This is a genomic window from Nostoc sp. (genome assembly GCF_036917375.1).
Classification (GTDB): Bacteria; Cyanobacteriota; Cyanobacteriia; order Cyanobacteriales; family Nostocaceae; genus Nostoc.
The window spans coordinates 1-57671 of the sequence record NZ_JBALDN010000090.1 but is presented as its reverse complement, the minus strand read 5'-3'; the positions used below and the strand labels follow the sequence as shown (position 1 = coordinate 57671).

General features: G+C 41.2%; 52 protein-coding genes and 2 pseudogenes (1 of these 54 running past the window's edge). 30 read left to right on the top strand and 24 right to left on the bottom strand.

Annotated elements, in window-relative coordinates:
• From V7K45_RS23225 to V7K45_RS23210, 4 genes are all read left to right on the top strand, one after another.
• A protein-coding gene (locus V7K45_RS23225) for a tyrosine-type recombinase/integrase (protein ID WP_335007328.1) crosses the window boundary here: on the top strand, positions 1-1865 show its 3' portion. The gene continues 4 nt to the left of window position 1, outside the view; the window shows 1865 of its 1869 coding nt (coding positions 5-1869); its start codon lies beyond the left edge, outside the window; the stop codon is at positions 1863-1865.
• Positions 1855-2796, top strand: a complete 942-nt coding sequence (locus V7K45_RS23220) for a DUF6262 family protein (RefSeq protein ID WP_335007327.1) — start codon at positions 1855-1857, stop codon at positions 2794-2796. Before V7K45_RS23225 ends, V7K45_RS23220 begins: the two co-directional genes overlap by 11 nt.
• A gap of 293 nt (positions 2797-3089) precedes the next feature.
• Positions 3090-3947 (top strand): hypothetical protein, encoded by an 858-nt coding sequence (locus V7K45_RS23215; RefSeq protein ID WP_335007326.1) that lies wholly within the window; start codon positions 3090-3092, stop codon positions 3945-3947.
• A complete protein-coding gene (locus V7K45_RS23210; RefSeq protein WP_335007325.1) occupies positions 3904-4845 on the top strand; it encodes a hypothetical protein in 942 nt (313 codons plus the stop codon). The genes V7K45_RS23215 and V7K45_RS23210 overlap by 44 nt, the downstream gene beginning before the upstream one ends.
• Positions 4846-4970: 125 nt before the next feature.
• Here V7K45_RS23210 and V7K45_RS23205 read toward each other — a convergent pair whose 3' ends face one another.
• Entirely contained in the window at positions 4971-6275 is a 1305-nt protein-coding gene (locus V7K45_RS23205; RefSeq protein WP_335007324.1) for an ATP-binding protein, read from the bottom strand.
• Positions 6276-6761: 486 nt separating this feature from the next.
• Positions 6762-7388, bottom strand: a pseudogene (locus V7K45_RS23200) (phospholipase D-like domain-containing protein); the annotation flags it as partial.
• Positions 7389-7614: 226 nt separating this feature from the next.
• Here V7K45_RS23200 and V7K45_RS23195 point away from each other — a divergent pair.
• The 3 genes from V7K45_RS23195 to V7K45_RS23185 are packed head-to-tail and all read left to right on the top strand — an operon-like array spanning position 7615 to position 9492.
• Entirely contained in the window at positions 7615-8784 is a 1170-nt protein-coding gene (locus V7K45_RS23195) for a cysteine desulfurase family protein (protein ID WP_335007323.1), read from the top strand.
• Between the two features lie 46 nt (positions 8785-8830).
• Entirely contained in the window at positions 8831-9058 is a 228-nt protein-coding gene (locus tag V7K45_RS23190; protein WP_335007322.1) for a hypothetical protein, read from the top strand.
• Complete coding sequence (locus V7K45_RS23185; protein WP_335007321.1) at positions 9058-9492, top strand: PIN domain-containing protein; 435 nt, start codon at positions 9058-9060, stop codon at positions 9490-9492. Before V7K45_RS23190 ends, V7K45_RS23185 begins: the two co-directional genes overlap by 1 nt.
• 85 nt (positions 9493-9577) lie before the next feature.
• On the opposite strand, the gene V7K45_RS23180 is transcribed toward V7K45_RS23185, so the two are convergent.
• Positions 9578-9916, bottom strand: coding sequence for a hypothetical protein (locus V7K45_RS23180; RefSeq protein ID WP_335007320.1), 339 nt, complete (start codon positions 9914-9916; stop codon positions 9578-9580).
• Positions 9917-10006: 90 nt separating this feature from the next.
• Here V7K45_RS23180 and V7K45_RS23175 point away from each other — a divergent pair, with 90 nt between their 5' ends.
• The 3 genes from V7K45_RS23175 (at position 10007) to V7K45_RS23165 (ending at position 12402) form a co-directional block, all read left to right on the top strand.
• Entirely contained in the window at positions 10007-10231 is a 225-nt protein-coding gene (locus V7K45_RS23175) for an antitoxin (RefSeq protein WP_335007319.1), read from the top strand.
• A 471-nt stretch (positions 10232-10702) separates the two neighbouring features.
• On the top strand, positions 10703-11644 hold the full coding sequence (gene rbsK, locus V7K45_RS23170; protein ID WP_335007318.1) for a ribokinase: 942 nt from the start codon (positions 10703-10705) through the stop codon (positions 11642-11644).
• A gap of 116 nt (positions 11645-11760) precedes the next feature.
• Positions 11761-12402, top strand: coding sequence for a transaldolase family protein (locus V7K45_RS23165; protein ID WP_322695995.1), 642 nt, complete (start codon positions 11761-11763; stop codon positions 12400-12402).
• A 25-nt stretch (positions 12403-12427) separates the two neighbouring features.
• Here the strand turns inward: V7K45_RS23165 and V7K45_RS23160 are convergent, their stop codons facing one another.
• Positions 12428-13321, bottom strand: a complete 894-nt coding sequence (locus tag V7K45_RS23160) for a LysR family transcriptional regulator (RefSeq protein WP_335007317.1) — start codon at positions 13319-13321, stop codon at positions 12428-12430.
• A 176-nt stretch (positions 13322-13497) separates the two neighbouring features.
• Here V7K45_RS23160 and V7K45_RS23155 point away from each other — a divergent pair, with 176 nt between their 5' ends.
• The 5 genes from V7K45_RS23155 (at position 13498) to cls (ending at position 17724) form a co-directional block, all read left to right on the top strand.
• Complete coding sequence (locus V7K45_RS23155; protein ID WP_335007316.1) at positions 13498-13782, top strand: hypothetical protein; 285 nt, start codon at positions 13498-13500, stop codon at positions 13780-13782.
• 4 nt (positions 13783-13786) lie between these two features.
• Positions 13787-14443: a glutathione S-transferase family protein gene (locus V7K45_RS23150; RefSeq protein WP_335007315.1), complete on the top strand. Its 657-nt coding sequence runs from the start codon at positions 13787-13789 to the stop codon at positions 14441-14443.
• Complete coding sequence (locus V7K45_RS23145; RefSeq protein WP_335007314.1) at positions 14433-14936, top strand: GNAT family N-acetyltransferase; 504 nt, start codon at positions 14433-14435, stop codon at positions 14934-14936. The genes V7K45_RS23150 and V7K45_RS23145 overlap by 11 nt, the downstream gene beginning before the upstream one ends.
• A gap of 501 nt (positions 14937-15437) precedes the next feature.
• A complete protein-coding gene (locus tag V7K45_RS23140) occupies positions 15438-16283 on the top strand; it encodes an endonuclease/exonuclease/phosphatase family protein (protein ID WP_335007313.1) in 846 nt (281 codons plus the stop codon).
• 1 nt (position 16284) lies between these two features.
• Entirely contained in the window at positions 16285-17724 is a 1440-nt protein-coding gene (cls, locus tag V7K45_RS23135; RefSeq protein ID WP_335007312.1) for a cardiolipin synthase, read from the top strand.
• A gap of 155 nt (positions 17725-17879) precedes the next feature.
• Here cls and V7K45_RS23130 read toward each other — a convergent pair whose 3' ends face one another.
• The 4 genes from V7K45_RS23130 to purS form a co-directional block, all read right to left on the bottom strand.
• Positions 17880-18449, bottom strand: coding sequence for a pyridoxamine 5'-phosphate oxidase family protein (locus V7K45_RS23130; RefSeq protein WP_335007311.1), 570 nt, complete (start codon positions 18447-18449; stop codon positions 17880-17882).
• Between the two features lie 116 nt (positions 18450-18565).
• Entirely contained in the window at positions 18566-19090 is a 525-nt protein-coding gene (locus V7K45_RS23125) for a DUF937 domain-containing protein (protein WP_335007310.1), read from the bottom strand.
• A gap of 542 nt (positions 19091-19632) precedes the next feature.
• Positions 19633-20304, bottom strand: a complete 672-nt coding sequence (gene purQ / locus V7K45_RS23120; RefSeq protein ID WP_335007309.1) for a phosphoribosylformylglycinamidine synthase subunit PurQ — start codon at positions 20302-20304, stop codon at positions 19633-19635.
• Positions 20305-20453: 149 nt separating this feature from the next.
• Complete coding sequence (gene purS, locus V7K45_RS23115; RefSeq protein WP_334699626.1) at positions 20454-20732, bottom strand: phosphoribosylformylglycinamidine synthase subunit PurS; 279 nt, start codon at positions 20730-20732, stop codon at positions 20454-20456.
• A 145-nt stretch (positions 20733-20877) separates the two neighbouring features.
• On the opposite strand from purS, the gene V7K45_RS23110 reads away from it, so the two are divergent.
• Positions 20878-21282, top strand: a complete 405-nt coding sequence (locus V7K45_RS23110; protein ID WP_335007308.1) for a Fur family transcriptional regulator — start codon at positions 20878-20880, stop codon at positions 21280-21282.
• A gap of 97 nt (positions 21283-21379) precedes the next feature.
• Here V7K45_RS23110 and V7K45_RS23105 read toward each other — a convergent pair.
• Positions 21380-21973, bottom strand: a pseudogene (locus tag V7K45_RS23105) (Uma2 family endonuclease).
• A 250-nt stretch (positions 21974-22223) separates the two neighbouring features.
• On the opposite strand from V7K45_RS23105, the gene V7K45_RS23100 reads away from it, so the two are divergent.
• Together V7K45_RS23100 and V7K45_RS23095 are read left to right on the top strand one after the other, a co-directional pair.
• Positions 22224-22460: a type II toxin-antitoxin system Phd/YefM family antitoxin gene (locus tag V7K45_RS23100; protein ID WP_335007307.1), complete on the top strand. Its 237-nt coding sequence runs from the start codon at positions 22224-22226 to the stop codon at positions 22458-22460.
• Complete coding sequence (locus V7K45_RS23095) at positions 22457-22879, top strand: type II toxin-antitoxin system VapC family toxin (RefSeq protein ID WP_335007306.1); 423 nt, start codon at positions 22457-22459, stop codon at positions 22877-22879. The genes V7K45_RS23100 and V7K45_RS23095 overlap by 4 nt, the downstream gene beginning before the upstream one ends.
• 36 nt (positions 22880-22915) lie before the next feature.
• Here the strand turns inward: V7K45_RS23095 and V7K45_RS33075 are convergent, their stop codons facing one another.
• From V7K45_RS33075 to V7K45_RS23080, 5 genes are all read right to left on the bottom strand, one after another.
• Complete coding sequence (locus tag V7K45_RS33075) at positions 22916-24640, bottom strand: hypothetical protein (protein WP_442942038.1); 1725 nt, start codon at positions 24638-24640, stop codon at positions 22916-22918.
• A 23-nt stretch (positions 24641-24663) separates the two neighbouring features.
• On the bottom strand, positions 24664-26547 hold the full coding sequence (locus V7K45_RS33070) for an NACHT domain-containing protein (RefSeq protein WP_442942037.1): 1884 nt from the start codon (positions 26545-26547) through the stop codon (positions 24664-24666).
• Positions 26514-27035, bottom strand: a complete 522-nt coding sequence (locus V7K45_RS33065; RefSeq protein ID WP_442942036.1) for a hypothetical protein — start codon at positions 27033-27035, stop codon at positions 26514-26516. The genes V7K45_RS33070 and V7K45_RS33065 overlap by 34 nt, the downstream gene beginning before the upstream one ends.
• 77 nt (positions 27036-27112) lie before the next feature.
• Complete coding sequence (locus V7K45_RS23085; RefSeq protein ID WP_335007305.1) at positions 27113-28120, bottom strand: SPFH domain-containing protein; 1008 nt, start codon at positions 28118-28120, stop codon at positions 27113-27115.
• Positions 28121-28273: 153 nt separating this feature from the next.
• A complete protein-coding gene (locus V7K45_RS23080; RefSeq protein ID WP_335007304.1) occupies positions 28274-28708 on the bottom strand; it encodes an NfeD family protein in 435 nt (144 codons plus the stop codon).
• 408 nt (positions 28709-29116) lie between these two features.
• Here V7K45_RS23080 and V7K45_RS23075 point away from each other — a divergent pair, with 408 nt between their 5' ends.
• Complete coding sequence (locus V7K45_RS23075) at positions 29117-31129, top strand: protein phosphatase 2C domain-containing protein (RefSeq protein ID WP_335007303.1); 2013 nt, start codon at positions 29117-29119, stop codon at positions 31127-31129.
• Positions 31130-31529: 400 nt separating this feature from the next.
• Here V7K45_RS23075 and V7K45_RS23070 read toward each other — a convergent pair whose 3' ends face one another.
• The 3 genes from V7K45_RS23070 to V7K45_RS23060 form a co-directional block, all read right to left on the bottom strand.
• On the bottom strand, positions 31530-35219 hold the full coding sequence (locus V7K45_RS23070) for an EAL domain-containing protein (RefSeq protein WP_335007302.1): 3690 nt from the start codon (positions 35217-35219) through the stop codon (positions 31530-31532).
• A 603-nt stretch (positions 35220-35822) separates the two neighbouring features.
• Positions 35823-36698 carry a class I SAM-dependent methyltransferase gene (locus V7K45_RS23065; protein ID WP_335007301.1) on the bottom strand — a complete coding sequence of 292 codons (876 nt, stop codon included), beginning with the start codon at positions 36696-36698 and terminating at the stop codon, positions 35823-35825.
• Between the two features lie 369 nt (positions 36699-37067).
• On the bottom strand, positions 37068-37445 hold the full coding sequence (locus tag V7K45_RS23060) for a hypothetical protein (RefSeq protein ID WP_292843718.1): 378 nt from the start codon (positions 37443-37445) through the stop codon (positions 37068-37070).
• 127 nt (positions 37446-37572) lie between these two features.
• Here V7K45_RS23060 and V7K45_RS23055 point away from each other — a divergent pair, with 127 nt between their 5' ends.
• Entirely contained in the window at positions 37573-37761 is a 189-nt protein-coding gene (locus tag V7K45_RS23055; RefSeq protein WP_335007356.1) for a hypothetical protein, read from the top strand.
• 64 nt (positions 37762-37825) lie between these two features.
• On the opposite strand, the gene tmk is transcribed toward V7K45_RS23055, so the two are convergent.
• From tmk to V7K45_RS23025, 6 genes are all read right to left on the bottom strand, one after another.
• The gene (tmk, locus tag V7K45_RS23050; RefSeq protein ID WP_335007300.1) at positions 37826-38461 is read right to left on the bottom strand and encodes a dTMP kinase; all 636 of its coding nucleotides are present in this window, start codon (positions 38459-38461) and stop codon (positions 37826-37828) included.
• Positions 38462-38648: 187 nt separating this feature from the next.
• Complete coding sequence (locus V7K45_RS23045; RefSeq protein ID WP_335007299.1) at positions 38649-39932, bottom strand: lactate racemase domain-containing protein; 1284 nt, start codon at positions 39930-39932, stop codon at positions 38649-38651.
• 131 nt (positions 39933-40063) lie between these two features.
• Positions 40064-40456 carry an Imm32 family immunity protein gene (locus tag V7K45_RS23040; RefSeq protein ID WP_335007298.1) on the bottom strand — a complete coding sequence of 131 codons (393 nt, stop codon included), beginning with the start codon at positions 40454-40456 and terminating at the stop codon, positions 40064-40066.
• 111 nt (positions 40457-40567) lie between these two features.
• Positions 40568-41404: an SDR family oxidoreductase gene (locus V7K45_RS23035; RefSeq protein ID WP_335007297.1), complete on the bottom strand. Its 837-nt coding sequence runs from the start codon at positions 41402-41404 to the stop codon at positions 40568-40570.
• Positions 41405-41507: 103 nt separating this feature from the next.
• Positions 41508-42935, bottom strand: coding sequence for a glucuronate isomerase (gene uxaC / locus V7K45_RS23030; protein ID WP_335007296.1), 1428 nt, complete (start codon positions 42933-42935; stop codon positions 41508-41510).
• Between the two features lie 26 nt (positions 42936-42961).
• Entirely contained in the window at positions 42962-43993 is a 1032-nt protein-coding gene (locus V7K45_RS23025; RefSeq protein ID WP_335007295.1) for a LacI family DNA-binding transcriptional regulator, read from the bottom strand.
• Positions 43994-44204: 211 nt separating this feature from the next.
• Between V7K45_RS23025 and V7K45_RS23020 the strand changes: the two genes are divergently transcribed.
• From V7K45_RS23020 to V7K45_RS22975, 10 genes are all read left to right on the top strand, one after another.
• Positions 44205-44690: a gluconokinase gene (locus V7K45_RS23020; protein ID WP_335007294.1), complete on the top strand. Its 486-nt coding sequence runs from the start codon at positions 44205-44207 to the stop codon at positions 44688-44690.
• A gap of 137 nt (positions 44691-44827) precedes the next feature.
• The gene (locus tag V7K45_RS23015) at positions 44828-45148 is read left to right on the top strand and encodes a DUF1815 family protein (protein WP_335007293.1); all 321 of its coding nucleotides are present in this window, start codon (positions 44828-44830) and stop codon (positions 45146-45148) included.
• Positions 45149-45476: 328 nt separating this feature from the next.
• Positions 45477-46373, top strand: coding sequence for an inositol oxygenase family protein (locus V7K45_RS23010; protein WP_335007292.1), 897 nt, complete (start codon positions 45477-45479; stop codon positions 46371-46373).
• A 774-nt stretch (positions 46374-47147) separates the two neighbouring features.
• On the top strand, positions 47148-48149 hold the full coding sequence (locus tag V7K45_RS23005) for a substrate-binding domain-containing protein (protein ID WP_335007291.1): 1002 nt from the start codon (positions 47148-47150) through the stop codon (positions 48147-48149).
• 152 nt (positions 48150-48301) lie between these two features.
• Positions 48302-49336 carry an ABC transporter substrate-binding protein gene (locus V7K45_RS23000; RefSeq protein ID WP_335007290.1) on the top strand — a complete coding sequence of 345 codons (1035 nt, stop codon included), beginning with the start codon at positions 48302-48304 and terminating at the stop codon, positions 49334-49336.
• Positions 49337-49771: 435 nt separating this feature from the next.
• Positions 49772-51328 (top strand): sugar ABC transporter ATP-binding protein, encoded by a 1557-nt coding sequence (locus tag V7K45_RS22995; RefSeq protein WP_335007289.1) that lies wholly within the window; start codon positions 49772-49774, stop codon positions 51326-51328.
• Entirely contained in the window at positions 51325-52323 is a 999-nt protein-coding gene (locus V7K45_RS22990) for an ABC transporter permease subunit (protein WP_335007288.1), read from the top strand. Before V7K45_RS22995 ends, V7K45_RS22990 begins: the two co-directional genes overlap by 4 nt.
• Before the next feature lie 121 nt (positions 52324-52444).
• Positions 52445-53845 carry a sugar porter family MFS transporter gene (locus V7K45_RS22985; RefSeq protein WP_335007287.1) on the top strand — a complete coding sequence of 467 codons (1401 nt, stop codon included), beginning with the start codon at positions 52445-52447 and terminating at the stop codon, positions 53843-53845.
• A gap of 265 nt (positions 53846-54110) precedes the next feature.
• A complete protein-coding gene (locus V7K45_RS22980) occupies positions 54111-55166 on the top strand; it encodes a Gfo/Idh/MocA family oxidoreductase (RefSeq protein ID WP_335007286.1) in 1056 nt (351 codons plus the stop codon).
• 110 nt (positions 55167-55276) lie between these two features.
• Positions 55277-56890, top strand: coding sequence for an iron uptake porin (locus V7K45_RS22975; protein ID WP_335007285.1), 1614 nt, complete (start codon positions 55277-55279; stop codon positions 56888-56890).
• Here V7K45_RS22975 and V7K45_RS22970 read toward each other — a convergent pair.
• Positions 56887-57435 carry a HEAT repeat domain-containing protein gene (locus tag V7K45_RS22970; RefSeq protein WP_335007284.1) on the bottom strand — a complete coding sequence of 183 codons (549 nt, stop codon included), beginning with the start codon at positions 57433-57435 and terminating at the stop codon, positions 56887-56889. The two genes, V7K45_RS22975 and V7K45_RS22970, sit on opposite strands and share 4 nt — an antisense overlap.
• Positions 57436-57671 lie beyond the last annotated feature (236 nt).

Here is a 57671-nt window from a genome sequence, read left to right as displayed (position 1 = left end):
AAGCGCTACCAATTCAGTGGTCAGCCTCTAAACAATTAGTCTTAGAGTCTGAGATGCAGGGTTTTTGGATGAGAGATGAATGGGATATTTTTGAGTGTCCTTTATCCGATGGTAATGCGATTCCATCTAGAGCTAAGTACCTTATATTTGGCTGTACTTCTACATCAATTAACACAGAGTTAAAATATGCCTGTTGGCAAAAGTTAGAGAAGAAAGAATGGTCTGTCAACTCACTTTGGTCAAAGAAAGCAAACATAACCAACATTGCTAATTGGCTAAATACTGTTGCCCCTCATGAGGCATCTTTGATAGTTAAGAGTCTGGATAGGTGGGAGTTGTCTTTACGTTCTTACTTGGTAAATAATAAAAAATTACGTGAGTATACTGCTGAAAGAGTTGGAACTACTAAAGAAGCTTATCTTTTTCTGATTCAAGACCCTACTCTTATAATATTTCGTCAAATATATAAATTGGTAGCAAATGTCTATGACGAGCGTGAAGAGTACGAGAAAGAAGTTTGGGACTTACGCAAGCTAGGCGTTGAAGTTGACCCTTCTAAGTCTAACTACAAGCTGAATTTTGAACAATTTAGCCAACCTTGGTTTTTACAGGCAGTAAAAAAGTTTATTAGATACAGTTTAGCTATTTGTTCTCCCGGCGAATGCACTAATAGAATATCAACACTAAGAGATTTTTCAGCATTCCTTGCTCACTATCACCCTTCGCTGCAACCGTCTGAAATTGATAGACCAATCATTTTGGAATTTATTAGTCAGTTACCAGCAACAGGTTTAGCATCTAATACAAGACATAGGATCATTGGTTGTATCAGAACATTCTTAGAATTATGCGCCAGAGAAGGCTGGGCTGCATTCCCCGATAAACGCTTAATTTACAGTGAAGACTTTCCCCGCCTTTCTAAACCTCTTCCTCGCTACATCCCGGAAGAAGTGTTGAGTCAGTTAAACCAGCATATCGAAGAGTTACAACCTCACTATATGCGGATGACATTGATTATCCAAGAGTGTGGGATGAGAATTGGTGAACTTTGTAAGTTGGCGTTTGATTGTCTAATACAAGATGCTCACGGTGACTGGTTTTTACGTTACTACCAGTACAAGATGAAAAAGGAACATACAATTCCAATTTCTAGAGAAGTTGTTGCGGTGATTCAAGAGCAACAATGTTTTGTAATTGAAGAATGGGGATTTGATTTTCCCTATCTATTTCCTGTCCCAAAACCTTATGGGAAAGGAGGTCTTGTAAAGCAGGGTAATTTCAATCATGCCTTAAACAAGTTGGGTCACGACAGAAATATTTGTGATATCAACGGCAAGCTTTGGCGCTTCCAACCACATCAGTTTCGCCATTCGGTAGGCACAAGAATGACGAATAATGGTGTTCCTCAACACATAATTCAGCGATATCTAGGACATGAATCACCGGAAATGACATCTCGCTATGCCTATATTCATGACCAAACACTCAAAGAAGAGTTTGCGAAGTTCAGAGGCAAAGTTGTAAATGTTATGGGCAAAGTAGTTGAATCCGAAGATGCGCGATCTATCAGTTCAGAGTCGCAATGGATTAAGAAGAATATTTTAAGTCAAGCTTTACCAAATGGTACTTGCGCCCTTCCTATAGTTGCAGGTTCTTGCCCACATGCAAACGCTTGTCTTACTTGCGTCCATTTTCGTACAACCATCGATTTTTTGGATGAACACAAAAAACAACTAGAGCAGACAAATCAAATCATTGAAACGGCTACTGCAAAAGGCTGGCAGAGACAAACTGAAATGAATCTGAAGGTCAAAGATAACTTGCAAGCTATTATCACGTCATTGGAAGGGCAAGATGATGCATGAAAGAAACGTTGAGGGTTTACGCCAAAATGCCCAAAAGAAAAAGCAGGAAGCTCGTAAGAGGGCTGATGCGGCAATTCAGCAGCTAAACAAGGAAGGTCGCCCAATCAATTTTAAGGCAGTTGCTGAGATGGCCGGCGTTTCTACTGCTTGGCTTTACAAAGAACCTACGATAAAAAGTCGCATTGAAACTCTCAGAGAACAAGGCACTAAGAAACAAAAGCTGGTAGCTCCAGAGCAAAAAGTAACAGATGCCTCCAAAGATGCTAAGTATCAAGCTCTTAAGCAACGACTGCAAAAAATTGAAGCAGAAAATAAAGGATTGAGAGAGCATTTAGAAACAATCCACGGACGGCAGAGAGCGCTGGTAGACGAAAACGAAGTGCAACGCCGAGAAATTGAGCGATTAACAAAATTACTTTCTAGTGCTGAGGCAGAGCTTGAAAATTTCAAGCCGCAGACAAACTCCTCACAGCAACAGCATCACTCAGATAACAAAAAGCTTAGAGGAACACTACTTAATCTTCCCAAACCTTCATCTAGTACCAGTTCTAAAATCCAAGTAGAGCTAGAAGCACTTTCAATTAAGTTGAACCCTACCTTAAAAAAAATTGTTAGTTCGACCCCTGAAGAAGTAACACTCTTAGCGATTGAAGCTTTGAAAGAAGCTCAGTCTAAAGGAGAAGTACCAAATCCAGCAGGATTTTTAGCTAGAGCAATCAAGGAAGGATGGATACCATCTGATGCACACAAAAATAAGACAGAGAAAGAAGTATTTAATGAATGGTACAAAATTGCTAGTTCTTGCCGACTAGTGAGCGCTGCCACCAAACTTGAAGGTGTTCAACACGTTTTAACAGCGGATGGTGAATGGATTCCATTTCATCAAATAGTTCTTGAGTACCCATTAGATGGATTAGGAAAAATGAGTTGATCAATCATCTTTTTTTGCAAAAGCCTAAAAAATTTATTATTGCTGAAACAAAAAAAGTTGCTCATTGGCTAACGAAGTAAATAACTTGAAGCAAAAAAAGATTGTGATTTTGATAAGACTATGCTAAAAATTAAGATAGGGTTTTTTGCCCTATCCTAATTTAAAAAGTTGTTTTGTAAAAACCCATAAACTGACTGAGCCTAGGAAACTTTAGACAGAGTATTGGGTTTTACATTCAACTTACGCACTTAAGTTTTACCTCTTACTATTTAGCGGCAGGAGGCTGCTTTCGCATGGATACAATTGTAAACGGAAAAGCTCCTAAAAGTCAAGCTTCTGACATCGATTCGTCATTTGAAGCTAATAGCGGTCAAGAAAAATTAGTTAATAGAATCATGGCTATTTTGTATAGCCGAGATAAGATTGATTTATTAATCATAGAATACATAATCTTAGCTAATCTTGTCGGACGTGGTATAGATGTAAAGGATGTGATGTCGTACTTGAAAATGTCTAATCCATCTTTATCTGTACGTCTCCGTCGATTGCGTGAAAAAGAAGCTAGTGGCATAGAGATACCATTATTAAGAGGCGTAAAAAATGCCTACTCTTTTATCTATTATTTCACTGAGTTAATTCCCTTGGATAAAGGGCTGTTATTAATTCAAGACATAATGTCAAAAAAGGGGATAAGCTACGAACGGTATTGCCTTGAGAAAGGGATAGTAGCGGAGCAAGATAGTGCAAAGAACGCAGAAGAGAATAGCAGCAAGCAGAATTCTTCTGAGGAAGATGCTAGTACAGATGAAGATTCAGAAAGTGAAAACAAGGATCATTTGAGTAGCGAAGTCCTGCCAGAAGTGAATTTTGATGAATTATCTTCAATGGTAACTATGCGCGAAGTACTAGAAATGATAGATGAGGCATCTCAAAATATATCAAAAAATATAATTGAGACGCTTACTGAGACTTTTGTACAAATTCTTGACGAAAAAGTTGATGAGATTAATACTCGTGTAACAGAACTTGAGCAAAAGTTTTCTCAGATAAATATACCAAAAGTCAATAAAGAATCCAGAGAGGAATTGGTACAAAGAGTAAGATTGCTTGTTCGGCAAAAGCTATCTTATAAAAATCCTGACAAAAGCTAATAAAAACAGTAGTAAATTACTGTTAATTTTAATACTGCAAGAAGTGAGGAAATCCCCTGGTATCACAGCTAAGAGAATTGGACAAAGAGTTCGCTTATCTACCTATCTAAGCTTACTGTATGCAATGGACTTAGTTAAGCTCGAACTTTTGACTTATAGAGAAGCATTTCTTGGAGAAGAACAAGAAAATAAAGCATATCTTTTTTATCCTTTGATCAATGGATGCAGTTACAAAGTTGACTGCAACAATAAGGTTGCTGTTCTCCAAGAACAATTGTCTACTAATTCATTCCATTTCCCAGAAACTTGCAGGAATTTGCTCAAATTCCAAAAATCAGAACTTTGTAATATGAATTCAGACAATCATGCTGATTTAAGTCATGTATCAAAGCACGAAGTTAATACAAAGACTGATAGAGTTCGTGACTTATCAGCCAGAATGACTTCGCAAGTGATGGAGCGATTAAGAAATACTGAAAGCCGTCAGTTATCAAGAATGACCGAAAAGCCTATTTACAATCAACAAGTGATTGATCTACTTACTCAAAACCTCACGAAATTAACAACAGTATGTGAGCAGCAAGGCATACAAGTACGCTCCATAGAGTCTCGCTTAAATGAGCAAGAAAGACGTACAGAAGCTATAGAAGCAAAATTAGATGCATTAACCTTAAACGGTACATCTAATTACTATACTATTCGTGGCTACTGCAACATTAATCGAATTAAAGTTTCTCAAAAGGAGGCGCAAAGTCTAGGCACTCAAGCTAGTAAAATTTGTCGCCAGAAGGGTTGTTTAGTTAAAAAAATTCCAGATGAACGCCACGGGGAAGTTAATACATATCCCGTTGAAGTGTTGGACAATGTTCTTGAACTCTATAAAAATAGAGTAAGTTGATCATAAAATTTTGACACCAGGGATTGAACATTTTGTGTTCTGTCCCTGTTTAAATTTTTGGTTTTATTTTTCTAAATATAAACTAGGATTTTAAATCCATAAAATTTAGTTTTTTTATTAGTTAACTATATTGTAATTGGTTTATAATTTTTTAGTAAAACAAAGACTTTTACTAAAGGATTTTGAAATCGATAGCGGTATTTGTTTTTGACTCCTATTCGTTGAAGAATAGCTCCTCTATCTGCTTCACATAATTTTCCAATATAATATGCATAAGATTGTGGTTTAACTGGTTTTTGCTTTAATTCAGATAAAACATTTTGTAAATCAGCTAGTCTAAATGTTCCGTATTCATCTGTTTCAACTGAGGCACAAGCAAAAATTATATCGCGAAAGTCTGTTTCTTTTTTCACAGTTGCAACTGCTTTTCGATAAGATTCTTTAACACTTTCATAACTATCATTAATAGCATCCTCAACTGCTATTTTGAAATGGTCTTTGTTCACAAGATTCGAGTTGTTATATATAGCATTTTTAGATGAATGCTTTGTTAGTAAGTGAGTGTAATGAGGAAATCCTTGCGAAAGCTCTACTATGTGAGATTTTACTGAGCTATCTATTGTTAATTCAAGTTTTTCTAGTCCCTGAGTAATAATTTTTTCTAATTCATCATCAGGCATGGTTGGTAATTTAACTTGTGTAGTACATCTTTCGATGGAATTATGATTTCCTATAAGTTCATTTACATTATCGGCTATTCCTACGATTAACAAAGTTATATTAGGTAAATTATCGGACAATGCTTTTATTGTATCGGCAAATTTTATTTGTGTTAAATTGTCTTCTATTAAATCAAACTCATCAAAAATAAATAGTATAGGAATGCTAACCTTTTTTAAAATACGAATAACGGTTGGAGATGATTCTATCTCTTCATTATCATATAAAAGATTTTCTAACAAAGATACTTGTTCTGAAGAAACGTTATCTATTTCCCATTCCCCATTAGTTAATGGCATTAAAATTTCTTCAAAAGCTCTTTTCCAAATAGTATTAAAAGTATCATATCTATTGCAAGTAACTTTCGTTGCTAAAAATTGAGTAGAAGTGTTCATAAAATTAGCTAGAGATGTCTTACCCACCCCACGCTCACCATATAAAATGATATGTTTTCCTTCTTCATTAATAGCGCTAAAAATTCTATTTATCTCATTAAAGCGACCGAAGAAAAATTCTCTTGTCATAACTGGTCTGGAAGGAGTAAATACTTTATCTAATAAAATTATTTTTTGTTGTTTTGCTAAATTATCCATAAAGTACCTTTGCTCAACTTTCTTTAATCTAAATTTGGATAATGCTACTGCTTTGTTAATTTCTATTTGTTGATCAATATCATCTAGTTGTGTTTTGGTAAATGAAGGAGTTATCATAAGTATACTTACTATGTTTACGCTTTTTATAAAAATTAATAATAGTTTTAATTTATATATATGTAATAAAAACTATTAATTTGTTAGATTCTCATAAATAAACGAAACACCGCTATCATGTGGAAAACTTCTTAAATAATTATACAAAATTGTAAGACTTAAAATACAGAAGAGAAAACTTTAAAATCCAAAAAATACATAGATTAGCTTATATATTTAGACCAGACATCTAAAATTACTACAAATATCTAGCATTATAAGCTTGTTTTGTCTAATCATTAACTGTGATCTAATAGGCTATCTAGGTCTTAAAATAATACTGATGTACTGATTGCTGTATAACTAAATTCAACAAGCGTATGACAACGGTTGAATTCTTAAATATGTTTTGAACTATATTCCTAACTTCATACTATGTTTGTATATCAACAAAGTAAAGTGCTTGACTGGCATTGAATTTACGACTTTAGCTAAAGATAACAATACACTTAATGTAAAATTAGCTGAAGTGACAATTACGAGGCGATTGTCCACAATCACAAATTTATGATGCATCAAGCTGCTACCCGCTGAACCATCGGCTCGATCGTCTAGCCAGGGAATTTTGGCATTCTGCAAAATTATCAAAGCATCTCTTTGATTGATTTCGGCTGGACTAAGTTGATTATCGTGGTTAATATCGAGAAATTGGCGAAATTCGTTGTAGCGTTCTTGTTCTCTTTTATCTAACTTACCTACTTCAGCAGATGTTAAGCTACTCCAAGGTCGGCTATAGATATTTTCTAAAATTATCCTGACTTTTACCCCAGCTTTTTGTCTATCAACCAATGCTTGGGCAACTTTGGGTAAACGTAATTCTTGTACCGCTACATCTACTGTAGATTTAGCATTCGTAATAGCATCGACAATCTGTTTTTCTAAATCATCCCCCAGACGAGTTTGCTGACGGTAAGCTTCTTGGTATTCTGAAGACTCAGAATGGTTAAAGTAAGCTTGAATTAATGGGTCTTGTGGTAAGGGTGCTGGACGCTGATTGTAGGACTGGACTCGTTGACAACCAGTCAGAGAGAATATCAGTAAAAAGATATATAAAAAATATCTTTGTCTAGAGATAAGTTGCACTGTAATCTGTTAAAAGTGGGTTGGGAGTGGATATATTTATCATTCCCAAAATTTTGTATTCAGAATTAAGTAGAGAAATAAGTTTCCAAGTCAAGGAAAAAATTCACTGCTAGATGTAAAATTACAGATATTTTTTTCAGGATTTGTCCACAAAAACTGTATATACTGACAAATCCGCAGTCTATTACTAACGTGTGTTCTCACTATTAGCGGTTATATGCAAATTTATCTAGATTACAGCGCCACTACTCCGACTCGAAAAGAAGCGATCGCAGTTATGCAAACAGTCCTCACTCAACAGTGGGGCAATCCTTCCAGCTTACATGAGTGGGGACAACGGGCGGCAACGGTTGTAGAACAAGCCAGAGTCCAAGTTGCTGGTTTAATTAATGCTGCCAGTCCTGAATCGATCGTTTTTACCTCTGGTGGCACTGAGGCAGATAATTTGGCGATTATGGGTGTGGCTCGGTTGTATGCTGTTCCTCAACATCTAATTATCTCCAGCGTTGAGCATTCCGCAATTTCTGAGACAGCACGGTTTCTAGAAATGTGGGGTTGGGAAGTTACGCGCTTGTCTGTAGATGTTAAAGGTAAAGTCAATCCCTTAGATTTAAAGGCGGCGTTGCGACATAACACAGCCTTAGTTTCCGTGATTTACGGGCAAAGTGAAATTGGGACAGTGCAACCGATCGCAGAACTGGGTAAGATTGTGCGATCGCATGGTGCTTTGTTCCACACAGATGCGGTGCAAGCTGCGGGACGCTTACCGATAGATGTGCAACAACTTCCTGTAGACTTACTTAGCCTTTCCAGTCATAAAATATATGGGCCGCAAGGTGTAGGGGCGCTGTATGTGCGTCCTGGTGTGGAATTAATATCCTTACTGGGCGGTGGTGGGCAAGAAATGGGATTGCGTTCTGGTACGCAAGCAGTACCGGTAATTGCCGGATTTGGTGTAGCAGCAGAATTAGCAGCCGAAGAATTAGCTACAGAAACACCACGGTTGATTAAGTTACGCGATCGCGCCTTTGCCCAATTAGCTGAAATTCCGGGTTTAATTCCTACAGGGGATGCTTGCGATCGTTTGCCTCATCATGTGAGTATGTGCTTAGAAAACGCCGATGGAGAAAAATTAAGCGGTAAAGCCTTGGTACGACATTTAAACCTTGCAGGTATCGGTATCAGTGCTGGTGCTGCCTGTCACAGTGGAAAACTTAGCCCTAGCCCGATATTATTAGCGATGGGTTATTCCGAAAAAGCCGCTTTGGGGGGAATTCGCATCACATTGGGGCGTGATACGACGGAAGCTGATATAGATTGGACGGTGATGGTGTTGAAGCAAGTTTTGCACAGGCTAACACCAGATTTATCTTTAGTTAAGCGTTGATAGCTCATACTAAAATTTAGATACAGCATTTGTCGGAGTGTTTTCTATGTCCCTGCAAGAGCTTAAAGAGCAAGCCCGTCAACTGCCAGCGAGCGATCGCCTTGAACTCGTCCGTGCGATTATTGAATCCTTGCAAGATGTTCCAACCCAACTACCTGAGCGATCGCGCATCATCAAGCAGATGAAAGGTTTATTGAAGACCGACCAGCCAGCGCCGACTGATGAACAGGTGGAGTCCATGCTAGAAGAGCGTCGGGTGGAGAAATATCTTTAATGAGAGTTTTGATTGATACCAACATCATTCTAGATTATTTGCTAGACCGAGAGCCATTTTTGCAAGATGCCCAAGCCCTATTTAATTTGATCGATTCTGGACAAGTGGTTGGACACGTGACTGCAACCACACTCACTGATATTTTCTACATCGCCCGTAGACAGACTCAAAGTATTGAACTTGCTAGACAGGCAGTTTCAACCATACTGGCGGTTTTGGTTATTTGCTCTGTAAATCGGGCTATTTTAGAAGCAGCTTTTGCGTCTGGTTTAGCTGATTTTGAGGATGCGGTACAAATTTATTGTGCAGCTGCTCAGAGTTTAGAGGCGATCGTTACTCGTGATTTGCAAGGGTTTTCCAATTCAGCTATACCCGTTTTATCAGTGCATCAGCTATTAGAGCAGCTTAGGTCAGTTGAGGAGACGCAGGATTAATCGTTTCAGCATAACGAAGAAGTGCGATCGGCGATTGCTCCTGCTTCAATCTACGTTGTCTTCTCTCTACATATCCTGATCTACTTTAGTCAAGTGATATTTTAGCTGGTGTAATGACATTGTGTTCTAGGGGTTTGCCGATTGTTGGCGCAGCGTCTACGAACAGGAAAAGGCAGCACTCTATGTCACTGCTGCCGAAAGCATCACCCCAGTTTTTTACAAATAGGTAAAATTTTGAGCGTGTCTCCGATGCGATCGCAATTCTTGTGCAAGTTCCTGAGTAAGTAAGATATTTATGCAGTTTGCGATCGCTTTCGGCAAGAAATAACTGGCCATAGGCGATCGCCTTTACCATATTAATCCTTTCGTCACCATCATATTCCTCGGCAGGACTGCTAGGATTTCCATAGATTCGGTTTAACAATGAGCTACTCAAGCAAGTTTCAGAATTGCATTTATCAAATTTCGTGCTAACCAGACCAGAAATATTAGCTAATTTCAGGACAATAACACCATGAACACTGCTAAACTCACCACTGATGGCACTCACCAAATTGTTATTTTACCCGAAGATTTTCAACTTACTGGTACTGAAGTTTATATCAAAAAAATTGGTAAAGCCATTGTCCTGATTGCCAAAGACAATCCTTGGGAATCCCTGATTGATAGTCTAGACAATTTTTCTGATGACTTCATGACTACCAGAGATCAGCCAGTTATTGACACTAGATTCTCCTAGCTTCAGTAGTTAGGCACGGCTGCCGAAATGGTTAAATAAATCTTTTCCCAAAAGTTAATATTTTGAGTCATAAAGGAGCTTAAGCATGACTTATTTTAATTACTTTTGAGGCTTTTTTTGAATGAATAAATTCATCATTGGCATTGGGATGTTTGTTGGCTCTACGATTGGTAGCTACATTCCTGTTTTGTGGGGTGGAAGTTTGCTATCGTTCACCTCGATCCTGTTCAGCGTCATTGGTGGCCTTGTAGGAATTTGGCTTGGGTATCGCGTATCAAAATATCTAGGTTTTATCTGATCGGCGCTCTATATTACTGTCGCTGAAAGCCTTAAACGAGTCTTTTACCAACAGGTAAAATTTTGAGTGTGTCTTCTATACGATCGCAGTTTTTGTGCAAGTTTCTGGATAAGTGCGATATTTATGCAGTTTGCGATCGCATCCTATAATATATTTCAATAAAAATCAGCATCATGAGTATTATCGTCTTCGGCAGCATAAATATAGATTTGGTAGCAACAACACCCCGGTTGCCAGTTGCAGGAGAAACGTTGCTAGGAGAAGATTTTTTTAAAGTTTCGGGAGGGAAAGGAGCCAATCAAGCCGTAGCATTAGCAAAATTGGGCATTCCTACCCAGATAGTGGGGCGTGTAGGTGCAGACGATTTTGGTAAGGAACTTGTTAACAATTTGCAAACATCTGGCGTGCAGACTGATAATATTTTTGTGGATAAAACTGTTAGTTCTGGAGTCGCTATTATCACCGTGAGTCAGACTGGTGAAAATCAAATCGTCGTCATTCCTGGTGCAAATGGGCGCGTCAATCAAGAAGATGTAGAGCGATTATCCCACTTTTTACCAGAAGCGACAGCACTACTTTTACAGCTAGAAATTCCTATTACTGCCGTGGTTGCTGCTGCTAAAGCCGCAAAAGGTGCAAATATAAAAGTAATTTTCGACCCCGCACCCGCACAATCTAATTTACCAGAAGAATTGTATCCATTGGTGGACATTATTACACCGAATGAAGTTGAAGCAGCGCAGTTGGTTGGTTTTCCTGTGAATGGAGAGGAACAAGCCGCCAAAGCAGCTGCGGTTTTATTGCAACGGGGTGTGAAATGTGCGATCGTCAAACTGGGTGCTAAGGGTGTTTTTTGTGCTACTGCTGAAGAAAAGTTTTTTGTACCCGCGTTTTCAGTTCATGCAGTTGACACAGTAGCCGCAGGCGATGCTTTCAATGGTGGTTTAGCGGCGGCACTTTTTCAAGGACTTTCCTTACATCAAGCAGTTGTTTGGGGTGCAGCAGCGGGTGCTTTGACAGCGACAAAACCAGGCGCACAAACTTCGCTACCGGATAGGTTTACATTTGATGCATTTCTTCAGGAAAGGGGAATGAATAGTGGCTTGCAAGGGTAGGTATTTAAAAAAGCATAGATAAACAAGTAAAATACTTATCTGATAGGGGCAGAACTTCTGAACGATGTAGGGTGTGTAGCAGGAGAAATGCAGATAGGAAAAGTGAGGAATTAAGTATGGCATTATATCTAGACTCAGCGATCGCATCGGAAGCTGAAGTTGTTAAGCTTTGGGGATGGGTAAAAGGTATTACAACTAATCCCACGCTGTTATCTCAAAGCGATACTCCACCAGAAACCACGCTCAAAAAATTGGTTGCCTTGACAAATGGCCCCTTATACTATCAACTTATGGCATCCGATAAAGCTGGGATGCTAGCTGAAGGTAGAAAAGCTTTCGAGATTATTGGTTCACAAACAATTTTGAAGATTCCCGCAACCCCGTTAGGGTTTGAGGTGGTGGCGAGTCTATCGCCAGAAATTACCTGTTCAGTGACAGCGATTTATAGTGCAGCACAGGCAGCAGTAGCACGAGAAGCAGGAGCTAAAATTGCCATAGCTTATGTAAATCGAGCTACTCGATTGTTAGGTGATGGTATTGCCCTAGTGCGGGATATGGCTAGCGTACTCAAAGGTAGTGATACGGAAATCTTGGCAGCTAGTATCAAATCTCCTGAAGAAGCAGCCGCATCGTTGCAAGCTGGGGCGGATCATTTAACTTTACCACTGGCAATGTTGCAGGCGATCGCAACTCATGAATTCTCACAAAAAACTGTTGAAGAATTCGCTAAAGGAGGCATCGGTTTAAGTAATTCGTAATTCGTAATTCGTAATTCCGATGTATTCAATAAGTGAATTTAGCTAAACTATAAAAATCAAATTTACTCAACATCTCCAAAAATGTGAATACCGCAGGTACTTGCAGGGTATTAGATAAAGTTGCAGTTGCAATGACTCTTTCAAGCGGTGCAGGTAAACTGTATACCTGCACCTTTGGGGGAATGGGTACAGCTGCTAAACGAGGCATAATAGCTGCTCTCAGTCCTTGATTCACCATGCTAACGACTGTGGAATCTTCTTGAATGTCGGTAGCAGTATTGATTGGAATTGCGAAAGTCTTCAGGTGGTTGTGAAGAATGCGTCCACAAGGTGTACAAGGAAGCAAAACCGGCGGATAGGCTGCTATGTCTTCCCAAGTAATTTTCGGACTGCTAATTTTGCTATCTGGTGGTAGTAAAGCTATATACTCATCCCGAAAAATTTCCCAAGTTTCAAATTCTTCACCAGTTGGCAGACAGGTAATACCAATATCAGCACGTCCATCATGCAAACACTGCTCGACATCCGTGAAAGCACCACACTCTATGATTGTGACAGCAATCTCTGGGAATTGATTATGAAATTGGGCGATCGCTTTTGGTAATAGATGAGTAGCGACGCTCCGAAAAGCCGCAATTCGCACATGACCACCGTGTAAACCTTTATGCAGGTTTGCTTCGTGTTGCATCATCTCTAGATGCTGCATTGCTTGACGCGCATGATACAAAATGCGCTCTCCAGCAGGTGTCAGCACAGCACCGTGACGACCTCTCGCAAATAAGGGCACACCTAATTCTTCTTCTAGGGTGGCGATCGCATGACTAATTGCAGGCTGGGAAAGTTGCAATTCTAAGGCTGCTTCACTAAAGTTACCACGATCTGCGACTGCAACTATGGCTCGGAGTTGGGAGAGTTTCATAGGCAATTGATGAGAACAAGGTATACACATCCTGACTTTATTGTGGCAAAAAGGTTGTATTAGTGATTTTTAATATCTATAAATCCTATTTATAGAACCTATGCAAGCCATGATTTGATTCTTAACTGAGATGTTGTTACTGTTTTATTTACTGAGCAACTTTCAGGAATAATTTTATGAACAATAACATTAGGTGTCTATCAAAAGAAGATATAGAAATAAATTGTAGTCCGTCATTCCAGAAAAAAAGCCACTCAAACTTCTGGAAATCTCTGCATCTGATTTGGGAAAATTTTGTTAAAAAACTCCTAGCAGATCCGAATGAATTACAAGTTTGGCAAAAGGTTGACCGTCACGGTAATATCTATTGGCAAGCTTACGACCCGGCAACCGGAAAATCTTTTTCTTCGGGTTCTGAAACTGATGTGTCTATGTGGATTGAACAACTTTATCGGTATTAAAAACATGACACAACTTACTTTGGTAATCGGCAACAAAAATTATTCGTCTTGGTCACTTCGTCCTTGGTTAGCGATGAAGCAATTCGGTTTGGAATTCAATGAGATTCGGATTCCTCTCTATAACGACCCAGATTATTCATCGAAAATTCGGCAATACTCGTCATCAGGAAAAGTACCTGTGTTATTGCACGATACGCAAACGGTGTGGGATTCTCTCGCTATTTGTGAATATCTAGCTGAAACTTTTCCAACCCTGCAATGGTGGCCAGAAGATAAGGCTGCAAGAGCATTAGCTCGTTCTATCAGTGCAGAAATGCACTCAGGATTTCAAAACTTGCGTCAGAATATGCCAATGAACTGCCGTACTAAATATCCTGGTAAAGGTTTAGAACCCGGCGTACAACAAGACATTGACCGCATTACTAGTATTTGGCAAGAATCCCGTCAAAAGTTTGGGGCTGGTGGCAATTTTTTGTTTGGCAATTTCACAATTGCCGACACATTTTTTGCTCCAGTTGTCCTGCGGTTTATCGCTTATGATGTGCAGTTAGATGCTATTTCTAGAAATTATGTGGAGTCAGTTTTAGAACTTCCAGCAATGCAAGAGTGGATAAATGCAGCAAAGAATGAGACAGAAGTTATTCCCCAATATGAGTTTTAGTAAAATAGCAAATAGGGAGAACATAAAGGGCAGAAATATTCTAATTAGAGATGCAAACCAAAGCGATATTCCTGCCATTATGGAATTGATTTATTTGAAAGCTGAATTTGATGGTTGTCCTGAATCTGTAGAGGCAACTCCTCAAAAGTTAGAAATTGATTTATTTGGAGAAATGCCTCTTGCTTTTGTTCTTCTGGCTGAGGTTGATGGCGATACTATTGGGTTGGCAACTTATCACTTTATCTATTCAACTTTTTTAGCAAAACCTGGAATTTGGCTTGATGATTTATATGTCAAAGCTGAATATCGAAGCCACGGAGTTGGTCAGGCATTCATGCTACGTTTGCGCCAGATTGCCAAAGAAAAAGGTTGTGGCAGAATCGATTGGACTGTAGCTGTGTCTAACGAGCGTGGAATCAATTTTTATGAAAGAATAGGTGCAAAGATTATGAATAAAGTAAAAGTATGTCGCTTAGATGGCCGGATATTATAGTGGGTAGCAATACTTTTCAGATAAACCCAACAATCTCTTTTTTGGTCTGGGGGAAAGGTTAAAGGGTAACGGGTAAAGGTAAATTCAAACCTTTTCCCTTTCCCCTTTCCCCCTTAACCGAAAAGTATTGAGTGGGGTGGGTATTACAATACTCAAGCCTACAAACGACAAACTTTCTTTTTTAGAGATGTCTACTATAGCAATCCTAAATCATTCATGAGAATTTGAGATAGTTTGACCCTCTGTAGTTCCCTCAATGCTTTGGGGAGATGACGTTAGCTAGGGCGTGAATTTTCTTGCAAATCATTTAGGATTGCGATCGCTCTCTTAAGCCACCCTGCTAAACTGTAAGTTCTATCAAGGAAAATCGCCCGATCCATCCTGACACTGTTCAAGCTCTAGTGTTTATGGAGCATAGATTGTAGCTTTACAAACGTGCTATTATTTTCTAACGACTGTTTAATAGCGTTAAGCTAGAATAAATCCATTTTAATATTAGTAATGCCTAATATTCAAGAACACGTAAACACTCTAGTTACGAAATTTGTTCCGGGTTATAGATTTTTTCGTTTACAAGAACTCACAATTGATAAAAATCATTCAATTCAAACAGAAATTAATAGTCAATCAATTAAAGTTCTCAGTTGGAATATTGCTAAACAAAACTATAATAACGTTTGGTTAGAAGATTTTTCCAAAATTATTGCAGCTTATCAACCAAACCTGATATTTCTACAAGAGTTTTCTTTAAAGTTAGAGGCAGAAGAATGGGCAAAATGGTTGAAAATGAATTGGAGTTTTGCTCCTAATTTTGTAGATATTCATCATCAAACTTATTCAGGAATCTTTACAGCCTCGACAATCAGCCCGATTACCAAAAAAGTTATAACCACTAAACATCATGAGCCGATTGTTAAAACTCCTAAAATTTCTTTAATCACTGAGTATGTACTATCTGAGCAAAGCATAACTCTACTGACAATCAATACTCATCTGATAAATTTTGTAGATATAAATAAATTTAAAATTCAACTAAATGAATTAGAGCGAGCCTTATCTATACATCGGGGTCCACTAATATTTTCAGGAGATTTCAATACTTGGAGTCGCAAAAGAGCAGTTATTCTCAATCAAGTAACAACTCAATTGGGATTAACACCTGTAATTTTCGCACCAGATGAGAAGGAGAAAATTAAACGCTTCCTGTTGTCACCCCCTTTAGATCATATCTTTTATCGAGATATCAGTGTGAAAAAAGCCAGTGCTAAGGTGCTAGACCAAATTTGTTCATCCGATCATAAGCCATTGCTGGCAGAATTTACTTATACCAATACTCAAAAAAATTAAGATGGTTGTAGATGCTGGTGTTCTAGCTATTTTTAGCACAGCTACAGTTGTTGTTCATTTCGTGGGAGTTATACATGCAGCCCATGCAGTGATGAATGTGCGTTCTTCTCAAGGGGCAATTGCCTGGAGCATTTCTCTCATTACCTTTCCCTGGCTAGCGATTCCATTGTATTGGATTTTAGGAAGAACTAAATTTCATGGATATGCTGAAACGCTGCGCTCAGTCTATGCAGAACACTATAAGCTTTTTCATTCGACTTATAGCGAACTGATTAAATTTCAGGTTGCGCCACCAGATAATCTAGCCCAGTTGCAACCATTAGCGGAGGCTTTTACAGACATTTCTTTTACATCAGGGAATGCTGCCGAATTACTGATTAATGGTCAGCAAACCTATGAAGCGATGCTGAAAAAGATTGCATCGGCGAAGAATTATATTTTGTTTCAATTCTATACTGTTAACGATGACCAATCAGGTAATGAGTTTAAAGAAGCGTTAATTGCTAAAGCCAAGCAAGGAATAAACATCTACTTTCTCTACGATGAAATTGGTTCCAAGAAACTATCTCGCCCTTATATCCAATCTTTACAAGAGCATGGAATTACAGTAAGTGCATTTAACACCACCCAAGGTCAGGGTAATCGGCTCCAATATAATTTTCGCAATCATCGAAAAATTTTGGTGGTGGATGGAGAAATTGCATTTGTAGGTGGACTAAATATTGGTGATGAATATTTAGGAAAAAATGCTCGCTTAAGTCCTTGGCGTGATACTCATATCATGCTTGAAGGGCCAAGTGTACAAAGCCTACAAAACTCGTTTGTGCGAGATTGGTATTGGGCAACTCGAAAACTTATCGAAGTTAACTGGCAGGTAAAAACTAATCGGGATAATCAAACTGTATTCATACTTCCTACAGGCCCCGCAGATCATCTGCCAGCTTGTAAGCTTTTTTTCGTCGAATTAATTAATCAAGCTCAAACTCACCTCTGGATTGCTAGTCCATACTTTGTGCCGGATGAGGCAACATTGTCAGCTTTAAAACTAGCAGCAATGCGAGGTGTCGATGTGCGAATTCTTTTACCAAATCGACCCGATCATTTATTCGTTTATTTATGTTCCTTCTCTTACTACACCGAAATGGAAAAAATCGGTATCAAGTTGTATCGTTACAAAAATGGGTTTATGCATCAGAAAATTATAGTTGTTGATGAGAATTTAGCAGGCGTAGGAACTGTTAACTTAGATAATCGCTCTTTTTCGCTAAATTTTGAAGTTATGGGTTTTGTTACCGAGTCTGGGTTTGTCCAAAGTGTGAAAAAGATGTTAGAGGATGATTTAGCTGTTTGTGTTGCTGTCGATCTTAATGAGTACGATAAAAAACCTTTTTGGTTCAAGCTAGCTGTGAGAGTCTCTCGATTGCTGACTCCTTTACTTTAATTGTTAATAAGTAGGTAGACATAATTAAATATAAAAAAACTCATAGTTTGTAGTGAGCGATTTATCGCTCAGAGCCAGGATTCTCAGGACTAAAGTCCTTACTACAAACAATAAATTTATTTATGCCTAGATACTTATATGGATTAATAGAATAATCAATCAGGCAAAGTTATGGGTAATTTACTTAGTGGGGTCGCTAAACCGTCAATGCTGACGAGATTTTTCTTCTGTTGATATTCTCGAACTCCTTCTTCGCCTTTTTTACTAGCCCAGTTTACTAAAGTCTGGCGCTGCCCTTGATATTCATAGAGTGGTACGCCAAAACCACAGGAAGTCTGGATTTTTTCAATGTCAGCGACGATAATTTGACGAGTTCCAGGTATCGGCAAAAATAGAGAATACAATGAGTCCCACTCTGGAGAACTTGGTAAAATCGTGGTTCCTTGACCGTAAAGACGCAAGATACACGCGGGTTCTTGAAAGGCACAAAACATGAAGGTTATCCGCCCATTTTCTTGCAAATGGGCTGATGTTTCGTTACCACTACCTGTAAGGTCTACATAACCTACTCGCTTGGGAGACAAAATACGAAAGCAGTCTTGACCTTTAGGAGACAGGTTAACATGACCCGTGGGACTCAAAGGTGCAGAGCCAACAAAGAAAAGGTGTTGGGCAGCAATAAAGTCTTGCAGTTCTTCAGTAATACAGTCAAACAATTTAGACATAGACTGTCTGATTTATATTTACAAATTGATCGTGTTTTCAGCCTATGTCTTAGCTAAAAATCTAGCAAGGTATAATTACCGATGTCTGGTTTATCCCAAAGAAGTGGGGAAAACTGTTACTGTCTCATATACCGACTAGCCATTTGAATGGCATCAGCGATATCGACATCACCATCACCATCAGCATCCAAGAAGGAATTTAGGACAGGATTTCCGCCAGCTTGGGGATTTTGAGCATTGGCCCCTGATTGCAAAAACTTTAGCACCAAAGGTACTGCCAAAGGCAGCAATTGTTGAACGATACCAGCATCCAACCCAGTGCGCTGGGCAGCAACTTCAGCTACTTGCTGTTGTATCTGGGGAGAAAACAACGAATTGACGGCTTGGGGGTTGGCAGAAGTCCCAGCATATTGATTGACTAAATTTTGTGTGGCTTCATTACCATCTGTGGCTTGTTTGTCTTGTAAAGCAGAACGCACTTGACCACCCACAATTGACAAAACTGATTGGATGGTAGAAGGATCTGCGCCTGTGCTACTGCTCAACTGCTGTACAGTATTAACAATGCTTCCTATTTGACCTAAGCTGCCCTGTTGATTGGGATTAGCGACAGCACCAAGAATTTGATCGAAAAGTCCCATAAGTTTGTTTCTCTCTTTGTTCTCAAAAACTTGCCAAAACTGGCTGGAAGTTTTTTGTGTACGCGGACTTTTGTAAGTCTACTAAAAGATTAGAACACGTGAGCTTATAGTTAACGAATAAAATTTTAACAGCTACTAGCTCAAGGATGAGAAATCGATTGAGGATTACAAATCCTGTTGTTTGAGTTAACTCAGATTAGCAAGTAATTTTACCTAATGTTTTTCTACCATAATTTGAGATGGTAGGCGTAGCCCGCCGCAGGCATTGCTAGCCCCAAATCCCTGCTAATGCGCAATACAAGTTAAGCAAAGCGTAACTCAACAAAGCCCAGGAAATGTTGGGTTTCGTTCCTCAACCCAACCTACACAGGTTAATATTTTTGGTGCTAACTGAACCGTATTGTACTAATGCGTTGTGGTTTGGTTGTCAAAAATGCTTCAATGTTCCCACTAAAAAAATAAATCGCTGTCTGTAGAAAAATGTTTATCTATCTTGCAGACAGCGATCGCAAAACGCTCAACTTATTTGACCGATATTTGCTCTACGCTAATGCCCCTACTTTCTCTAGTAAGCCTTGAAACAGCCTCAAGCCATCACTACCCCCTAACATTGGGTCTGATGCCCTTTCTGGGTGCGGCATCATTCCCAACACATTGCCCCGGCGATCGCAAATCCCGGCAATGTTGTTGAGTGAACCGTTGGGATTCTCCCCTTCATAGCGAAATATGACTTGTCCGTTATCTTCAATTTTTGCGAGAGTGGCTGCGTCAGCGTAGAATCGCCCCTCTCCGTGGGCAATGGGCAAAGTGATAACTTCACCACTTGTATAAGCTTGCGTCCATAGATTAGTACGTTCAACTTTCAAGGGGACGCGATCGCAAATAAAATGCAAATCCCGATTTCTGGTTAACACCCCTGGCAAAAGTCCAGCTTCAGTTAATACCTGAAAACCGTTGCAAATACCGAGGACAAACTTACCCTTTTGGGCGTGTTCCACAACCTGCTGCATCACGGGTGAAAAACGCGCGATCGCACCACAGCGCAAATAATCCCCGTAACTAAAGCCACCAGGAATAATCACGACATCCAAATCAGCAATATCTGTTTCTTGATGCCAAACCATGCGCGTTGGTTGCCCCAGTAAATCTCTGGTTACATAAGCAACATCGCGATCGCAATTAGAACCGGGAAAAACAACAACACCGAATTTCATGATTGGGGAATGGGGAATGGGGAATGGGGAAGGGGGAATGGGGAAGGGGGAATGGGGAATGGGAAATGGGGAAGGAGGAATGGGGTAATTGTTTATCTCCCTTTTGCCCCTTGCCCCTTGCCCCTCTACCTCTTCCCCATGCCCAATCCCTAAAATACCCCAGTTTGAGTTTCGACCTCAATTAATTCAAAGCGGTAATTTTCAATTACGGGATTTGATAGCATTTGGTCACAAATGGTATCAAGGTCTTTACGCGCTTTCTTCTCATCAGTTGAGGTGATGGTGAGTTCAATGTATTTGCCAATCCGCACCTGGTCAACGTTCTCGTATCCCAGTTGCTTAAGACCGGATTGTACAGCCACACCAGCGGGGTCTAAAACTGAAGGACGAAGGGTCACGAAAATTTTGGCTAGATACTTGGTTTGCACGGGCTTTTTCTGAATGCTGCGATCGCTATACTATAACTTTCTGTTCCAACTGAGTGAAAATAAGATTACGAAGTGGTTAAAGTTAATCGATTGATTAGCTTATCTAACAGCTTCAAACTACAGTGGCATACTTAAATAATTATCTATGAGAGCCATACGCACCCGCAGTCAAGAGCGTATTTTCAACCTGCTGAAAACAATCAAAAAAGCCATTTCCGCCCAAGATATTTACGTAGAACTACGTAATACAAATCAGAGCATGGGTTTAGCAACAGTTTACCGTTCTCTAGAAGCTTTAAAACTAGAAGGTATGGTACAAGTGCGGAATTTGGCTAACGGTGAAGCCCTCTATAGCCTAGCGCAGCAAGATAAACACCACCTTACTTGCTTGCAATGTGGTGTCTCAATTCCGATTAATCAATGCCCAGTTCATGACTTAGAAAACCAGCTAGAATCAAGCCATAAGTTTAAAGTTTTTTACCACACCCTAGAGTTTTTTGGATTGTGCAGTCAATGCCAAGTAAATCAAGGTACTGAGATTAGTCAATAATCAAACCAATGTCATAAATGCACGTACACAGGAACGTCGTTGATTTATTTAGATACAAGCGTTATTGCTTCTTGGTATTGGACAAAAGCTGCTTTATTCAAATAAAACTCAACCAACTAAATACATCTGTAACTGTTAATTGCCAATTTTCCAAAACACTCAAAACGGGTAAGATATCTTGTTGTTCTTTTAACTCTGGTAATTTATTGGGTTCAAAAATCATGATGGAATCATCAGCTGAATCGAGCAACCAACCTAGCTTTGCTACATTTTGAATAGAAAATGTAATTTTGCTGATAACTCGGTTGGGTGATTGTACCCTTCGGGAACGCGAAGCGCGAACTGGTGAGAGAATTTCGATTATCCAGTCTGGGGGAATTTCAAATTTATTTGTAATTCTTCCATTAGGAAGCAATGGAATTCTTTGTCATTCAAAAACTGCAATATCCGGTACTATTGAACGACCTTGAAATGTACAGCGTAATTCAGGAAAGGCATAAGCAATTTTTTGCGGTTTAGCAATCTCATTAATAGCTGTGGCTAAACTGCTTTGTAAAGTACTGTGTTCTCCTTGCGGCATAGGCTTTTGGTAGATTTGCCCGTTCAAATACTCGCTTGCGGGTTTTGTCTCTGGTAGTTTTAAGAACTCTTCTACACTTAATGCTGTAGTTGGCTCAATAGATAATGTCATAATTTACAACTTCTCAAAACTTGATTATTTGATCGCGAAAATAATTAGACAAGTAGTGCATAGGCATAGCCCGTCGTAAGATATCGCGCGAACTTACCGCAGGTATCGCCTAAAATTGATTCCCATCTTCCTTCTACTGTACCTATTTTTTAGATATCACAGAAGAAGATAAAAAACTACTCAATTCAATTACAATAATTTAAACAGGAAATTTTATTTTATCTTCAAATCTAACTACAGGAGTAATGGAGTGTTGAGAATTAGCGTTGAAGAAGCAGCTATAGATTTAAAATCCCTCTTAAAACGAGTAGCTAAGGGAGAAGAAGTAATTTTGCTAGAGCAAGATAAAGCTGTAGCTCGTTTAGTTCCTCCACTACAAAAGGAAGAACGATTAGCAAGTATGAAACAATTTCGTGATTCTCTTGCGATTAAGGGTGAGTCCTTGAGCGCAACTGTCATCAATGCGCGTACAGAGGAACGTCGTTGATTTATTTAGATACAAGCGTTATCGCTCCTTTGTATTGGAGAGAAGCTTTGAGCGATGCAGTTGAACAATTATTACTCAATGAAACTGAAGTAGGTTTGAGTCAGTTGGTTGAGGTTGAACTCGTTTCTGCGTTATCGCGTCGAGTCAGAATGCGAGAAATATCTCAGCAGGATGCAATAGCTGTTGTAGAAAGGTTCCAAGCAGATTTGGATAGTGGATTTTATACTCAAATTGCGGTAGAAATAGTTCATTATAATTTGGCGCGTGAGTGGATTAGTCGATTTGATACATCATTGCGTACACTTGATGCTCTACATTTGACAATCGCATTTCAAAATAATATCCAATTGGTAACGGCTGATGAAGCTTTAGCAACAAGTGCTGAGATTTTAGGAGTTGAGGTTTTGTTACTGCGGTAAATCAACTTTCTTTTACAAGTCTTCATGTTGAAATTATTAAGCTCCATCTTCCATAGCACCTAATGCTTTGAGAGTTACTTTTTTAGATTCGGTTAAACCTGTAACGCCTGTAATATTCATATCTTCGTAAGGTCTTTTTGATCTAAGGGTTTTTATGCAATTACCTGTGCTAGTCTCCCAAAGCATTATTGTGCCATCACAACTACAACTAGCAAGCATTTTATTATCCAGACTAAAAGCAACTGAACGAATCCAAAGAGAATGACCTTGTAAAATTTTCAGACATTTACCACTGTTTATATCCCAAAGTATTACAGTCTTGTCGTCTGCGCCACTTGCTAGAGTTTTACCATCTGGACTAAAAGCAACTGCTGATACTGATTTGGTGTGACCTTGTAAAGTTTTCCAGCATTCACCTGTGAAGAGACACCATAATGCAACGCTTTCATTAAGAGTACCACTAGCTATAAGTTTACCATCTGAACTAAAAGCAATTGAGCGTGTCCAAGAACCTCTTCCAATTTCTAATGTTTTAAGACATTGGCTGGTATCGATATTCCATAGCTTTATTTCTCCCTCACAATTACTAATAGCTAATGTTTCAGCATTAGGACTGAATGCAACTGAGCGTATTGCGTGATTGTCTTCAAAAATTTTCCAGCATTCTCCCTGTTTTACATCCCATAATCTTACACTTCCGTCACCACTAACACTTGCAAGTATCTGACCATTTGGGGAGAAAACGATTGATTGTACCCAATCACTGTGTCCCCGCAAAACGTTTAAGCATTTTCCTGTGCGGAAATTCCATAATCTGACTGTTGTATCAGCACTACCGCTAGCAAGTATTTCACCATCTCTATCAAGAGCAACTGATTGCACCCAATTGGTGTGGCCTTGTAGAATTTTTACAGATTTACCAGTGCCAACATTCCATAATTTGACTGTTGTCTCATCATCTGCACTAATAATCATTTCACCATTTAAGCTAAAAGCGACAGAGTTTACCCAAGTGCTGTGTCCCTGTAAAACTTTTTGGCATTCACCTGTAGCAACACTCCAAAATCTTAGTGTCTTGTCATAGCTACCGCTAACAAGAGTATCTCCATCGGGACTAAAAGCAATTGAACGTACTGAATTGAAGTGTCCTTTTAATGTTTTTAAACATTCACCTGTTTTTACGTCCCAAAATCTGATATTTTGGTCGCCGCTACTAGCAACTATTTTACTATCAGGGCTAAAAGCAACTACTAACAGTGATAGATTATGCCCTTGCAAGGTTAAATTACATTCGCCTGTATTCACGTCCCATAATTTTGCAGTTTCATCATAACTACCACTTGCAAGCATCGTACCGTCTGGACTAAAAACAACTGATTTTACAGAATTCTTATGTCCTTCTAAAGTTTTTAAGCATTGGCTAGTTTGAATATCCCATAATTTAATCGTGCAATCAGAACCACTACTAGCAAACATCTCCCCATCTGGACTGAAGGCAATTGAATATATTTCCTTAGTATGTCCTTGTAAAATCTGTAAGCATTCACCAGTTTGAATATCCCATAATTTCACTGTATTATCAGAACTGCCACTAGCAAGAATCTTACCTTTAGGACAGAAGGCAACTGAATGTACAGAACTATTGTGTCCTTGTAAAATTGTTAAGCATTTACCAGTGCGACTATCCCATAGCCTGATTGTCCCATCGTGACTACTACTAGCAACTTTATTACTATCGTGACTAAAGTCAACTGAAAGTATTGCGCCAGTATATCCATTACAAGTTAAAATTTCTTCACCAGTAGTAACTTTCCAGATGCTATCACTGCTTTTGTCAAAGGTGCTTGACCAAAAGTCCCCTTTAACTTCTCCAACGATTCACTTACAAATCCTTTCAATGCTGGAGTTGGCAAAATCTCCCCAGCTGTATTTAGCTGACGACTGAAATAAGCAGACCAATTATAATCAACAGGTGCAGCATCATGATTTATCTGGAACCGCACCCGCGCCAATTCAGTAAAATCACTTGCTAATGCTCCAAGTTCTGCTGCAAATTTATACGCTACAAAAAACTCTAACAGCGATCGATGCGCTGGAGTATAATCACCATCGGCGTTGCGGATGAGCATTGTCTGCCCCATCATGTCGTAATGCCAGTGGTCTAAATCCTTCTCTTCTTGTACCACTGAACCAAATAACCGCCGAATTCTGTCAGGGAAAAGCCGATAATTGAGGCTCATTTCGTCTGTAGACAGCATTTCCCAAGATAGTTCGCACAAAAAGTATAGCTTTTCTGCCAAAGAAGTAAACGTGCGATCGCTCTTAATATCCCGTTCCATTTTTCGCCGCACCGCGTACAAGTAAACCCGCGACATATCTACAGGTTTACCCGCCTCAATATCTGGCAAAGCTTCTAAAATTAACTCTGTCATCACCGGACGACGGGCTAAATCCAATAATTGCGGATTTCCCATTACTTGTTCAACCGTTGCAGCTTCGGTTTGGTGCGACAACACCAGCCGAATTTGCTCGTCGTTAAATTTCTCCAGTTCCAGCACTTCAAACTGCGGTGTTTCCCCTGTCAACTGCTTGGTAGAAGCTTGCAACTCGGCATTAAGTAAAGCGCGTCCTTCCTTCGCGTCGGGAAAATGTTCAGTGCGACAAGTTAAGACAACCTTGGCACCGGGAACCACCACTTTTGCCAGTTCCCAAAAGTTATTAATCATCTGTTGACGGTCAACTTTTGCTGCCATTTCGTCAAAACCATCGAAAATTAGCAGCAATTTCCCCATACCATTTAACTGGTCAAATACTTCGCTAGTTAAACGAATATTATGTTGTGTAAAAAAGAACCCCGCCAAAACGTTCTCGACATTTATTGCTTTGGCAAAATCTCGCAGCGTAATTACCAAAGGCAAACGAGGACGCTCAACACCGCGTTTTTGGGCATCTCGATAACGTTGTAATGCCACCCAAGCATAATGGAAGGAAAACCAAGTTTTCCCCGTACCAAATTCTCCTAGTATAGAAATATGCTCTTTGGCTGGATCGTCCAACCACATATCAATATAACCATCAATCCAACCATCGCGATCGCTATAGTGACTGATGCCGATACGCTGTTTAGTATCGGGGTCAATTTCCTCTTTTGTGCAAGCTAGAGGAACGTATTTTGTATCGATTTGCCGCCGAATAATTTCCGCTTCTAACCAATCGAGATAATCGCTAAAATCAGCATCTTGGTCAATGAGTTCGTCAAAAGTGTAACAACCTAAGTGGCGATTTTCCTCTTTTTCCACCTCATTTCGCGCCGTCCGTGCAATCCGTCTTGCTGTTACTAACCAACCTTCATCAGTTCTCTGCTGCTCCACAGAAGAACGCAAAACAGCGACATCTTTGAGTCCAACTTCGCCTTCAATTCCCCTAATTAGGATGCGGTCATATCGGTTACGCCGAGTTGGCACATTGATAATCCACTCAAAATATGAATCACCCCAAACTTCATACTTTTCAAAGCGGTAGCCCAAGGTTTCAAACCAGCCGCGCATTTGTTGAGCTAAAGCTATAGCTCGACATTGATTTTCGGTGTGTGTTTCAGCCTCCAGCAGTGCGGGGGAATTTTGTGCCAACCGTGCTATTTCTGTCCGAATACCTTCCAGCGTCGGCAATCTGTCAAGTACTTCTTGGATATTTGCAATGCGTTTTTTTGCAAAGAGCCAATTTGTTGACTCATTAGTGTATCTGCTGGGTTGCGAGTGCGTTTAGCAACTTCGGCAAAAACAATATAAAACGCGGCAATTTCCCGTCTAATGTCAATTCCCAAACTTCTAATGTCATCACCCAAGGCATAAGCATTAAGCCAAGTATCAACCTCAGAAAGTAAAATTGAGGGGTTATTATGGTCAAATGCTTTGCGGAAAGCCTGTTTGATTGCCTCTTGGCGAAAAAGTTCTAAAACAGACTTGGGTTTCCCAACACCGTATTCTACCAGAGCATAAGCATAAACCCCACTAAAATCTGCTGGTGGATGCTCTGGATCGAGGTTAAACTGCTGAAGTAATTTAATTACAGTCTCATTGCGCTGAATTTTTTCCTTAATTAAAGGATTTGCGATCGCAATAATAGCGTTGATGACCTGTTCTGGGTTAATTATCATTAGTCATTTGTCATTGGAAAAAAATGAAGAGACAAGGAAGAAAGTTGTCCCCTTGTCTCCATTCTCCATTTCTACTTCTAACTAGGGCGGTTATTTTCTAATCCTGGGATTTGCTTGGAAAACAACTCGTTAGAGTCAATCTGACCATTTGAGATAACGGAACGCATACCCTCAAAAGCAGCAGGAATAGTGCGCGGATCTATAAATAATACCTTGCTGCTATCGCTTTTACCAATTGTCGCGCCCATATCCAAATAGCCCAATGCAAACAGTACTTCCACTGCTTTATTGGCATTGGGATTCGTTTGGATTTTTTGGGCAATAATTTCTGCTGATTCTGCGATCGCTTGGGCTTTCAAAACTTGTTGCTGACGTTCTGCTTGAGCTTTCAGAACGATCGCCTTTTGTTCGGCTTCCGCTTGTAAAATTACCGATTTTTGACGAGCTTCTGCATCCAAGATTTGCGCCTCAGCTTTACCTCTGGCGCTATTGACAGCAGCTTCGCGATCGCCCTCAGAAGTTAAAATTGCTGCCCGTTTGCGTCGTTCTGCCGACATTTGCAATTCCATCGATTCACGCACAGCTTGAGATGGAATAATATCTCGCAGTTCTACCCGTGTCACTTTCACACCCCAAGGATCGGTAGCAACATCTAAATCCTGTAATAAAAGCTCGCTGATATGGGAACGAGCAGTAAAAGTTTGATCCAACTCCAGTTGTCCCATTTCGGCGCGGATTTGAGTCAGCACCATATTTACCATTGCCGCCTGGAGATTTTCTACCTTATACCAGGCTTTTTCCATATCCACAATGCGCCAATAAAACACTGCATCTACCTCAATGCCAACGTTGTCGCGGGTGATGCACTGTTGAGGAGGAATATCTAAGACTTTTTCTTTGATAGTTTCTCGGTAGACAACTCTATCTAGGAAAGGAACGACAAAATTTAGTCCTGGTTCCAGTTTTTTGTTATAACTACCCAATCTTTCCACTAAAGCTTGATTGCCCTGATTGACGACTTTCACAGAACCTGCCACAGCAGAACCACCAAGAGCTAAAAATACTAGTAAAAAAAACTGTTCCATTGTGAATCTCCTAATTTTAAATATGAAAGAGGAAGTGGGGGAGCAGAAGAGCAGGGGAGCAAGGGAGCGGGGGAGCAGAGGAGAAGTTGCAGTAAGTTCTTTCCCCTCTGCCCCTCTGCATCTTCTCCATGCCCAATACCCCATGCCCATTAACTAAGAATTCAAGAGATTTTCCGGTACGACAATCAAAGTAGTACCTTCCCTCCTAACCACATAAACTCTTTGATGGGGTGGTATGGTAAATTTGTCATCGTCACATCTTGCTTGCCAAGAATTTCCCTCATACCGTACCCGCCCTGTTTTTCCAGGCAGAATTTCTGTTAAGGTTTCAGCTATGACTGCATCCCGAATTTTTGATTTGCGTTGTCTTGGTTGCAAAAACCGACGAGAAAGTACGATTAGGGCTGTGGAAAGCAAGAGCCAAACCACAATTTGCAACCATACACTTCCCATACCCACTCCAGACAGCAGCGCCACCACAAAAGCGCTAATTCCCATCATGAAGGCGACAAACGCCGATGGTAAGAACAGTTCAGTTAAACACAGAACTGCTCCTGCCAGAAGCCAGATTAAGGTAAAACTTGGCATAGCGCTATCCTAGTCTCTACATTGACGTAAATGCATTTCTACGATTAGATACAGCCAGACGTAAGTTATTTACAGAAAACAAAACTGGGTATTTATACCAATAATTTTGATTAATTTCAGTAACAAGGTGTAGCTAGCGGTACACAAATCCAGTTTATTCTAGCCTTCAATTCATTGCCAGCTAAAGTTAATCGAAGTTTATGTATAAATAAGAATTCAGAATTCAGGAGTTAGAAGTCAGTAGACATCTTGCAAAAGTAACTTTTGCCTTGATGTTGGGGAAAGGGTAAAGGGTAAAGGGTAAAGGGTAAAGGGTAAAGGAAAATTCCATACCTTTTTGGATAGAGTATTCTAAATTCTGACTCCTAAATTCTGACTCCTGAATTCTGACTCCTGACTCCTATATTTATGATTTCCACTCAACTGATAATTTTTTGTATAAATCCACGCTGTAATAGCCCTATTAATCCGATGGGAGATAACGTTTGTGCTAGTTGCCAAACTCCTTTAGTTCACCGCTATCTTTGGGCGACTGGCTCATTGTCTGCTTACATTCCACCAGGCACAAAGGTAGCAGATAGGTATGAGGTAATTAAACAACAGATTTGGCTGGATACTCAACCGGGGCTGCCGCCAGATATACCTGAAGAATTGCCAACCGAAGTAATTCCTTATTTACAGTTATATCAAGAGCGGTTACATCTGCCCCAGGCTTATGGGTTTGTTAGTAATCTTGAGCAAGATACAACTGATATCCTCTTATTGGAAAATGCGCCGATAGATAGGACAGGAAATATCTATCCAACTATTGTTGAGGCTTGGGAGGAAGCAACAGCAGTACGACAAGTTTATTGGCTGTGGCAAATTCTCCAACTTTGGACACCTCTAGCTGAATTGGGACTTAGCCGCAGTTTACTAGTAATAGAGAACTTGAGAGTCGAAGGTTGGTGTGTGCGACTGTTGGAACTCTACCAAACACCAAATGATGAAAAGCTGAGTTTAAAAAATCTGGGGGAATGTTGGCAGTTTTGGGTAGTTTCTGCAAAAGCATCAGTAGCTAAAGCGTTACAGAACATTGTCCAGGATATGTGTGAAACTGAGATTGAGTTAGAGGAAATTAATATTCAACTCAATAATTTACTACTAGCGGCTGCGGCAGAATTGCCATTAGTTTTGAAGGTGGCAGGCTCTACAGATATTGGCCCAATGATGGCGCAAAATGAAGATGCTTGCTATCCCAATAGTTTGAGTGATTTAGATGAACCTTTATTACGCCAATTGTCGATTGTTTGCGATGGCATTGGCGGACACGAAGGCGGTGAGGTTGCGAGTCAGTTGGCAGTGCAGTCTGTAAAATTACAAATTCGCGCTTTACTAACGGAGGTGACAGAACAAACTGCACTTTTTCCACCTGAGTTGTTGCAGGAACAATTAGAAGCAAGCTTACGGGTAGTAAATAATGTAATTTGTGCCCGTAATAACGAACAAAAACGCCAGGGCAGAGAACGCATGGCTACAACTATTGTTATGGCGTTGCAAGTTCCACAAAGAATCCAGACAAGTACTGGGTGGCAATCAAATAATACCCATGAGCTTTACTTGGCTAATGTTGGCGATAGCCGGGCCTATTGGATTACTCGCAATTATTGCCAGCTACTAACAGTAGATGATGATGTGGCAACGCGAGAAGTACGCTTGGCTAAAAGCTTGTATCGAAAGGCACTTCTTAGACCAGATGCGAGTGCTTTAACTCAAGCATTAGGGACAAGAAATTCCGAATCTTTGCGTCTTAAGGTTCAGCGATTTATTCTGGAAGAAGATGGCATTTTGCTACTGTGTTCTGATGGTTTAAGCGATCGCAACTGGGTGGAACATTCTTGGCAGGATTATGCAATACCCGTGTTAACAGGGCAAATGACAGTTGAAGATGCTGTCCGCAACTGGATTAACTTGGCAAACGAAAAAAATGGGCGTGATAATACATCGGTTGTTATGACCTATTGCCGTGTCTCTCCAGAATACTTAATACCCGTAACTCCGGCGTTGCCAGAAGAGATTATAGAAGCAGAAATACAGGAAGAAGAACTAGGGAAATTAGCAGAACTAGAAGAACTAAAGGAATTAGAAGAACCAACTTCTTTTACAGAAAGTTCCCAAGCTTTGCTAGATTTGGATCTAAACTTGGATCTAGATTTGGATCTTTCAGAAGAACCACCTCTCAGCCCAGAAATTCCAGCAACTTTAATTACAAAACCGAAGCTGCGTAAACCTTTGGTAATGCTGGGGGGAGTGTTGGCGTTGCTTGTAGGGGGTACAAGTCTGGGATTATTTGCTTGGTGGCAAATTAATCCTCAAGGATTACAGCAGATGTGTCGGCAACTTCCCCAAAACGTGCAGTCAGTATGTCCGACTGGGAAATAGATTATACCGAAATATTGTAATGTTGATGAGGAATATTCCAGTATTGATAAGGAATATTGTAATGTTTGGGAGAAATATTGCAATGTTGATGAGGAATATTGCAATGTTTGGGGGAAATATTGCAATGTTGATGAGGAATATTGTAATGTTTGGGAGAAATATTGCAATCTTGACAAGAATTACTTGTACATTCACAGTCATGGGAAAGAAAGTGGCGATCGCTAGCGAACGAATATAAGTTAGCGATCGCACTACAGATGACTCTACATCACATATTGCACTTGTATCATATCCGGCTAATTACTTATATTTACCACATCTGTGCAAAAATTGGAAAACCCTCTTTCCCCTTTCCCCTTCCCCCTTCCCCCTTACCCTTACCCCTTCCCCCTGCCCCTGCCTAGCTCAATGGGCAAGGTATCCCAATCCCATATCCCTGTGCGTAATCAATACCTAGTGCCGTAATTCGCTCTAAAATTGCGTCATTTTCCACAAACTCAGCAATCGTCTGAATACCCATCACACTGCTAATGCGCGTTATTGCTGTCACAATTGCATCATCCACAGAATTTTCAATAATGTTCCGAATAAAGCTGCCGTCAATTTTCAGGTAATCCACAGGCAGAGACTTGAGATAAGCAAACGACGACATCCCCACCCCAAAATCGTCTAACGCAAAGCGACAGCCCATCTCTTGAAGTGACTCAATGAACTGCTTGGCTTTTGTGAGATTGGCGATCGCCACAGTTTCGGTAATCTCAAAGCAGATGTACTGGGGTGAGATCGAATATACAGAAAACTGCTCGTACAGGAAGTTAATGAATTGATCGTCGTTAATGCTAGAGCCAGAGAGGTTAATTGCATAGATACTTTGTTTATCGCCAACAACCCTTGGCCAATTCCTGAACAGAGTCTGAATCACCCACCGATCGATCAGGTGCATCAAGTTGTAGCGTTCTGCTGCTGGAATAAAGGCCATCGGCAGCACTAAATTTCCCTGCTCATCCCGGAGCCGCAGCAGCACTTCATAATGGTCGCCGTTTTGATCTGCCGGAGCGATCGCAGCAATCTTTTGAGCATAGAGACAAAAGCAATCACTTTCTAAGGCTTGAGAAATGCGGCTGACCCACTGCATCTGTCCGCGCTGTTGCAGTCGCTCCTGGTCGTCAGTCTGAGCAACGTATACGCGATTGCGCCCCCGGTTCTTCGCAGTATAGCAAGCTGCGTCAGCTGTGCTGATAATTTCTGCAAAGCTCTCGCTATGCATGTCGATTCCAACTAAGCCGATACTTGCTCCAAGTGAGAATACTTGCTCTTGCCAAACAAATCGGAACTGTTGAACACACGAAAGCAATTCATTAGCAACTCGTAAAGCTTGTTCTAGTGTACACTGATTGAGCAATACCCCGAATTCATCGCCCCCTAACCGTGCTAGTGTGTCAGTTTTCCGAATCTTCTCCTTCAATAGGACAGTAACTTGACGCAGTAATTCGTCTCCAGCCAGATGACCACAGGTATCATTGACAATTTTGAAGTGATCGAGATCCAAATAGCACAACGCATGAACCTGGTAGTCTAACTTGGCAAGGTGTAATGATTGTTCAACCCGCCGCTCAAATTCCTGGCGATTCACCAATCCGGTTAAGGCATCATGGGTTGCTTGCCAGGATAGCTGACGCGAAAGCAAGCGGTTCTGAGTCACGTCATGAAATACCATAACTGCGCCAATAACTTCTCCCTCACGATTGCGAATGGGCGCGGCTGAATCTTGAATCGCAATCTCTCGATCCCTCTCAGTAATTAAGACGGTATGGTTTGCTAAACTCACAATTCGATTTTCCTGTAACGCTTGTTCAATTGGGTTCTGAACTACCTCCCGTGTCGTTTCATGCACAATTTTCAAGACTTCTTTTAACGGCAACCCTTGTGCAGATGCTTGACTACATTCGAGCAGAGATTCTGCAATAGGATTGAGGTATTGAATCCTGCCAAACGCATCTGTGGTAATAACTGCATCTCCGATCGATTGCAACGTCACCTGAGCTAATTCTTTTTCTTGAAAAAGTGTTTCTTCGATTTGCTTCAGGGCTGTGATATCGCGTCCTACCGTTTGAAATTCTATAAAGCATCCTTGCTCGTCAAACAGCATCCGGTTATGCCACTGAGTCCAACGCACTCCCGAAGCCACAACCACGCGATTCTCAACGATGACAACAGGATTATCAACACTCATTGAGGCTAATAATTGAGCAACTCGCTCCCGATCTGCCTTAAAAATAATCGGTTGATAACAGCTACCGATCAGTTCCTCTGGCGATCGCCCAAAATAAAGTGCAAAAGCTTGGTTGACAAAGGTGAGTGTGCCGTCTGGTAAATGTCGGGCAATTAATTCAGTCTGATCTTCTACAATGGCGCGGTAGCGAATCTCACTTTGTTTGAGAGCAATTTCTGCTTGCTTGCGTTCTGTAATATCTAGAATAGCTCCATAGAGTCTAATAGTCTTACCTTGAGTATCATAAGCTACCTCTGCTCTCGATTCTAGGTAGCGCAATGAGCCATCAGGTCGGATAATGCGATATTCAAGATTGAAAGGAGTTTTATTGGCGATCGCCCCTAGTAGATGCCTCTGCAACACTGGTCGGTCTTCTGGGTGAAGCATCTGGAGAAATACAGCCTGTGTCGGTGCTGATTCAGCAGGATTTAAACCGAAGATGCGGAAGGTTTCGGCTGACCAAATTTGTTTTTGAGACTCTAAGTACCATTCCCAACTGCCTAGATGGGCAACCTTTTGAGCAGTAGCTAGCAGCTTTTCACTGCGTCGGAGTTCTTCCTCGACTTGTTTGCGTTCGTTGATTGCGGCTTGCCGTTCTGTAACATCTTGGGCAGTCCCATAAAGGCGAATTACTTTTCCATCCGCGTTGAATTCTGCATGTCCAATCCCTTCAATATAAATAGTAGACCCGTAAGTTGGAGATGTACGCAGAATGAGTTTGTATGATTCGCCAGTTGACATTGCCCGCTCAATTGCTTGGGCTAATTTTCCTGCGTCTTCTGGCCAATACAGTTGCAGATTTTCTTGGTAGTTTGGCTCAAGAAGCGCGGGATCTCGATTAAAAAGGTCGAACAGTTGCTTTGACCAGGTAATTTTGCCAGTGGCAATATCAAATTCCCAATTACCGAGACGAGCAACTCGCTGAGATTCCTCCAATAAGGCTTCATTCTTGCGTAGTATTTCTTCAGCACATTTGAGGTTGGTGACATCCACTACCAGCCCATCCCAAACCACACGGTCATCCTGGAATTGGCGTGGCGTGGAACGAAAATGTAACCATTTTAGCCGAGCGCTGGGCGTTTGGATTCGCAGTTGTATATCAAACACCGAGAGATTCCGCCGAGATTCATCGACTGCTGCCTGTAAGAGTGGTACATCCTCTGGGATAAACTGGCGATAGAGCAGACTTGAATCCTTCAGTGCATCTTCTGCGCTGACTTCCATCAATTTTTCAATCCCCGCGCTGATATAAGAAAAGCGATCGCTGCCATCTAATTCGCGGATTACTTTATAAATTGCCCCATTGGGCAGATTATCGCCAATTCGCCGCAACATCGCTTCCCGCTCTTGTAGTGCGATTTCTGCCTGTTTGCGTTCGCGAAGTGCAGCTTGCTGTTCGCTGATTGCCTTCTCCAGTTCTCGATTGGCTGCCTCCAGTTGTACAGAACTGGGGAGAGCAAGTGCTTTTGGTACCAAAGGTATAAGTTCAGAAGCTGTGTAGAGTGAAACTATGGCTGTAATAGCTTTAAGGCAACCACTCAACCAATAAGTTGGATACCAGAGCGTCCAAATCTCCATTAGGTGGGTAGTGCCACAAGTAACAATAAATATTGCAAATAGTAGAAATATCCAGTTGAAGAGGAAATCTTGGCGCTTGCGGACAAAATAAAGTAGCGTGATGGGAATTGAATAATAAGCAAAGGCAATTAAACTATCGGATACAAGATGCAACCCCACTAATTCCGGTTTCCAAAGATAGCAATGACCGTGGGGAATAAACTGTTTATAAGCAAAAAGGCTTTTCCCTAATTCCAGCATCACGTTGTTTCAAACACAAGTTGTTTGCTCTAAATATTAGTTATTTATAATACTAAAGTTTCATCCAATATTAAGTAATTTGCCGCCACAGGCATCGCGAATACTTTATCAGAATTGGCTAACCCAGTAAAGGCAAAAGTTCCATCTTTGCCAAGTACGTCACAAAAAAGTATCTGTATTATTTATTACAAGACTCAATTATCAAAGAGGGCAGGAGGCAGTGTTTCGACTACGCGGCAGTTGAGCGTAGTCGAAACTCAACAACCGGGCAGGAGGCAGGAGGTAAAACCTTGTTATTCCTGAGATTTACGCTTGTCATTATGTCCTAATCTACCTGGCAACTGCTATATTTCCAAAAGTGATGGAAGAAGGATAAACAGCTAAACTATGGTTGCGCCAGTGTCTGGTTAATGCACCAGATGGTGAAGCGGGAATCTAATAATCAACTGAGTAGGCCGGAAGTAAATCAAATCCTTGGCTGATATCTGGTGCGATCGCTGCTGTGCTTTTCTTCTCTACCAGAGGCTACGCGATCGCTTGAAAGCTGCCATTCATGAGATTATCATAAGGCAGCAGTTGTTTTTGCATTCATTCATCTCCCTCTTAGGAGGCTTTGGGTTTGACGAACTTGAGGGTCATGCGATCGCTCTCTCCAATGGTGAGGAAGCGTTGCCTGTCTTTTTCACCTTGGCTCAAGGTTGGAGGTAGTGTCCAAACTCCACCCGGATAGTCTTTGATATCTTTTGGGTTAGCGTTAATCTCTGATTTGCCGACCAATTTGAAGCCAGCCTTCTCCACAGCAGCAATTACCCCATTTTCAGACATATAGCCTGTTTTAATACTCTCTTGTAAAGAAATCCCCTCAAAGCCACGGTGTTCTTCTACCCCTAAGATGCCCCCTGGCTTAAGTGCTTTATAAGCCGCCGCGTAAACCTGCTCGGCATAGCCAGCTTTCACCCAGTTGTGAATATTACGGAAAGTAACAACCATATCCACAGAGTTTTCTGGGGCTAGGGTAAGTTCATTTGGGGGATTGATTTGGGCTACTTTGACCTTACCAAAAACCTCTGGATTAGCTGCTAGTTTCTCTTGCAAAGCCAAAGCAGGTTTACTTGTGCCGGGAGTGTTAGTGACTATGAGTTGTCCCTTTGCTGCTAGAAAGGGGGCTAATATCTCAGTATACCAGCCAGTACCTGGCCACAATTCAACCACCGTCATATTTGGGCGTAGACCAAAGAATTCGAGAGTTTGGGCTGGGTGGCGGTACTTGTCTCGGAGGCGATTTTGCTCTGAGCGATGACTGCTGGTGAGTATAGTTTGGAGTGTGGGTGTGCCGTTGAATGTCGCTTTTTGGCTCTCGTTGGCTAGAACACTGGGGGATATCACAGCTGCCAATACAAGGAAAGCTAAAGTCAGGGCTTTTAGTAAACCTTGACGGGGGATGAGATTTTGTGCAAATTTCATAGCTGTTGTTTTCATTTTCCCTTTCAGCATAAGGGTTAATAGCGCTGCGATCGCACACCAACTTATACCATTTTGGATTTTAGACTTTCCTGCGGAACGCTACGCGAACGGCTACGCTCAGTCGAACGATTTTAGATTTTGGATTGTGAAACATTCATTTGATAAGTGTTTCAGTTTCCCATCTGTCGCAATCATTTTTCAAATTGGTATTACTACAACCACAAATCAACTGTATCGATTGACACTAGTTATCAACGAAGCCAAATAGCGATGTCTACGATGGGCTACGCCTACGCCAAAAGCGACATCCTTGCATAAAAGCCGCTTCAATAGTCCCTAGCTTTAGGTTGCTAGGGACTAACTACTTTTGGCTTGTAAACTGATTTACTGATTTAGCAGTCCGATAGCCATTTCAAGGTGCATTTTAGCTTTATGCAAGTTTAGTAAACTCTCTTGGTCGTATCGGTCAGGGTAGCTCATAGCCTTGCCCTCTAAAGTTATCCGAATTAGTGCTGCTTGTTCATCAGTGGGGGAGTTCATCTCATCTACGACCCCTTCAAGAAATTGAATAACACTAAAGCCTGGTGATTTTAAACCTCTCCCTTGCCTTAATTGAGAGAGTGCTATCTGTGGAAATGCCATCAAGGTAACAATCCAACTAGTCTTGTAACCTCCATTCCCAGTAGGCTTTAATCCGTAACGCCTACATAAGTCTCTTAACTCAGCAGTAGTTTTGATTTCGAGTTCTGACCTTGTGAACATAAAATAGAATTACCCATTTGTAAAAGTGGTATCGGTGGTGAACTGTTTTGACAGACGCGAACACCACCGATTAGAACTCTATCTATATGTTCACGTATCGTTCAAGCTATATTTACATCTCTCAACAATGCCTAACCCTAAAGGTAATCCAGAAAATTTAAAACCACTTAAGTCTGATAGAGAAGAACCGCTAACACAAAATCTTAATTTTCGTGTCACCGAAAAAATGAAGGAAGAGGTAAAGGCACAGGATGACCCTCCTGAGTTTTGCAGAGAAGCTATTCAGAAAGCACTGGATGAGAAAAAAAGGAAGTAGTGAAAAATTGTTGGAGTTTAGTGCAACAACTTTATATCTAAAAACTTTTAGGTTTATTTTTGCCCTACGTCGCCAAGTGCAGATGTACGCGTAAAATTTCTTGAATTACCTGTTGTACAGCTTCTTTACTCAAGCTGCCATCTACCCGAACAATTCGTGAGGGATGGGATGCTGCTAAATGTGCGTATCCTTGCTGAACGCGGCGATGAAAAGCGATTGTCTCTTGTTCAATGCGGTCTAGTCCTAATTGGTCTGAGAGTTTGCGGGACAGTCCGACTTCGACATCGACATCTAGCCAAATAGTTAGATCGCTTTCTAAACCACCAGTAGCAATATTATTAAGCTGATCGATTAAACTCATGTTCAGACCGCGACCATATCCCTGATAGGCAATGGTAGAGTCAGTGTAGCGATCGCATAAAATATATTTCCCATCTGCGAGATTTGGTTTAAGTTCTTGTTCAACGTGTTGCGATCGGTCAGCAGCATACAATAAAAGTTCTGTCACTTCTGCAACTGGCTTGTCTTCTGACTTTTCTAATAGCAAGCGGCGAAGATGTACACCTAACTCTGTTCCCCCTGGTTCGCGAGTTACCACCACAGAAACACCGAGACTTTCCAACCATTCAGAACAAAGCTGCATTTGGCTGGTTTTGCCACAGCCTTCCACCCCTTCAAATACAATTAATTTCCCACCCATGCTTTTTTGTTCGCTGCAATAAACTGATTCGCTGACGTTTCATCAGATCAAGAATAGCGCGAAGTGGAAAATCATAGACTGCGATCGCGTAGGCGTAGCCCATCGTAGATATCGCAATTTATGATTCAATACAGTTCAGATAAGATCAAAACACTTGTAGAGACGGCGATTTATCGCGTCTCGAAAACTACGATTTAGTTACCTGAAAATTACTGTCACTTAGACGGTATAATATCTCGCCAGCTTTCGGCACAAGCAATATGCCTTCATCCTCTCGGCTAGCCCATTCAGTGGGTTGAATAGTCGCCGGATTGCGATAGTTTAAGTTATGAGCAGCACAGCGTTCAGCAGAAATACCAGTCGCTAAAGTAACGCGAATCCGGGCTTGTTCTCCTTTTATCGGATCAAAAGTACCCATCCCTTTTAAGTGAGTACTATGGGCCAGCACTCCAGCAGGATAGTCTTGGAATTTATGCCATTGTTTAAGAAAGTAATCCCGCACATGATAGCCAATTTGGGAGAGAATTTCCCCGTGTGTATAGCTAAACTCGGTAATATGAGGAGCATATATAATTACTTCGCCTCCATCGGCTACTACTGGCTCTAGCTTGTACATTCCTTTTGCTGCTGTCCAAATGTCATCATACATTTGGGGCATGACTGAAAGCACTTGTTTAAAAGGCCGATCTACATATTTAATATGCAGTTTAGCTGATAATTTTGCCGCGTCTTCCCAGGCTGACTCTGGTTGACCTATATAAAGTCCAGCTAACTGATTTGTTTTCGGTGCGACTACCATCGCCAAACAAAGTTTTGGGGTAGAAATCAGGCTAGCGGCTCGGTTAATCAAACGCCGGACTGGTGTAATTCCCAGCGTACCAATAATTTCATAACAAGTAATTAAAGCACCTAACCAGTGCGAGAGATTAATTACTTCTTGACCACCAATACCAGGGAAAAAATATTTATTTCCACCAGAGAAGCCGACAACTTCGTGGGGAAAAACTGGCCCACAAATCGCGATTAAATCATATTCTGTTACAAGCTTATTAATACGCACATCAACTGACTGATGTAGCATACCACCGCTGATCTCTGCTATCTCGTCTGCCGAAATTACTCCACACGAAATAAAGGTATCTGGCTTATTCCAAAGGTGGTTAAAGATACGAATTTTTTTTAAAGTTGTCTCTCGTTCCTCTGGTGTCACTCCTACCAAGTGATTGATTTGTTCTTCACTCATAGGATTATGTGTACCCAGAGCAATTAAAAAATCCAGAGCCGCTACTCTCTTACCCAACTCCTGATGCAGCAATCGAAACATTTGCGGGATGGGAGCAGTACGAGTACTATCTGGAATTAACACCAAAATGCGCTGTCCATCCAACTTAGAGTCTGCTAAAGCTTGATGAATTAGCCCGGAAACTTGCTCATCTGAAAGTGTTCCGTTATTTTCAGCCAGTGAATACATTTTTAACTTTCCTTATTATGAGAAATTCCTTAGCTGAGTGGCAGAGAATATGGTTAAAAAGTGCAAGTATTTCTTTCTGCCTATGCGTTTCATAAATCGCAAGTATTTTTACAGATGTTCTTACTAATTAACTAAGATTGTGGCTGTCGCACGCCTATTACGCAAGGAATTGAATCAGACGCTATCCACTCATGATCCTCATAATACTCAACATGAGAGTGTGAACCACGTCTTGAGCCATCTGAGAAATTAAAACACTCTGCCAGAACTGCTAATTTTGATGCTTCTCCCTCTACCTTAAGAAAATTAGCTGAAACTGAAAGTTTGACAGCACCTCTAGTCTGATAGATTGATAAAAAATCAAGACGATTGTATGGTGCTGGCTCAAAGTTAGCATCAGCCGGGATATCAACTTGCACTTCATGAAGCTGCAATAAGTTCAAAATTTGGTGTCGAACACTTCGCAGTTTTTCAGGTGTACCAGTGATATAAATTTCGTATGGTCTGTAGCGAATTTGAATCATCGAACTTTCAGATTAAGTAATAAAGAAACTAACTATTAACAAGTAGTTTCTTTCGACATAGACGCACTGTGGATGTAGACCGATTGTCCCTTAGATGTTATCGCCGGTAGTTTAAACTCCACTGTAGATACTAAATCCACCATCTACTGGCACAACTACCCCGTTGACGAAACTAGAACCAGAACTACATAACCAAATCAAGGTGCTGAGTAATTCATCTGGTTTTCCGAAACGTCCGGCGGGGGTATGGTCAATAATTTTTTGTCCGCGTTCGGTCAAACTACCATCAGAATTTAAGAGTAAATCTCGATTTTGTTCGCCAATAAAAAAACCTGGTGCGATCGCATTTACTCGCATTCCATCACCATATTTTTGGGCGAGTTCTACGGCTAGCCAGCGAGTAAAGTTATCTATCCCCGCTTTCGCAGCTGAGTAGCCAACCACCCGACTAATCGCTCGAATGGCAGACATAGAAGAAATATTCACAATGCAACCGTGGGGTTGACTTCTTTCCACCATTGCTTGACCAAAAACCTGACAAGGTAGTAAAGTGCCAACTAAATTGAGGCTAACTACTTCCTCAAAAGCAGCGCGAGGCATATCAAAAATAGTCGCATCAGCAGTAATTGTGGCAGCCGGAATATTACCGCCAGCCATATTTACCAAGATATCTATCTCATCCCAACGCTGTATAATAACATCCCTAGCGATTTCTAATTGGGAGCGATCGCTAACATCTGCTACCACAGCCATACTTTCTCCACCGTTAGCAGTAATCTCAGCCACCACCGCCCCCGCCCTGACTTCATTGCGACCCAAAACCACCACTCGCGCTCCAGCCAGAGCCAAACCCTTTGCCATAGCCCCACCAAGCACACCAGAACCACCAGTAACTACCGCTACCCGCTCCGTCAAGCTAAAAAGTTTACTTAAAATCAACTCTGACATCACCCATTCCCCCTCTCTGCGTGCCTCTGCGCTTCCCTTTGCGCCCCTACCCTACGGGAAGGCGTTCGCGTAGCGTCTCGTAGAGAAGCGCCTATGCGTTTTCTCAATTCCCCTCAAACTTATAAGCAACCTTAGCGAGATCATAAGCCAAAGCACGAGCCATACCATACCCTTCCTCTTCCTCAACCAATCCCCGTGCAACCAATCCAGCCAACCAATTACAAGCTACCCGCCGCCAGACATTATGACGAGCCGGAATCGAAACAAAAGCCCGCGTATCATCATTAAACCCGGCAGTATTATAAATTCCCGCAGTTTCCATTACCTGATTGAAATAACGCTCCATACCATTTACGCTGTCGTGAAACCACCAAGGTGGGCCGAGCAATACACTGGGATAATGACCAGCTAATGGAGCCATCTCGCGGCTATAAGTGCTTTCATCCATGCCAAAAATGATTAAATGGAAGCGCGGATCATTGCCGTAAGCTGATAACAACGGGCGTAAATTTTCAGTCCATTCAATTTTTACAGGAATATCAGCACCTTTATCAGCTCCAAATTTCTCAAATAAAGCTGGATTATGGTTACGCATTACACCACAATGCATTTGCATCACCAACCCATCTTCTACGCTCATCCGCGCCATTTCCATGAAGATATGACCGGTAAATTGTTCGACATCACCTGGATTCAGCTTGCCGGCTAATGCTCTGGCAAAGATAGCTTCAGCTTCTTGGTCAGAAAGGCGTGTTGTATAAGGTGTAGCTGCACCTTGATCGGTAGCTGTCGCGCCCATTTTTTTAAAGAAAGCTCGACGTTCTTCTAAAGCCTGCACAAAATTGGCGTAAGTGTTAATTTCTTTACCGATACTGCTTTCCAACTTGCTAAGATTTTCGCGCCAACCAGGAGCATCGAGGTTAACTACTGCATCAGGGCGAAAAGTTGGTCTAATTTGAGTAAAACCTTCTTCGTGGAGCGATCGCTGATTCTCTAGGTTATCACTGGCGGCATCGGTAGTACAAAGCACTTCGATGTTAAAGCGTTTGAATAAAGCACGCGGGGAAAACTCCGGTGAGGCTAACAAACCTTCTAGATAATCATAGATACGTCCGGCATTGCGAGAATTTAAAGGTTCATCCACCCCAAAGATGTTAGTTAGTTCCTCTTTCAGCCATAACCCAGACGGAGTACCTTGGAATAGATAAAAATGGTCGGCGAACAATTGCCAGATTTTGCGGTGGTCGGTTTCTCCTGGCGAACCATCATTGGTTGGTATGCCCAAAGCTTGCAGAGATACGCCCTGACTATAGAGCATCCGCAAAAGGTAGTGGTCAGGGATAATTAGTAATTCCGTGGGCGAACCAAAACGGACTGCGGGATTAGCTAACAAAGCTGGATCTACGTGTCCGTGTGGGCAAACTAGAGGTAACGCAGATATACTGTCAAAAAATTTATGGGCTATTCGTCTTTGAACTGGTTCTGGAGAGAAGCAGCGATCGGGAGATAAACCCGGTTTTTTAGTTAACATAAGTTTTGTATAAATTGTTTTGAGTTTTAAATTGTTAATAATGCTGCACTGCTACCACGCTTTAATAGAAAAGGAGATAAAACGCGATTTTCCACAGTTTTTTCTTCTATTAAATCGAGTAACATTTGCATGGCGTAGCCACCAATTTCCAACATTGGCTGGCTGATTGTGGTCAGCGCCGGCGTTACGTAACCGCCCAAAGCAATACCATCAAATCCGACGAGGCTTAAATTTCGCGGTACTAAAATACCTAATTCTTGGCAGGCTAACAGAGCGCCAACCGCCACCATATCGTTGTAACAAAATATGCCTGTAACTTCCGCAGCCAATAGTTTAGACAGCATATTTTGACCAGTATTAACGTCGCTGGTTCTGGTATCATATTCATCACTAATTGAAACCCAATCAGTATTTTGGGGAATACCAGCTTCTGCAAGGGCCATTTGATATCCTTCTAGGCGCTGCTTATTTGACCTGCTGCGATCGCTCACACCCAGATAACCAATAGCGGTGTGTCCTAAACTAATTAGATGCTGTGTCGCTAATTTAGCACCTAAGCGATCGTCTATTGCTACTGAGTGAAATATTTCTGATTGGTCTTCAGTCTGACTATTAATTAGAACTGTTGGTACAGCAATTTGTGTGAGTTGTTTAGTATGCTGTTTACTAATTCGCGAGTCAGCTATTAAGATCCCGTCCACCCTACGGCGATGAAAAGTATCAATAGCTGCCATTTCCTGATCGAAATCTCGGTGTGAAGCACTCAATAAAACACTCAAACCCGCCGGTCTGGCTATCTTCTCGATTCCCTCTACCACTTCAGCGTAAAAGGGATCTGAAATTGAAGTTACTACTACACCAATAGTATTAGTACGTTTATTTTGCAAACTTTGAGCAATAGCATTCGGCACATAACTCATTTCCTCTGCCAGTCGCTTAATTTCTTCTCGCACCTTCGGGCTAATGAGAGCATTATCTCGCAAAGCACGTGAAACTGTAGAATGAGAAACCCCTGCTCTGCGGGCAATATCTTCAATCGAAATTCTTCGTTTATTCATTATTTTATTTTAGCTTTCAAATATTGCACACGTGTGCATTTGTATGTATTATAGAAAATAATCGTGACTTGTCAAGAGAATTTAATACAACTCACATTTCGCATAACAAGGAGTTAAAAGTCCTCATCTTCGCCTCCGTTCATGATTACAACTACAAGTTACGAATTACAAATTCCGAATTCCGAATTAGTTGAACTTTTATTAAGAAAAAATGATTATTATCGTCATGGGTGTATCTGGTTCTGGAAAAACCACCATCGGAAAACTGCTAGCAGACTCCTTAGAATGGGAATTTAGCGACGCTGATACTTTCCACTCACCAGAGAATGTTGAGAAAATGCGGCGCGGTATTCCTCTGAGTGAAGAGGACAGAATGCCTTGGTTACAAGATTTGCAAACAGCCATCAAGCATTGGCTACAAGAAAATAAAAATGTGGTGCTGGCGTGTTCGGCTTTAAAAAATAGCTATCGGCAATTTTTGGTAGTGGATAGCGAACGCATCAAGCTAGTTTACCTCAAAGGGTCTTATGAATTGATTCAAATGCGCTTACAAGAGCGTAGCAATCATTACATGAGCGAAAAACTGCTCGACAGCCAGTTTTATACTCTTGAGGAACCAGTAGATACTCTATCTATGGATGTTGCACAGCCACCCCAGATAATTGTCCAAAACATTAGAACAGCTCTAGAAATTTAGCTGAGTGGTGACAACCGTAATATTAAGATTAATCACGTATCTAGGAAAACACGAACTTTTGGCAACTAAATCGCATCAGATGTCAGTCTAAATAAATATCAAAGCAAGCAGATAACTGTAATGGTAGGAGAAAACTAGTGTTTCTAAGATTAGCGCAACAGCATCAGCAATTTGTCCAAGACTTGGTAATGACCCTGCAAGCCTTGACAATTATACTTGAGCGGCGTGGCTATACTGCGTCTTGTTATACATGCGGCGAGCAAATGAAGAGTGCTTCATTTATGGTTAGCCTGAAAGAAAAGCACCTAATTCGGTTTTTAGTGTCTGATTACGGAATTACTTGGATGGAATTGTGGGACGATCGCGAATTAATGAAGTTGGAGGGTGCAGAAGCGATAAACCAGTTACAAGAGTTGGCTAATCTTGTTAAGTATTCTACTGTACAATTGATAAATTGATACTAGGCTGGTTGAGTCAGACATAAGAATTCATAATTATAGCTTTTGCACACGTGTGTAACCTAAAAGATTAGCTTATATTTAGTAAATTCATGCACGGTTGTGCAAAAAAACAAAAGCACTGTTTTCAATCTGAACCAAAGAGATTGGGTAAGACAGTGAGGGAAGTGGGTTGTGCATAGGTATGCAAAGACGAAATGAAACTTAACACGCATTTTTGCACACGTGTGCAAAAATAATAATAAGTCCAAAACAGGTTTTGCACACCTGTGCATAATAGAGTGCGAAAGTACCATTTAACAAATACAATATCGACAACTAGGAAGATATGTCTCAAACTCTAAATAATGCCATTCTTCAGGTTCAAAACAATCCCTTACATTCACTAGAAGAATGGGAAGAAGACTTACTTAATCGTTATCCCGATCCAGATAGCATAGTTAAAGAAGGTAAAACCACCGAAGAATACAGGAATTACGAAACGACTATCAGAGATACGGTGAAAGAGTTTTATCGGTTAAATCATATTAATCAAACATATAATTTTGTACTTCAAAAAGAAAAAGAGTTTTTGAAGTTTGATAAAAAAGAAATGTCTGTTTGGGATGCGGTCGAATTTTTGAATCAATTAGTCGATGATTCCGATCCTGATACAGACATGGATCAGTTACAGCATCTATTGCAAACATCAGAAGCCATTCGCGCTGATGGTCATCCTGACTGGATGGTACTTACTGGCTTCTTTCACGATATGGGGAAAGTGCTTTGTCTGTTTGGTGAACCTCAATGGGCTACTGTAGGCGATACTTATCCTGTAGGTTGTGCATTTTCTGATAAAATTGTTTTCTCCGAATTCTTTAAAGAAAATCCTGATTATAATAACCCCGATTACAACACTAAATATGGCATTTACGAGCCTAACTGTGGATTGAGTAATGTACATATTTCATGGGGGCATGATGAGTATTTTTATCAGATGATGAAAAACTATTTGCCCGAACCTGCATTGTATATGCTTCGCTATCACTCATTTTATCCTCAACATCGTGAAAATGCCTATGAGCATTTGATGGATAAACACGATCGAGAAATGTTTAAATGGGTACGTTTATTCAATCCCTACGATTTGTATTCCAAAAACCCTGTTCCTCCTGATTGGCAAAAATTAAAACCATACTATGAAGATTTGGTGGCTAAATATTTACCCGCAACATTAAAGTTTTAAACTGCTTGGAGAATTCAGGAGTCAGTATTCATAATTTTCTCTTTATGAAGGGATAAAGTAAGAACAAGATATTGGTATCGGGCTTAAAAATATTATCTTGTTTACTCTTTTTTGCCTGCAAGTGATGGAGGAAGAAGAATAAATAAATACGCTTGGCAAGCTGATTAAAGTTCATTTAGAAAATCTAACCAAAGGATGTTTACATTTTTCCAAATCTAGCACTCATAATCAAAAACTTCTCTACTACAACAGTATCTTTTCTGAAGGAGATTGATTGAGAAATGTTAACGTTTTTAACATTGACCCTAATATTGAATAGGCTAATTCATCCAAATACTTTGGAATAAAGACTTTGAGTTCTGTCGAGAGATTTAAAACCTTTTACATTTGTAAAGTTCGATAAACAAGATTAATTTTTGCACTGGAGCGGGATAAAATGAAAAAAGTCAAAACAAATAAAGATTTACAACTTTAATAATACTAATTTTTGGAAGTTTCACTGAAAGGCTGTTTTCAGGCTATGCAATACGAAGTAATTTCACCAAAAGAATGTGACTATTTGAAGTAGTGTAATGTTCGTAATTCTGCTTTCAAAAAACCATTTTGTTTTGTGAAACTAATAGCAATAACTCCAACTACGTCTAAATCCAATAACTTTGGAGTTTAAATTGCAAAAGCTAGTAGTAGCACTACGTTAGGTCTAAGTTTTTCAGACCTAGTTTATCTTGTGATCGCCTTTCTCAAATTTAAATCAGTTGTTAGCAAAAGATGAATATGAAGAGAATTTCGCTCATAGTTGGCATATTAGGTTTCGCGGTTGTTGGTTGCACAAATGGCGCTCAAAATGGCAACACTGCTACTAATACTACTAACAAGGCTACTAATATAAGTGCAGAGAGTCTTAGTACGCCAAATAAAAAATTGCAAACAATCGGTGTAGCTTTAGGTGATTTAGGCAATCCCTTCTACAATGCTGTACAGAAGGGGGCTGAGACAGAAGCTCAAAAAATCGGGGGTAATATCAGAGTTAATGCGGTTTCCAGCGCCTTTGATTTGAACCAACAAACCAACCAAATCGAAAATTTTACGGCTGCGAATACTGACTTAATTATCCTCAGCGCTGTTGATAAAAAAGGAGTTAAACCAGTTATTGACCAAGCAAGGCTTGCAGGTAGAGTTGTTATTGCATTAGATTCAGCTGTTGATGCAGATGTAGATGCGATGATTAGTTCCAACAATACCCAAGCTGGTGAGGTTGCTTGCCAATATATTGCCGATCGCCTCAAAGGTCAAGGTAGTGTAGTCATCCTCAACGGTACTCCGATGGACTCAATCAATCAGCGAGTCAGTGGCTGTGAGAAGTCATTGTCCAAATATCCGAATATTAAACTCATCTCTAAAGAGCAAAACGCCGAAGGGACAAGGGATGGAGGACTGAGAGTCATGAGCGATTTGCTGACAACCTTTCCCAAAATTGATGCCGTTTTTGCCACTAATGACCAAAGCGGTGTCGGCGCAGATTTAGCAGCGAAACAAGCAAGACGCAATGAATTTTTTATTGTTGGGGTAGATGGATCGCCAGATGCAACCAAAGCAATGGAAGATAAAGATGGTGTATTTGCTGCAACTGCTGCTCAAAATCCCGCAGGGATGGCTCAAAAAGCAGTTCAGATTGGCAACGATATCATCCAGGGTAAAAAACCTGAATCATCAAATATTCTGATTCCAGTCAAGTTGGTTACTAGAGAGAACCTCAGCAGCTATCAAGGCTGGTAATTTGTAATACTCGCCTATGGCGACAAGCAAGCTACGTAATTACAACACACAGAAAAAGGCTTGATACGACAGAGTTAGAATCTTCGATCCTGTTTAAAAAAAATACATCAGTTCCAAATTCGGTGTACATCAAAATAACTTTTAGGAGATATATGAATGTGAGAAAGATTGTAATTGCAGCTAGCATACTAGGTATAGGTATCATTAGTGGTAGCCTTGTCGGCTGTACAAACGGTTCTCCCGATGACAACACTGCTACTAACACTGATACTAAACCTGCTACGAATATTAGTGCAGAAACTAAAACCGCCACTGGGGATAGAAAGTTGCGATCGGTTGCCTTTACCGTTGGCGATCTAAGTAACCCTTTCTTCGTTGTTATGGGACAAGCAGTTGAAGCAGAAGCGAAGAGAATTGGCGGAAAAGATGTCAATGTTATTATAGCTTCCAGTGCTTATGATCTTAACCAACAAGCCAATCAAATTGAAAATTTTACTGCTGCGAATACTGATATCATTGTTTTGAATGCTGCTGATAAAAGTGGAATTAAGCCGATAGTTGAAAGAGCCAAAAAAGCAGGTGAAATTGTTATTGCCGTAGACACAGGTGCAGAGGGAGGCGTGGATGCCACCATCACAACTAATAATGTCCAAGCTGGAGAAGTTAGTTGCAAATATATTGCTGACCGCCTCAAAGGTAAAGGCAATGTAGTAATAGTTAACGGGCCGCCAGTGGACTCAGTAATTCAGCGAGTTAGTGGCTGCGAAAATGTATTATCCAAATATCCCAATATCAAAATCCTCTCTAAAAACCAGAATGCAGATGGTAGCCGGGATGGAGGACTCAGAGTTATGACTGATTTACTCACAACCTTTCCGAAGATTGATGCTGTTTTTGCCATTAACGATCCGAGTGGACTTGGCGCAGAACTAGCGGCTAACCAAGCACAACGTAAAGATTTCTTTATTGTAGGGGTTGATGGTGCGCCAGAAGCAATAACTGCGATCGCCAATAAAAATGGTTTATATGCAGCAACTGCTACTCAAAATCCACGAGGGATGGCCCAAAAAGCAGTTCAAGTTGGCAACGACATTTTAAATGGGAAAAAACCTAGCAATTCCACTATTTTGATTCCAGTTAAGTTAGTCACAAAAGATAACGTCAGCACAGAAAAAGGCTGGGAGTAATAGAAATTGTGAATTTGCAATTGAAAAATATGCCTTTTGATATCAATCTTTTGGTGCATTTGTAAAGTTTTTGCACATACCTAGAATGTCTGGCGGTTTTCACTTAAATTAATACCAAACCTCATCTTTGTTCTTGTCTTTTCTTTAATAGAAAGATGGGTTTAGAAAGAGGTTAAAACTCTGCTGCACCCAACTGAGAACCACTATATATGTGCATCAGAGGGAAATCTGAGTGTCTATTTATAGCACTCAAATTTTACCAGCAACTTCTATTAAGTAACGTTAACAATCAATTATGAAAATATCTCTTCTCCATTCCCTATTTTCAAACTAGTAGTCAGCTTTTAAAACCTGATTTTGCGAGCAATCAAATATGAGTTTATTAGTTTCTAATTCCCAATCGCAGATTTTAAATCGTTTTTACAGGTTTTGCTCATGACAACAAATATTGAAACCTCACGTTCTGATACACCAACTAGCACCCCAGTGTTAGAAATGCAAGGAATTACAAAACGATTTCATGGTGTATCTGCGCTCCAAAATGTTAATCTGACGATTTATCCGGGAGAAGTTCACGCCCTCATGGGTGAAAACGGAGCAGGCAAAAGCACATTGATGAAAATCCTGGCAGGGGCTTACATTGCCGATGAAGGAGAAATTCGGATCAATGGTCAACCCTTGAAAATTACCGATCCGGCGACAGCACGCAAAGCGGGTATTAATCTCATTTATCAAGAACTGAATGTTGCACCGAATTTAACCGTTACCGAAAATATGTTTATGGGTAGCGAGTTGCGGCGAGGTCAGTTTTTAGACCGCAAAGCGATGCAACTGGAAGCAGAAGAAGTGCTGGACACCTTGGGAGCCAATTTTACCGCGCAGACTATAGTTGGTACTTTGTCCATCGCCGAACAGCAGCAAGTGGAAATTGCCAGGGCGCTGAAGGACAAAAGCCGCGTTTTGGTGATGGATGAACCAACAGCAGCCCTATCTGACCGCGAGAGCGACCATTTATTTGAGGTAATTCGCAAACTGCGGCGGGATGGTATTGCGATTATTTACATCAGCCATCGGATGGAAGAAATCTATGCCCTAGCTGACCGGATTAGTGTGTTGCGTGATGGTCAATATATTGGCAGTCTCACACGCAGCGAAATCTCTCCCCAGCGATTAGTGCAGATGATGGTTGGTCGCTCCATGCAAGACTTTTACGAACATCAACGGCAAACGAATCCTGGCCCAGTCGTGCTGGAAGTCAGAAATATGAGCGACGCCCGGAAGAAGATTGAGCCGGCTAGTTTTAAAGTTCATGCTGGAGAAATTGTTGGTTTAGCGGGGCTGGTTGGTGCCGGACGCACAGAACTATCCCGGCTAATTTTTGGTGCCGACCGCAAGGCTAGTGGCGAAGTATTCTTGAATGGCAAAAAACTGGAAATTAATACCCCTAGCGATGCCATTGCAGCCGGAATTGGCTACGTTCCAGAAGACCGCAAAGACCAAGGTTTATTTCTGGAGATGAGCGCCCGCAAGAATATTGCCATCAACACACTCAAGCAAGATGCCAAAGCTGGAATTGTTAACTGGCCTTCAGTGAATCGACTCTCAACAGACGCGGTGGAAAACTTTAATATCCGCCTAGCCAATTTGGAAATTAGAGCATTGGATCTTTCTGGTGGTAATCAGCAGAAGCTACTGCTAGCGCGTTGGTTAGCCATTAAACCGAGAGTACTAATGTTAGATGAGCCAACACGGGGCGTAGATATCGGTGCCAAAAGCGAAATTTACCGAATTATGAGCGAATTGGCAGCGCAAGGTGTTGCTATTTTAATGGTTTCCAGCGAACTAGCGGAGATTGTCGGCATGAGCGATCGCGTCTTAGTGATGCGAGAAGGACAGCTGGTAGGTGAACTGGATGGCAGCCTTGGCAAAGAAATCACCCAAGAAAAGATTATGCACTACGCAACTGGAGCATCGGAGGTATCAGCATTATGAGTCAGACAGTCAGACCGCCTATCAATAAATCAGCCAACAATCCCGCAGCTCGCAACCGGAAATCAATCAGCAGTCTGTTGGAAGTTGCGGGTATTCTGCCAATCTTAGTAATTATCTGCATCTTATTTGCATTCCTTTCTCCCAACTTCCTCACCGGCGGTAATATCGTTAATATCTTGCGTCAGGCATCAATCAATATTGTGCTGGCGACAGGAATGACCTTTGTAATTCTCACCGGCGGTATTGACCTTTCAGTTGGGTCAATATTGGCTGTTTCTGCGGTAGTTGCATTGCTAGTATCGCTACTACCGGCTTTAAGTTGGGCAGCTGTACCTGCTGCCTTGCTGGCGGGATTGCTGTTAGGCTTACTCAACGGTGCGCTCATTACCTTCTTGGATGTGCCACCTTTTATTGTCACCCTGGGTTCACTTACAGCCTTGCGGGGTGTTGCCTTTTTAGTTGCCAAGGGTACAACCCTGATTAACCGGGACATCAATTTTGCTTGGGTGGGTAATACATACATCGGCCCCTTTCCTTGGCTAGTGATAATTGCGCTACTGACTGTGATAGCTAGCTGGTTTATCCTGCGGCAAACTGTTTTAGGAGTGCAGATATATGCTGTGGGTGGTAACGAACGGGCAGCCAGATTAACAGGGATTAAAGTTAATCGGGTGTTGCTATTCGTCTATGGTATTAGCGGATTACTGGCAGGTTTAGCAGGAATCATGAGTGCTAGCCGTCTTTATAGTGCCAGTGGCGTAATAGGTCAGGGTTACGAATTAGATGCGATCGCAGCTGTTATTCTAGGTGGAACCAGCTTTACAGGTGGTATTGGTACCATTGGCGGCACGCTTCTAGGTGCATTGATTATTGCTATTCTCAACAACGGTTTAACCTTGTTGAATTTATCTTACTTCTGGCAACTAGTCGTCAAAGGACTAGTAATTATTTTGGCAGTAACGATCGATCGGTTACGCAGACGTTCTAGACGGTGAGCAAAAGGCAGGGGAGCAGGGGAGCAGGGGAGCAGAGGAGAAGTTGCAGTAAGTCTTTCCCCTCTGCCCCTCTGCCCCTCCGCCCCTCTGCCTCCTATACCCAATTCCCAATATATAAACTATGTCTTCTACTACTGTTCGTCGTAAAGCCAGCACGTTTTATGTAATTTTGATCGCTGGTGCCGCTGCCCTCGGCGGGTTTTTATTCGGTTTTGACACTGCTGTAATCAATGGTGCGGTTTTATCTTTAGCAAAAGCTTTTAACACCAGTAGTTGGGTAACAGGGCTAGCAGTATCCCTAGCGCTACTGGGGTCTGCGATAGGAGCCTTCTTTGCTGGACAGATTGCAGACCGTTATGGTCGAGTCAACGCAATGGTCGTTGCTTCAGCGTTGTTTACTATCAGTGCCATTGGTTCTGGGATGGCCTTCACAATCTGGGATTTTATCTTTTGGCGAGTATTGGGTGGGATTGGCATCGGCGTTGCTAGCGTCATCGCGCCAGCTTACATTGCCGAATGTTCTCCTACTCATTTGCGGGGAAGGTTAGGATCTCTGCAACAATTAGCGATCGTAGTGGGAATTTTCGTTGCCTTATTGAGCGACTACTTTATCGCTACGTCAGCAGGTTCAGCAGACTCGCCGTTTTTGTTTGGGGTTGCAGCTTGGCGCTGGATGTTTTGGACAGCAGTCCCACCAGCAGTATTCTACGGGATGGTAGCTTTAACAATTCCTGAATCTCCCCGTTATTTGGTTGCCAAAGGACGAGAATCAGAAGCTGTTAACGTTCTGACCAAGATTTTAGGGGGTGACGTACTGCCAAAAATTGAAGAAATTCGCCAGACAGTGCTTCGCGAACGCCAACCCAGGTTTTCTGACCTCTTAAGCAGAAGTGGCGGACTCCTCCCAATTGTTTGGGTAGGAATAGGCTTATCTGTATTACAGCAATTTGTTGGGATTAATGTAATTTTCTACTACAGCAGCGTTTTGTGGCGTGCAGTCGGCTTTTCCGAAAAAGATTCCCTGTCAATCACAGTGATTACAGGAGCCGTCAACATTATTACAACACTGATTGCGATCGCCTTCGTAGATAAATTTGGTCGCAAGCCCTTACTGATAATCGGGTCAATCGGCATGACCTTGACCTTGGGGACGATGGCTTATCTTTTTGGTCATGCTCCCCTCGATGCTGCTGGGAACCCCAATCTTACAGGAAGCGCCGGGACTATAGCTCTGATTGCAGCTAACCTCTATGTGTTCTGCTTCGGTTTCTCCTGGGGGCCAGTGGTTTGGGTGCTGCTAGGAGAAATGTTTAATAACAAAATTCGAGCCGCCGCACTTTCGATTGCTGCTGCTATGCAATGGGTTGCTAATTTCATCATTTCCACAACATTTCCTCCTATACTGCAATATTTCGGTCTAGGTTCTGCCTATGGACTCTATACAATTGCAGCAGCTACCTCACTCTTTTTCATTCTCTTCTTTATTAAAGAAACCAAAGGAATTGAGTTAGAGGATATGTAATTAGCATCCTTGAATTACCCCTCCCCAACCCTCCCCTTGTGAAGGAGAGGGGGCAAGATTTCAAGTTTCACCCAATATATCGGGGGGATTAAGGGGGGTATATTCGACTTATGCAAGAGGTCTAATATGTAGTGGTGTGTTTATAAATCCAGGATTTTCCTAATTCACTTAATGAGTCTGCATTTCCATTTTTGAGCGGACATCTCGGAGAAAATATCAGACAACAACTAAATACAAACTCTCGCTTCAGTCAATTAGTAAAAAGATGGAAACTATCAATACGGCTCTTTGTTCTTCTGGTTTATCCGGCATGGTATTTCATGCGCCGTTTATTGATTTACATCCCGGATTTAAATTAGTCGGTTCTTGGGAAAGAAGCAAAAAGCTGATACAGGAACATTATCCTGATGTTAAAAGCTATCCTTCTTTAGAAGCATTGCTAGCAGATGAGCAAGTAATCTTAGTGGTAGTAAATACACCCACTTATACCCATTACGATTATGCTAAACAAGCATTGCTAGCAGATAAACATGTTGTGGTAGAAAAAGCATTCACTACAACGGTAGCAGAAGCAGAACACCTCAAAGAATTGGCACAGAAACAGGGAAAAAAATTATCTGTATATCAAAACCGGAGGTGGGATAGTGATTTTAAAACAGTTAAAAAAATTGTCCAAGCAGGCTTGCTAGGTGATATTGTTGAAGCAGAATTTCAATTTCAAAAATATAAGCCAACTCTCAGTCATAAACAACATGTAGAAGTTCCCAGTCCGGGGGCAGGAACATTAAATAATTTAGGGCCGCACTTAATAGACCAAGCTTTGCATTTATTTGGAATGCCTGATGCTATTTTTGCAGACATCCGCATAACTAGGCTGCGATCGCAGGTAGATGATTATTTTGAGTTGATACTATACTACGACAAGCTGCGCGTCAAATTAAAAGCAAGCTTCCTGGTGCGTGAGCCTGCACCAGCCTATATCATACATGGCACTAAGGGTTCTTTTCTTAAAAGCAGAGCTGATAAGCAAGAAGAGTATTTAGTGGCAGGGATGAAGCCCAACACACTTGATTGGTATACAGAGCCGGAAAGTGAATATGGCTTACTGCATACAGAAAAAGACACAAAAGTAATTCGAGAAAAAGTCAAAAGTTCGCAGGGCAGTTATTTAGGTTATTACGATGCCGTGTATAAATCTATTGTTAGTAATCAGCCAATTGCTGTTACCGCCGAAGACGGAATTAATGTAATGAAAATTATAGAAGCGGCTATTAAAAGCAGTAATGAGCAAAAAGCCATAACGTTACTTGAAGTGAGCTAAAACTCCAACTTAAAATATGTAACTTTAATGTTGATTAGCTCATACTTTGGTTCGAGGGTCATTTCTTTCGTTACAAGCTGATAATTCAACCATTTTCAATTAATAAATCAATGCTAAAAACTATTTTTCCTAGCTTTTTTCTTTTATTTTTGGCAATTCCAGCAGTTTGGGCAGCACCTCCAGAAGACGATCCGAATGCAGCAGATGCTAATAGGACTTTGCAGGGACAAGTCACTTCTGTTTCCCAGTTTTCTGATGTACAACCAACCGATTGGGCGTTTGGTGCATTGCAATCGTTAGTGGAACGCTACGGCTGTATTGCGGGTTATCCCAATTCCACCTATCGCGGGAACCGTGCTTTAACCCGTTATGAGTTTGCCGCAGGTTTAAATGCTTGTTTAGATCGGATTAATGAGTTAATTGCCACAGCTACTAGCGATTTAGTTAATAAGCAAGATTTGGCAGTGCTGCAAAAATTGCAGCAAGACTTTGCCGCAGAACTGACAACTCTGCGCGGACGAGTAGATACTTTAGAGGCGCATACAGCAACATTGGAGGCGCAGCAGTTTTCCACAACTACTAGATTGAACGCTCAAATTATTACCGCCATTAGTGATACCTTTGGAGATAGAGTAGGTAGCGATCGCGATGAATCCAATCTCTACTTTTCAAATCGGGGTCGTCTCAACTTTGAGAGCAGTTTTACGGGCAAAGATTTGTTGCGAGTCCGGCTGGAGTTTGGTAACTTTGCGAATTCCAATGGTGCAAGCCAAATTGCCGCAGCCACAGGCACAGGGATGACACGCCTGAACTTCGATTATGACAGCAACGATACGCTTCTTGTCCCCCACATCCGTTATTACTTCCCAGTCAGTGAATCCCTTAACTTCGTTGTTGGGCCCACAGGCATTGGTTACACCGACATTACAACCACCGTCACTCCCCCCACAATTGCTGACGACGGCAATGGGGTTCCCTCACTATTTGGCTCGTACAGTCCTTTATTCCGGCGAGGTGGCGGTGGTGCAGCCGCTAACTGGAACATTACCAAAGACTTGGTTCTCACCTTGGGCTATTTAGCAAACAGTCCTAATGTGCCATCAGGGAGCAACGGCTTGTTTGATGGCGGCTACAACGCCTTAGCTCACTTAGCCTATTATGGTAAGCAAGGAGCGATCGGTGTTGCCTACTCTCATGGCTATAGCCCTGGTGGAGTACCCGATATCTCCGCTGGGACGGGTAACGTCTTGTCAAACGCTCCCTTTGGTAACAACATTGCTACTTCCAACGATATTGTCGGCACACAGGGATACTATCGCTTCTCCCCGAATTTCCAAGTCCACGCTTGGGGTGGATATATTTGGGCAAATGCCAAGAGTTCTGGTTTGAGTGATATTTCCAATGGTAGGGGTGGAACAGATTCTCTATTTGTTAACAATGGTGCCAATGCCAATGTCTGGTTTGGGGCGATTGGTGTGTCCTTTCCCGATGTGGGTGGTAGAGGCAATCTGCCAGGAATTCTCTTTGGTATACCACCCCATGTCTCTAACAGTGATATCCGTCAAGACCGAGACAACGCTTATCATATCGAAGCATTTTATCGTTATCGGCTAAATGACAACATCTCAGTGACTCCTGGTTTTTGGGTGATTCTCAACCCGGAAAACGACAGCAGAAATGATACGCAGTATGTGGGTGTGCTTCGCACAACCTTCGATTTTTAACTGGATGTCAATGCTTTGCTTGACCAACAGAGTGCTGAATATTCAGCACTCTTTAGGCCCAATATTTGAGCAGCATAGTAACGCACTCTCTGACTCTCATCTTTTAGTAAACCTAGCAGTGCTTCAACTACCTGTGGCGAGGCGTTGCCCAACTTGCCCAATGCTTCAGCAGCAGAATAATGCACTCTCTGACTCTCATCTTTGAGTAAACCCAGCAGTGCTTCAACTACCTGTAGCGAGGCGTTGCCCAACTTGGCCAATGCAAAAGCAGCAGAGTTACGCACATCATCACTATCATCTTTGAGTAAACCCAGCAGTTCTGCCAATACTTCCTCTTGTTCACCTAAAGCTGCCCGATATTCTCGCAGTCGCCCTTTATCTATCAAATCTGCTGATGCTTTCAACAGTTGTAGTGCTTGAGCTTGAAACTGGGTTTCATTTAAATTGCAAAGAATTTGAAAAACTTGTGATTTAACTTTCTCACCTACTAAGCGAGAATTGCTAACTTCAAGCTCAACTAATCTCTGCAAAATATCTGTAATCAAATTGCCATCAGATAATTTTAAATCTTCTGCTAAACAAGTTCCTGCAAATAAAAGATTGCGGTGCAGCCATTCTTCATAAGGAGTCTCTTGTTGTAGAATTTCATCAATAATTCTTTTCGAGTTCTTTGGATTTTGTTGAGCTCTGGAGTTTAGACTAAATCGTCGAAATCAAAGAAAAAAGAGGAGGTCTGATTGAACACAGGCCCACTTTTGACAGAAGGTGAGAGAAGAACCAC

Coding starts and splice junctions, on each gene's coding strand:
- V7K45_RS23215 (WP_335007326.1), top strand. CDS start 3,090: ATGGATACAATTGTAAACGGAAAAGCTCCTAAAAGTCAAGCTTCTGAC.
- V7K45_RS23040 (WP_335007298.1), bottom strand. CDS start 40,456: ATGATTCAAATTCGCTACAGACCATACGAAATTTATATCACTGGTACA.
- V7K45_RS23205 (WP_335007324.1), bottom strand. CDS start 6,275: ATGATAACTCCTTCATTTACCAAAACACAACTAGATGATATTGATCAA.
- V7K45_RS22990 (WP_335007288.1), top strand. CDS start 51,325: ATGAGTCAGACAGTCAGACCGCCTATCAATAAATCAGCCAACAATCCC.
- tmk (WP_335007300.1), bottom strand. CDS start 38,461: ATGGGTGGGAAATTAATTGTATTTGAAGGGGTGGAAGGCTGTGGCAAA.
- rbsK (WP_335007318.1), top strand. CDS start 10,703: ATGAGTATTATCGTCTTCGGCAGCATAAATATAGATTTGGTAGCAACA.
- V7K45_RS23155 (WP_335007316.1), top strand. CDS start 13,498: ATGAACAATAACATTAGGTGTCTATCAAAAGAAGATATAGAAATAAAT.
- V7K45_RS23160 (WP_335007317.1), bottom strand. CDS start 13,321: ATGAAACTCTCCCAACTCCGAGCCATAGTTGCAGTCGCAGATCGTGGT.
- V7K45_RS23220 (WP_335007327.1), top strand. CDS start 1,855: ATGATGCATGAAAGAAACGTTGAGGGTTTACGCCAAAATGCCCAAAAG.
- V7K45_RS23075 (WP_335007303.1), top strand. CDS start 29,117: ATGATTTCCACTCAACTGATAATTTTTTGTATAAATCCACGCTGTAAT.
- V7K45_RS22985 (WP_335007287.1), top strand. CDS start 52,445: ATGTCTTCTACTACTGTTCGTCGTAAAGCCAGCACGTTTTATGTAATT.
- V7K45_RS23125 (WP_335007310.1), bottom strand. CDS start 19,090: ATGGGACTTTTCGATCAAATTCTTGGTGCTGTCGCTAATCCCAATCAA.
- V7K45_RS23195 (WP_335007323.1), top strand. CDS start 7,615: ATGCAAATTTATCTAGATTACAGCGCCACTACTCCGACTCGAAAAGAA.
- V7K45_RS33065 (WP_442942036.1), bottom strand. CDS start 27,035: ATGATAATTAACCCAGAACAGGTCATCAACGCTATTATTGCGATCGCA.
- V7K45_RS23010 (WP_335007292.1), top strand. CDS start 45,477: ATGTCTCAAACTCTAAATAATGCCATTCTTCAGGTTCAAAACAATCCC.
- V7K45_RS23085 (WP_335007305.1), bottom strand. CDS start 28,120: ATGGAACAGTTTTTTTTACTAGTATTTTTAGCTCTTGGTGGTTCTGCT.
- V7K45_RS23185 (WP_335007321.1), top strand. CDS start 9,058: ATGAGAGTTTTGATTGATACCAACATCATTCTAGATTATTTGCTAGAC.
- V7K45_RS23145 (WP_335007314.1), top strand. CDS start 14,433: ATGAGTTTTAGTAAAATAGCAAATAGGGAGAACATAAAGGGCAGAAAT.
- V7K45_RS23175 (WP_335007319.1), top strand. CDS start 10,007: ATGAACACTGCTAAACTCACCACTGATGGCACTCACCAAATTGTTATT.
- V7K45_RS23055 (WP_335007356.1), top strand. CDS start 37,573: ATGCCTAACCCTAAAGGTAATCCAGAAAATTTAAAACCACTTAAGTCT.
- V7K45_RS23080 (WP_335007304.1), bottom strand. CDS start 28,708: ATGCCAAGTTTTACCTTAATCTGGCTTCTGGCAGGAGCAGTTCTGTGT.
- V7K45_RS22995 (WP_335007289.1), top strand. CDS start 49,772: ATGACAACAAATATTGAAACCTCACGTTCTGATACACCAACTAGCACC.
- V7K45_RS23190 (WP_335007322.1), top strand. CDS start 8,831: ATGTCCCTGCAAGAGCTTAAAGAGCAAGCCCGTCAACTGCCAGCGAGC.
- V7K45_RS23005 (WP_335007291.1), top strand. CDS start 47,148: ATGAAGAGAATTTCGCTCATAGTTGGCATATTAGGTTTCGCGGTTGTT.
- V7K45_RS23165 (WP_322695995.1), top strand. CDS start 11,761: ATGGCATTATATCTAGACTCAGCGATCGCATCGGAAGCTGAAGTTGTT.
- V7K45_RS23020 (WP_335007294.1), top strand. CDS start 44,205: ATGATTATTATCGTCATGGGTGTATCTGGTTCTGGAAAAACCACCATC.
- V7K45_RS23140 (WP_335007313.1), top strand. CDS start 15,438: ATGCCTAATATTCAAGAACACGTAAACACTCTAGTTACGAAATTTGTT.
- cls (WP_335007312.1), top strand. CDS start 16,285: ATGGTTGTAGATGCTGGTGTTCTAGCTATTTTTAGCACAGCTACAGTT.
- V7K45_RS23035 (WP_335007297.1), bottom strand. CDS start 41,404: ATGTCAGAGTTGATTTTAAGTAAACTTTTTAGCTTGACGGAGCGGGTA.
- purQ (WP_335007309.1), bottom strand. CDS start 20,304: ATGAAATTCGGTGTTGTTGTTTTTCCCGGTTCTAATTGCGATCGCGAT.
- V7K45_RS22975 (WP_335007285.1), top strand. CDS start 55,277: ATGCTAAAAACTATTTTTCCTAGCTTTTTTCTTTTATTTTTGGCAATT.
- V7K45_RS23150 (WP_335007315.1), top strand. CDS start 13,787: ATGACACAACTTACTTTGGTAATCGGCAACAAAAATTATTCGTCTTGG.
- V7K45_RS22980 (WP_335007286.1), top strand. CDS start 54,111: ATGGAAACTATCAATACGGCTCTTTGTTCTTCTGGTTTATCCGGCATG.
- V7K45_RS23065 (WP_335007301.1), bottom strand. CDS start 36,698: ATGAAAACAACAGCTATGAAATTTGCACAAAATCTCATCCCCCGTCAA.
- V7K45_RS23110 (WP_335007308.1), top strand. CDS start 20,878: ATGAGAGCCATACGCACCCGCAGTCAAGAGCGTATTTTCAACCTGCTG.
- V7K45_RS23060 (WP_292843718.1), bottom strand. CDS start 37,445: ATGTTCACAAGGTCAGAACTCGAAATCAAAACTACTGCTGAGTTAAGA.
- V7K45_RS23025 (WP_335007295.1), bottom strand. CDS start 43,993: ATGAATAAACGAAGAATTTCGATTGAAGATATTGCCCGCAGAGCAGGG.
- V7K45_RS23130 (WP_335007311.1), bottom strand. CDS start 18,449: ATGTCTAAATTGTTTGACTGTATTACTGAAGAACTGCAAGACTTTATT.
- V7K45_RS23070 (WP_335007302.1), bottom strand. CDS start 35,219: ATGCTGGAATTAGGGAAAAGCCTTTTTGCTTATAAACAGTTTATTCCC.
- V7K45_RS23000 (WP_335007290.1), top strand. CDS start 48,302: ATGAATGTGAGAAAGATTGTAATTGCAGCTAGCATACTAGGTATAGGT.
- uxaC (WP_335007296.1), bottom strand. CDS start 42,935: ATGTTAACTAAAAAACCGGGTTTATCTCCCGATCGCTGCTTCTCTCCA.
- V7K45_RS23045 (WP_335007299.1), bottom strand. CDS start 39,932: ATGTATTCACTGGCTGAAAATAACGGAACACTTTCAGATGAGCAAGTT.